This window comes from Kitasatospora sp. NPDC088742, from assembly GCF_055584905.1.
Window position 1 is genome coordinate 1 of sequence record NZ_JBVJLD010000049.1, and the last position, 54,091, is coordinate 54,091.

General features: G+C 73.4%; 59 protein-coding genes and 1 pseudogene (1 of these 60 cut by a window edge). 29 read left to right on the top strand and 31 right to left on the bottom strand.

Going from position 1 to position 54,091, the window contains the following annotated elements:
- Both ACZ6ZR_RS30150 and ACZ6ZR_RS30155 read right to left on the bottom strand, forming a co-directional pair.
- Positions 1-371: transposase (locus ACZ6ZR_RS30150; protein WP_465647681.1), on the bottom strand; the 371-nt coding region annotated here is incomplete at its 3' end.
- Positions 372-453: 82 nt separating this feature from the next.
- Positions 454-2,229 (bottom strand): NAD-binding protein, encoded by a 1,776-nt coding sequence (locus ACZ6ZR_RS30155; protein WP_465647683.1) that lies wholly within the window; start codon positions 2,227-2,229, stop codon positions 454-456.
- 186 nt (positions 2,230-2,415) lie between these two features.
- On the opposite strand from ACZ6ZR_RS30155, the gene ACZ6ZR_RS30160 reads away from it, so the two are divergent.
- Complete coding sequence (locus tag ACZ6ZR_RS30160; RefSeq protein WP_465647685.1) at positions 2,416-3,030, top strand: HdeD family acid-resistance protein; 615 nt, start codon at positions 2,416-2,418, stop codon at positions 3,028-3,030.
- Between the two features lie 24 nt (positions 3,031-3,054).
- On the opposite strand, the gene ACZ6ZR_RS30165 is transcribed toward ACZ6ZR_RS30160, so the two are convergent.
- From ACZ6ZR_RS30165 to ACZ6ZR_RS30200, 8 genes and pseudogenes are all read right to left on the bottom strand, one after another.
- Entirely contained in the window at positions 3,055-3,831 is a 777-nt protein-coding gene (locus ACZ6ZR_RS30165; RefSeq protein WP_465647687.1) for an enoyl-CoA hydratase, read from the bottom strand.
- Between the two features lie 113 nt (positions 3,832-3,944).
- Positions 3,945-4,775, bottom strand: a complete 831-nt coding sequence (locus ACZ6ZR_RS30170; protein ID WP_465647689.1) for a hypothetical protein — start codon at positions 4,773-4,775, stop codon at positions 3,945-3,947.
- Between the two features lie 138 nt (positions 4,776-4,913).
- Positions 4,914-5,957 (bottom strand): enoyl-CoA hydratase/isomerase family protein, encoded by a 1,044-nt coding sequence (locus ACZ6ZR_RS30175; RefSeq protein ID WP_465647690.1) that lies wholly within the window; start codon positions 5,955-5,957, stop codon positions 4,914-4,916.
- A gap of 108 nt (positions 5,958-6,065) precedes the next feature.
- A complete protein-coding gene (gene fahA, locus ACZ6ZR_RS30180) occupies positions 6,066-7,277 on the bottom strand; it encodes a fumarylacetoacetase (RefSeq protein WP_465647692.1) in 1,212 nt (403 codons plus the stop codon).
- Positions 7,274-8,044: a hypothetical protein gene (locus ACZ6ZR_RS30185; RefSeq protein ID WP_465647694.1), complete on the bottom strand. Its 771-nt coding sequence runs from the start codon at positions 8,042-8,044 to the stop codon at positions 7,274-7,276. The genes fahA and ACZ6ZR_RS30185 overlap by 4 nt, the downstream gene beginning before the upstream one ends.
- The gene (locus ACZ6ZR_RS30190; protein WP_465647696.1) at positions 8,041-9,237 is read right to left on the bottom strand and encodes a cupin domain-containing protein; all 1,197 of its coding nucleotides are present in this window, start codon (positions 9,235-9,237) and stop codon (positions 8,041-8,043) included. The genes ACZ6ZR_RS30185 and ACZ6ZR_RS30190 overlap by 4 nt, the downstream gene beginning before the upstream one ends.
- A 24-nt stretch (positions 9,238-9,261) precedes the next feature.
- A complete protein-coding gene (hppD, locus tag ACZ6ZR_RS30195; RefSeq protein WP_465647830.1) occupies positions 9,262-10,398 on the bottom strand; it encodes a 4-hydroxyphenylpyruvate dioxygenase in 1,137 nt (378 codons plus the stop codon).
- A 233-nt stretch (positions 10,399-10,631) separates the two neighbouring features.
- Positions 10,632-11,246: pseudogene (locus ACZ6ZR_RS30200) on the bottom strand (phosphoribosyltransferase); the annotation flags it as partial.
- A 188-nt stretch (positions 11,247-11,434) separates the two neighbouring features.
- Here ACZ6ZR_RS30200 and ACZ6ZR_RS30205 point away from each other — a divergent pair.
- The 10 genes from ACZ6ZR_RS30205 (at position 11,435) to ACZ6ZR_RS30250 (ending at position 19,434) form a co-directional block, all read left to right on the top strand.
- Positions 11,435-12,607 (top strand): sedoheptulose 7-phosphate cyclase, encoded by a 1,173-nt coding sequence (locus ACZ6ZR_RS30205; protein WP_465647698.1) that lies wholly within the window; start codon positions 11,435-11,437, stop codon positions 12,605-12,607.
- On the top strand, positions 12,592-13,353 hold the full coding sequence (locus tag ACZ6ZR_RS30210; RefSeq protein WP_465647700.1) for a cupin domain-containing protein: 762 nt from the start codon (positions 12,592-12,594) through the stop codon (positions 13,351-13,353). The genes ACZ6ZR_RS30205 and ACZ6ZR_RS30210 overlap by 16 nt, the downstream gene beginning before the upstream one ends.
- Positions 13,350-13,748 carry a hypothetical protein gene (locus ACZ6ZR_RS30215; protein WP_465647702.1) on the top strand — a complete coding sequence of 133 codons (399 nt, stop codon included), beginning with the start codon at positions 13,350-13,352 and terminating at the stop codon, positions 13,746-13,748. Before ACZ6ZR_RS30210 ends, ACZ6ZR_RS30215 begins: the two co-directional genes overlap by 4 nt.
- 115 nt (positions 13,749-13,863) lie before the next feature.
- On the top strand, positions 13,864-14,193 hold the full coding sequence (locus ACZ6ZR_RS30220; RefSeq protein WP_465647704.1) for a hypothetical protein: 330 nt from the start codon (positions 13,864-13,866) through the stop codon (positions 14,191-14,193).
- Positions 14,190-14,582, top strand: a complete 393-nt coding sequence (locus tag ACZ6ZR_RS30225; RefSeq protein WP_465647706.1) for a hypothetical protein — start codon at positions 14,190-14,192, stop codon at positions 14,580-14,582. The genes ACZ6ZR_RS30220 and ACZ6ZR_RS30225 overlap by 4 nt, the downstream gene beginning before the upstream one ends.
- Positions 14,579-15,112 carry a VOC family protein gene (locus ACZ6ZR_RS30230; RefSeq protein WP_465647708.1) on the top strand — a complete coding sequence of 178 codons (534 nt, stop codon included), beginning with the start codon at positions 14,579-14,581 and terminating at the stop codon, positions 15,110-15,112. The genes ACZ6ZR_RS30225 and ACZ6ZR_RS30230 overlap by 4 nt, the downstream gene beginning before the upstream one ends.
- Before the next feature lie 3 nt (positions 15,113-15,115).
- Positions 15,116-16,228: an NAD(P)-dependent alcohol dehydrogenase gene (locus ACZ6ZR_RS30235; protein WP_465647710.1), complete on the top strand. Its 1,113-nt coding sequence runs from the start codon at positions 15,116-15,118 to the stop codon at positions 16,226-16,228.
- A 74-nt stretch (positions 16,229-16,302) separates the two neighbouring features.
- Complete coding sequence (locus ACZ6ZR_RS30240; protein WP_449794595.1) at positions 16,303-16,974, top strand: response regulator; 672 nt, start codon at positions 16,303-16,305, stop codon at positions 16,972-16,974.
- Positions 16,975-17,100: 126 nt separating this feature from the next.
- Entirely contained in the window at positions 17,101-19,113 is a 2,013-nt protein-coding gene (locus ACZ6ZR_RS30245) for a sensor histidine kinase (RefSeq protein WP_465647712.1), read from the top strand.
- A gap of 108 nt (positions 19,114-19,221) precedes the next feature.
- The gene (locus ACZ6ZR_RS30250; protein WP_465647714.1) at positions 19,222-19,434 is read left to right on the top strand and encodes a hypothetical protein; all 213 of its coding nucleotides are present in this window, start codon (positions 19,222-19,224) and stop codon (positions 19,432-19,434) included.
- A 77-nt stretch (positions 19,435-19,511) separates the two neighbouring features.
- On the opposite strand, the gene ACZ6ZR_RS30255 is transcribed toward ACZ6ZR_RS30250, so the two are convergent.
- Positions 19,512-21,314 carry a multicopper oxidase family protein gene (locus ACZ6ZR_RS30255; protein ID WP_465647716.1) on the bottom strand — a complete coding sequence of 601 codons (1,803 nt, stop codon included), beginning with the start codon at positions 21,312-21,314 and terminating at the stop codon, positions 19,512-19,514.
- A 304-nt stretch (positions 21,315-21,618) separates the two neighbouring features.
- Between ACZ6ZR_RS30255 and ACZ6ZR_RS30260 the strand changes: the two genes are divergently transcribed.
- Positions 21,619-22,986 (top strand): M28 family metallopeptidase, encoded by a 1,368-nt coding sequence (locus ACZ6ZR_RS30260; RefSeq protein ID WP_465647718.1) that lies wholly within the window; start codon positions 21,619-21,621, stop codon positions 22,984-22,986.
- 96 nt (positions 22,987-23,082) lie between these two features.
- On the opposite strand, the gene ACZ6ZR_RS30265 is transcribed toward ACZ6ZR_RS30260, so the two are convergent.
- The 5 genes from ACZ6ZR_RS30265 to ACZ6ZR_RS30285 form a co-directional block, all read right to left on the bottom strand.
- Positions 23,083-24,783 (bottom strand): acyl-CoA dehydrogenase family protein, encoded by a 1,701-nt coding sequence (locus ACZ6ZR_RS30265; protein WP_465647720.1) that lies wholly within the window; start codon positions 24,781-24,783, stop codon positions 23,083-23,085.
- Positions 24,784-24,805: 22 nt separating this feature from the next.
- The gene (locus ACZ6ZR_RS30270) at positions 24,806-25,354 is read right to left on the bottom strand and encodes a PadR family transcriptional regulator (RefSeq protein WP_465647722.1); all 549 of its coding nucleotides are present in this window, start codon (positions 25,352-25,354) and stop codon (positions 24,806-24,808) included.
- A 348-nt stretch (positions 25,355-25,702) separates the two neighbouring features.
- Positions 25,703-27,010 (bottom strand): cytochrome P450, encoded by a 1,308-nt coding sequence (locus ACZ6ZR_RS30275; protein WP_465647724.1) that lies wholly within the window; start codon positions 27,008-27,010, stop codon positions 25,703-25,705.
- Positions 27,011-27,127: 117 nt separating this feature from the next.
- Positions 27,128-28,450: an ALF repeat-containing protein gene (locus tag ACZ6ZR_RS30280; RefSeq protein WP_465647726.1), complete on the bottom strand. Its 1,323-nt coding sequence runs from the start codon at positions 28,448-28,450 to the stop codon at positions 27,128-27,130.
- A 191-nt stretch (positions 28,451-28,641) separates the two neighbouring features.
- Complete coding sequence (locus ACZ6ZR_RS30285) at positions 28,642-30,066, bottom strand: ALF repeat-containing protein (RefSeq protein ID WP_465647728.1); 1,425 nt, start codon at positions 30,064-30,066, stop codon at positions 28,642-28,644.
- A 123-nt stretch (positions 30,067-30,189) separates the two neighbouring features.
- Here ACZ6ZR_RS30285 and ACZ6ZR_RS30290 point away from each other — a divergent pair, with 123 nt between their 5' ends.
- Together ACZ6ZR_RS30290 and ACZ6ZR_RS30295 are read left to right on the top strand one after the other, a co-directional pair.
- Positions 30,190-31,179 (top strand): winged helix DNA-binding domain-containing protein, encoded by a 990-nt coding sequence (locus tag ACZ6ZR_RS30290; protein ID WP_465647730.1) that lies wholly within the window; start codon positions 30,190-30,192, stop codon positions 31,177-31,179.
- Positions 31,180-31,262: 83 nt separating this feature from the next.
- Complete coding sequence (locus ACZ6ZR_RS30295; protein WP_465647732.1) at positions 31,263-31,715, top strand: SPW repeat protein; 453 nt, start codon at positions 31,263-31,265, stop codon at positions 31,713-31,715.
- A 73-nt stretch (positions 31,716-31,788) separates the two neighbouring features.
- Here ACZ6ZR_RS30295 and ACZ6ZR_RS30300 read toward each other — a convergent pair whose 3' ends face one another.
- Together ACZ6ZR_RS30300 and ACZ6ZR_RS30305 are read right to left on the bottom strand one after the other, a co-directional pair.
- Positions 31,789-33,174 (bottom strand): class II fumarate hydratase, encoded by a 1,386-nt coding sequence (locus ACZ6ZR_RS30300; protein WP_465647734.1) that lies wholly within the window; start codon positions 33,172-33,174, stop codon positions 31,789-31,791.
- Between the two features lie 52 nt (positions 33,175-33,226).
- Positions 33,227-33,406, bottom strand: coding sequence for a hypothetical protein (locus tag ACZ6ZR_RS30305; RefSeq protein ID WP_465647736.1), 180 nt, complete (start codon positions 33,404-33,406; stop codon positions 33,227-33,229).
- A 121-nt stretch (positions 33,407-33,527) separates the two neighbouring features.
- Here ACZ6ZR_RS30305 and ACZ6ZR_RS30310 point away from each other — a divergent pair, with 121 nt between their 5' ends.
- The 3 genes from ACZ6ZR_RS30310 to ACZ6ZR_RS30320 are packed head-to-tail and all read left to right on the top strand — an operon-like array spanning position 33,528 to position 35,151.
- Positions 33,528-33,956, top strand: a complete 429-nt coding sequence (locus tag ACZ6ZR_RS30310; protein ID WP_465647738.1) for a hypothetical protein — start codon at positions 33,528-33,530, stop codon at positions 33,954-33,956.
- On the top strand, positions 33,857-34,183 hold the full coding sequence (locus ACZ6ZR_RS30315; protein ID WP_465647832.1) for a helix-turn-helix transcriptional regulator: 327 nt from the start codon (positions 33,857-33,859) through the stop codon (positions 34,181-34,183). Before ACZ6ZR_RS30310 ends, ACZ6ZR_RS30315 begins: the two co-directional genes overlap by 100 nt.
- Positions 34,180-35,151 carry an NAD(P)-dependent alcohol dehydrogenase gene (locus tag ACZ6ZR_RS30320; protein ID WP_465647740.1) on the top strand — a complete coding sequence of 324 codons (972 nt, stop codon included), beginning with the start codon at positions 34,180-34,182 and terminating at the stop codon, positions 35,149-35,151. Before ACZ6ZR_RS30315 ends, ACZ6ZR_RS30320 begins: the two co-directional genes overlap by 4 nt.
- Here ACZ6ZR_RS30320 and ACZ6ZR_RS30325 read toward each other — a convergent pair.
- The gene (locus tag ACZ6ZR_RS30325) at positions 35,103-35,486 is read right to left on the bottom strand and encodes a ribosomal maturation YjgA family protein (protein WP_465647742.1); all 384 of its coding nucleotides are present in this window, start codon (positions 35,484-35,486) and stop codon (positions 35,103-35,105) included. The two genes, ACZ6ZR_RS30320 and ACZ6ZR_RS30325, sit on opposite strands and share 49 nt — an antisense overlap.
- 138 nt (positions 35,487-35,624) lie before the next feature.
- On the opposite strand from ACZ6ZR_RS30325, the gene ACZ6ZR_RS30330 reads away from it, so the two are divergent.
- The gene (locus tag ACZ6ZR_RS30330; RefSeq protein ID WP_465647744.1) at positions 35,625-36,464 is read left to right on the top strand and encodes an NAD(P)H-binding protein; all 840 of its coding nucleotides are present in this window, start codon (positions 35,625-35,627) and stop codon (positions 36,462-36,464) included.
- 16 nt (positions 36,465-36,480) lie between these two features.
- Here ACZ6ZR_RS30330 and ACZ6ZR_RS30335 read toward each other — a convergent pair whose 3' ends face one another.
- Positions 36,481-36,960, bottom strand: a complete 480-nt coding sequence (locus ACZ6ZR_RS30335) for an iron chaperone (RefSeq protein ID WP_465647746.1) — start codon at positions 36,958-36,960, stop codon at positions 36,481-36,483.
- A 210-nt stretch (positions 36,961-37,170) separates the two neighbouring features.
- Here ACZ6ZR_RS30335 and ACZ6ZR_RS30340 point away from each other — a divergent pair, with 210 nt between their 5' ends.
- The gene (locus tag ACZ6ZR_RS30340; RefSeq protein WP_465647748.1) at positions 37,171-38,475 is read left to right on the top strand and encodes an MFS transporter; all 1,305 of its coding nucleotides are present in this window, start codon (positions 37,171-37,173) and stop codon (positions 38,473-38,475) included.
- On the opposite strand, the gene ACZ6ZR_RS30345 is transcribed toward ACZ6ZR_RS30340, so the two are convergent.
- Entirely contained in the window at positions 38,427-38,825 is a 399-nt protein-coding gene (locus ACZ6ZR_RS30345) for a winged helix-turn-helix transcriptional regulator (protein ID WP_465647750.1), read from the bottom strand. The genes ACZ6ZR_RS30340 and ACZ6ZR_RS30345 overlap by 49 nt on opposite strands.
- Before the next feature lie 36 nt (positions 38,826-38,861).
- On the opposite strand from ACZ6ZR_RS30345, the gene ACZ6ZR_RS30350 reads away from it, so the two are divergent.
- The gene (locus ACZ6ZR_RS30350) at positions 38,862-39,281 is read left to right on the top strand and encodes a YybH family protein (RefSeq protein ID WP_465647752.1); all 420 of its coding nucleotides are present in this window, start codon (positions 38,862-38,864) and stop codon (positions 39,279-39,281) included.
- A 134-nt stretch (positions 39,282-39,415) separates the two neighbouring features.
- Positions 39,416-39,730: a hypothetical protein gene (locus ACZ6ZR_RS30355; protein WP_465647754.1), complete on the top strand. Its 315-nt coding sequence runs from the start codon at positions 39,416-39,418 to the stop codon at positions 39,728-39,730.
- Here the strand turns inward: ACZ6ZR_RS30355 and ACZ6ZR_RS30360 are convergent.
- Positions 39,711-40,229, bottom strand: a complete 519-nt coding sequence (locus ACZ6ZR_RS30360; protein ID WP_465647756.1) for a GNAT family N-acetyltransferase — start codon at positions 40,227-40,229, stop codon at positions 39,711-39,713. The genes ACZ6ZR_RS30355 and ACZ6ZR_RS30360 overlap by 20 nt on opposite strands.
- 116 nt (positions 40,230-40,345) lie before the next feature.
- On the opposite strand from ACZ6ZR_RS30360, the gene ACZ6ZR_RS30365 reads away from it, so the two are divergent.
- The 6 genes from ACZ6ZR_RS30365 to ACZ6ZR_RS30390 all read left to right on the top strand — a co-directional run bounded on the left by ACZ6ZR_RS30365 (position 40,346) and on the right by ACZ6ZR_RS30390 (position 45,269).
- Positions 40,346-41,521, top strand: coding sequence for an acyl-CoA dehydrogenase family protein (locus ACZ6ZR_RS30365; RefSeq protein ID WP_465647758.1), 1,176 nt, complete (start codon positions 40,346-40,348; stop codon positions 41,519-41,521).
- Between the two features lie 221 nt (positions 41,522-41,742).
- Positions 41,743-42,204, top strand: coding sequence for a hypothetical protein (locus ACZ6ZR_RS30370; protein WP_465647760.1), 462 nt, complete (start codon positions 41,743-41,745; stop codon positions 42,202-42,204).
- 123 nt (positions 42,205-42,327) lie between these two features.
- Positions 42,328-43,587: a multidrug effflux MFS transporter gene (locus ACZ6ZR_RS30375; protein ID WP_465647762.1), complete on the top strand. Its 1,260-nt coding sequence runs from the start codon at positions 42,328-42,330 to the stop codon at positions 43,585-43,587.
- Between the two features lie 115 nt (positions 43,588-43,702).
- Positions 43,703-43,924 (top strand): hypothetical protein, encoded by a 222-nt coding sequence (locus ACZ6ZR_RS30380; RefSeq protein WP_465647764.1) that lies wholly within the window; start codon positions 43,703-43,705, stop codon positions 43,922-43,924.
- Positions 43,921-44,418 carry an SsgA family sporulation/cell division regulator gene (locus ACZ6ZR_RS30385; protein WP_465647766.1) on the top strand — a complete coding sequence of 166 codons (498 nt, stop codon included), beginning with the start codon at positions 43,921-43,923 and terminating at the stop codon, positions 44,416-44,418. The genes ACZ6ZR_RS30380 and ACZ6ZR_RS30385 overlap by 4 nt, the downstream gene beginning before the upstream one ends.
- A gap of 86 nt (positions 44,419-44,504) precedes the next feature.
- A complete protein-coding gene (locus ACZ6ZR_RS30390) occupies positions 44,505-45,269 on the top strand; it encodes a hypothetical protein (RefSeq protein ID WP_465647768.1) in 765 nt (254 codons plus the stop codon).
- 17 nt (positions 45,270-45,286) lie between these two features.
- Here ACZ6ZR_RS30390 and ACZ6ZR_RS30395 read toward each other — a convergent pair whose 3' ends face one another.
- The gene (locus tag ACZ6ZR_RS30395) at positions 45,287-46,318 is read right to left on the bottom strand and encodes a hypothetical protein (protein ID WP_465647770.1); all 1,032 of its coding nucleotides are present in this window, start codon (positions 46,316-46,318) and stop codon (positions 45,287-45,289) included.
- A gap of 447 nt (positions 46,319-46,765) precedes the next feature.
- Between ACZ6ZR_RS30395 and ACZ6ZR_RS30400 the strand changes: the two genes are divergently transcribed.
- A complete protein-coding gene (locus ACZ6ZR_RS30400) occupies positions 46,766-47,350 on the top strand; it encodes an aggregation-promoting factor C-terminal-like domain-containing protein (protein ID WP_465647772.1) in 585 nt (194 codons plus the stop codon).
- 95 nt (positions 47,351-47,445) lie between these two features.
- Here the strand turns inward: ACZ6ZR_RS30400 and ACZ6ZR_RS30405 are convergent, their stop codons facing one another.
- The 6 genes from ACZ6ZR_RS30405 to ACZ6ZR_RS30430 form a co-directional block, all read right to left on the bottom strand.
- The gene (locus tag ACZ6ZR_RS30405) at positions 47,446-48,372 is read right to left on the bottom strand and encodes an ABC transporter substrate-binding protein (protein WP_465647774.1); all 927 of its coding nucleotides are present in this window, start codon (positions 48,370-48,372) and stop codon (positions 47,446-47,448) included.
- Positions 48,373-48,437: 65 nt separating this feature from the next.
- A complete protein-coding gene (locus tag ACZ6ZR_RS30410; RefSeq protein WP_465647776.1) occupies positions 48,438-49,118 on the bottom strand; it encodes an ABC transporter permease in 681 nt (226 codons plus the stop codon).
- On the bottom strand, positions 49,115-49,786 hold the full coding sequence (locus ACZ6ZR_RS30415; RefSeq protein WP_465647778.1) for an ABC transporter permease: 672 nt from the start codon (positions 49,784-49,786) through the stop codon (positions 49,115-49,117). The genes ACZ6ZR_RS30410 and ACZ6ZR_RS30415 overlap by 4 nt, the downstream gene beginning before the upstream one ends.
- Complete coding sequence (locus tag ACZ6ZR_RS30420; protein ID WP_465647780.1) at positions 49,776-50,867, bottom strand: ABC transporter ATP-binding protein; 1,092 nt, start codon at positions 50,865-50,867, stop codon at positions 49,776-49,778. The genes ACZ6ZR_RS30415 and ACZ6ZR_RS30420 overlap by 11 nt, the downstream gene beginning before the upstream one ends.
- A gap of 139 nt (positions 50,868-51,006) precedes the next feature.
- On the bottom strand, positions 51,007-51,501 hold the full coding sequence (locus tag ACZ6ZR_RS30425; protein WP_465647782.1) for a rhodanese-like domain-containing protein: 495 nt from the start codon (positions 51,499-51,501) through the stop codon (positions 51,007-51,009).
- Positions 51,498-51,995 (bottom strand): cysteine dioxygenase, encoded by a 498-nt coding sequence (locus ACZ6ZR_RS30430; RefSeq protein ID WP_465647784.1) that lies wholly within the window; start codon positions 51,993-51,995, stop codon positions 51,498-51,500. The genes ACZ6ZR_RS30425 and ACZ6ZR_RS30430 overlap by 4 nt, the downstream gene beginning before the upstream one ends.
- 440 nt (positions 51,996-52,435) lie before the next feature.
- Here ACZ6ZR_RS30430 and ACZ6ZR_RS30435 point away from each other — a divergent pair, with 440 nt between their 5' ends.
- Entirely contained in the window at positions 52,436-52,702 is a 267-nt protein-coding gene (locus tag ACZ6ZR_RS30435; RefSeq protein WP_345279203.1) for a GlsB/YeaQ/YmgE family stress response membrane protein, read from the top strand.
- A gap of 90 nt (positions 52,703-52,792) precedes the next feature.
- Here ACZ6ZR_RS30435 and ACZ6ZR_RS30440 read toward each other — a convergent pair whose 3' ends face one another.
- Positions 52,793-53,680 (bottom strand): ADP-ribosylglycohydrolase family protein, encoded by an 888-nt coding sequence (locus tag ACZ6ZR_RS30440; protein WP_465647786.1) that lies wholly within the window; start codon positions 53,678-53,680, stop codon positions 52,793-52,795.
- 119 nt (positions 53,681-53,799) lie between these two features.
- A protein-coding gene (locus ACZ6ZR_RS30445) for a TetR/AcrR family transcriptional regulator (RefSeq protein ID WP_465647788.1) crosses the window boundary here: on the bottom strand, positions 53,800-54,091 show its 3' end. 293 nt of this gene lie beyond the right edge of the window; only the last 292 of its 585 coding nucleotides appear in the window; the start codon falls outside the window, past its right edge; its stop codon occupies positions 53,800-53,802.

Consider the following 54,091-nt stretch of genomic DNA (forward strand, 5'->3'; position numbering starts at 1 on the left):
ACCTTGCCCGCGGTGCCGGTGTACTGCCGCGACACACACGCGGACGCGTCGCCGTCCTTCAGGAAACCGGTGTCGTCCACGATCAGCGCGCTCGGCTTGATGGCCTCGTGCATCCGCCACGCCAGCCGGGCCCTCACCTGCGCGGGACTCCACGGACTGGAGGTCACGAAGTGCGCCAGCGCCTGCCGATTACCGTCCTCGCCGAGACGGGCCGCCATCGGCTCCACCGACTTGCGCCGCCCCTCCAGCAGCAGCCCACGCACGTACGCCTGACCCCAGCGGTGCTGATCCGCGCGCGTGAACGCCTCGAACATCTCCGCCGTGAACGCCTCCAGGTCTTCCCGGACCTGATCCAACTCCCCAGGTGTCACACACCATCAACGCACCCACAGCCACAAGGACACGCCACCGGCGAGTACACCTGACCAAGCCCTACTAGTGCCGGGCACGGCACTAGGTGGACGGCTCCTCGGAGGGGACGGGCGGCGGTGGGCTGAGCCGGGCCAGGCCGCTGCGGGTCGCGGCGACCAGCACCCGGTCGCCCGGCTGCAGCCGGTGGCCGCGGTCGGCGAAGTTCCAGAACACCACCCCGGGCCGGCGGGCCAGCCGGACCGCGACCACCCGGACCCCGCCCGCCTCCTCCAGCTCCCACACGGTCCGCCCGAGCAGGGCGGAGCCGGTCCCGGTCCCGGCGGTCTCGGCGGTCAGCTCGGCGAGCAGCAGCACGTGCCGGAAGACCGAGAGGGTGCCGACCACCTCACGCCCCATCAGGGCGGCGGCGAAGCCGGGGGCGGAGAGGTAGGAGACGGAGCGGGAGACCACGTTCCCGAGGGTGGCGTAGACGTGGTGGGCGAACTCGTCGTCGAACAGGCGGACGACGATGCGGATCTCGGGGTGGATCGCCCGGGCCTCCAGCGCCGCCTCCAGATTGGCCGCGTCGTCCCTGGTCACCGAGACCACCGCCCGGGCGTGCTGGACCCGGGCCCGGCGCAGCTGCCCGTCCAACGGGGCGTCACCGAGCAGCACCGGCACGCCGAGCGCCCGCATCGCGGCCACGCCCTGGGACTGCGGGTCGCGCTCCACGCAGACCACCGGCACCCCGGCCTCCCGGAGCATCCCGGCCACCCTGGTCCCGAGGTTGTTCAGCCCGACCACCACCACGTGGTCGCGCAGCCCTGCCCCGGGGCTGCGGGGCAGGCCGCGCCGGCCGCTGGCCAGGGCCTCCACCGCGATGGCGGTGGCCAGCGGGGCGAAGGTGATGCCGCAGAAGGTGACGATCACCTGGGCGGCCCGGGCCCAGGGCCCGCTGCCGTCGCCGGGGGAGTCGCCCGGCCGGTCGGGGTTGGCGGCCCCGGCCACGTCCAGCAGGGTGTAGTAGAGGGCCCAGCCGAGGTGGCCGGTGGACCACCAGATCACCGCCCCGCCGAGCAGCACGGCCGCCAGCGCCACGGTGAGCAGCAGCCGCAGCCGGGCGCTGGTGAAGAACCGCAGGGCGTCCAGCACCCGCCAGCGCAGCCTGGTCCACCAGGGGATGCGGCGGCGCGGCGGGGCGTTCAGCGCCTGGAGCGCGGCGATCCCGCCGGGCTCGCGCTCGGTCCGCTCGGGCGGCGGCCCGCCCTGGCCCTCGTCGCCGAAGCGGCGGGCCAGCTCGATGAACTCGGCGGCCCGGCCGGCGGTGTCGGGGAGCAGCCGCAGCCGGCCCAGGTCCTGCGGGTCGATCCGGTCGGCGACCACGGCGAGCTGGTTCTCGCGGATCTCGTCGTCGTACGCGACGTAGAGGTAACGGCCGTTCACCTGGACCGAGTTGGGCCGCTCCAGGGCGCCGTCGGCGAAGGCCGGGGCGGCGGTGGCGGAGCCGGAGAGCGAGGTGCAGTTGGGCAGCAGCCGCTCGATGTGCTGGCCGAGGCGCTGGTTGTACATCCGCAGCACGATCCGGATGCCGGGGTTGAGCCCCTCGGCGGCCATCGCGGCGTGGATGTTCCCCTGGTCGGTGCCGTCCACCAGGGCGATGCCGTTGGCGGTCTCCACCCCGCAGGCGCTCAGCGTCTCGGCCGAGATGGCGGCGTACTCGTGCACCGCGGCGAGCCCGGGCAGCTGGCTGATCCGCGGACCGTGATCCCGCGTCAGGTCCGGCACCAGCGCGACCACCGGGACATCGTAGTGCTCGATCAGTTCACGGATCAGACGGTGGGCGAGCGCATTGCCGCCGCACACGAGGTAGTGACTCAACCGGTCCCCCGACCTTGTCCCGCTCCGGCCCAGTGGTGCGGCCCCCGTCCCGATCATAACCAGCGAGGTGTCCGCCGGATGTCGGTCGGATGACCGTACCCCGAACGGCCGTTCCGGTACGGCGGACCGCCCGGGCGGGCGGCAGAGTGGGGATGATCGACACCACTGCCCGTCAGGAGCCGCGCCGTGAACGAGGTCCACCGTCCCATCCCGATCCCCGACGAGGAGCAGCCCGGCTTCGAGGGCCCGATCCAGCGGCTGGCGAAGATGGCCTGGCAGGTGCTGCTCGGCGCCGGCATCGTCTCGCTGGCGCTCGGTGTGATCGTCTTCGTCTGGCCGAAGCAGACCCTCTGGGTGGTGGGGGTGCTGTTCGGCCTCTACCTGGTGGTGATCGGCGTGGTGCAGCTGATCGCCGCCTTCGGCACGCACGCGACCACGGCGCTGCGGGTGCTGGCCTTCGTCAGCGGGGCGCTCTGCCTGCTGCTCGGGCTGCTCTGCTTCCGCAGCGCGGTGCAGTCGCTGGCGCTGCTGGGGATCTGGATCGGGATCGGCTGGCTGTTCCGCGGCATCACCCAGCTCGCGGCGACCGCCTCGGACCCGCGGATGCCGGCCCGGGGCTGGCAGGTCTTCGGCGGCGTGCTCAACACCCTGGCGGGCGTGCTGCTGATGGTCTGGCCGGTCGGCTCGGTGGCGGCGCTGACCGTACTGGCGGGAGTGTGGCTGCTGGTGCTCGGGCTGATGGAGATCGTCACCGCGCTCCAGGTGCGGCGCCGCTCGAAGGAGATCCCGGCGGGGGTGTGAGCCCCCGCCGGCGCGGACGGGTCGTCAGCGGTTCTCGAAGGACGGCTTGCGCTTCTCGGCGAAGGCGGCCATCCCCTCCTTCTGGTCCGCGGTGGCGAACAGGGCGTGGAACAGCCGGCGTTCGAAGCGGACGCCCTCGGCGAGGGTGGTCTCGAAGACCCGGTTCACGCTCTCCTTCATCATCACCGAGGCGGTGGTGGACATCGCCGCGACCGTCTCGGCGGTGGCCAGCGCCTCGGTCAGCAGATCGGCGGCGGGCACGATCCGGGCCACCAGCCCGGCCCGCTCGGCCTCCTCGGCGCCCATCATCCGGCCGGTCAGGCAGAGGTCCATCGCCTTGGCCTTGCCGATCGCCCGGGTCAGGCGCTGCGAGCCGCCGATGCCGGGGATGACGCCGAGCTTGATCTCGGGCTGGCCGAACTTCGCGGTGTCGGCCGCGATCAGGATGTCGCAGAGCATCGCCAACTCGCAGCCCCCGCCCAGCGCGTAGCCCGCGACGGCGGCTACCACAGGCTTGCGCAGCCGGCCCAGCTCGTCCCAGGGGCCGAGCCAGTCCTCCAGGTAGACGCCGGGGAACTCGTTGCCCTGCATCTCCTTGATGTCCGCCCCGGCGGCGAAGGCCTTCTCCGAGCCGGTGATCACGGTGCAGCCGATCTCCGGGTTCCGGTCGAAGGCGGTGGCGGCGGCCACCACCTCCCGCATCAGCTGGTTGTTCAGCGCGTTCAGCGCCTCCGGGCGGTTGAGCGTGATCAGCCCGACCCGCCCCTTCTGCTCCACCAGGATCGTCTGGTACTCGGTCATCCTCGTTGACTCCCTCGGTACGCCTGCGGGTCTTCGGGGACAACCTTCCCGAAGAAGGCCGTCACGCACCAGTCTCGCGATCCGAGACGATGATCACGTGTCGAGGGCCCGCTTCAACGCAGCAGGGTGGCCAGCGGACGGGCCGTCACCTGAGCGGCCGGCCGGGAGACGTACAGCACCGCGTGGTACCAGCCCTCCTCCTCCAGCCCGGCCGGGTCGAGCCCCGCCTCCACCGCGGCCCGGAGCGCCCCGTCCCGCTCCTCGGGCCCGGTGAAGCGGCGCTGCGGGAAGGTCCCGGCGGCCCGTTCGGTGACCAGGCCGTACTCGGCCAGCACCTCGGCGATCGGCCCGTACGGCACCGCCCGCAGCACGAAGGCGGCCACCCAGGGCGGTGTGGCGGCGCAGGCCAGCAGGTGGTCGAAGCTCCGCTCGGAGACGTAGCCGACGCCGCCGGTGACGGTCACCAGCCCGACGTCGGCCAGCAGCGCGCGCAGCGCGGGGGAGGGTGCGGCCCGCTCCAGGTTCTCGGCGAAGGCCGCGTCCAGCAGCCCGGCCCGCCGGGCGTACTCGACCGGTCCCGAGGCCACGTCCACGCCGATCACCGGCACCGCCTCGGGCCGCCGCCGGGCGGCGTAGAACTGCCGGTCCCGCAGGGTGAGTTCGGCCGGGGAGAGGGAGTCCAGGGCCGGGTCGGTGTAGCGGTGGTAGAGCTCGGTGAGGGTCAGCTGGTGGTTCAGCAGCGCCGCGTTCACCCCGTAGGAGCAGCACAGGTCCGCCACCGCGCGGGGCGCCCGGGCGGCGGTGAGCAGCCGGAAGACCCGTTGGGCGTGGTGCGGCGTCAGGTACTCGTACGGGCCGAGCGCCCGGAAGTACCCGCGCGGATCCGGCCCCGTGTAGGCGGCGGCGAAGTCGGCCTTGCCGGGCATCGCGTGGCCAGGACTCATGCTGCCTCCACGGCGGGACGGGACGTGTACACACCCCCAGTCAAGACCGCGCGGGGCCGGGTAGCAACGCGCCGCGCCACGGCGGGCGCGCCGCCACCCGGGGCCGGGCCGGCCGGTGCGGGGTCAGCCGGTGCAGCGTCAGCCGGCCAGGCCGAGCTCGTCGCCCGGGCGCGGGGCGAAGAAGGCGGCGACCTGAGCGTCCGTCACCTCGGGGAGGGTGGCGGGGAGCCAGCGGGGGTTGCGGTCCTTGTCGACGACCTGGGCGCGGATGCCCTCGACCAGGTCGGGGGTGGTGAGGGCGGTGCAGGAGATGCGGTACTCCTGGTCGAGGGTCTCGGCCAGGGAGTGGTGGGTGCGGGCGCGGCGCAGGGCGGCCAGGGTGACCTTGAGCATGGTGGGGGACTTGGCCCGGATCTGCTCGGCCGCCTCCTTGGCCTCGGCGGTGCCCTCGGCGTCCAGGCGGTCGAGCACCTCCTCCACCGTGTCGGCGGCGTAGCAGCGGTCGATCCACTCGCGCTGGGCGGCGAGCGCCGCCGCCGGGGCCTCGGCGGCGTGGGTGGCCAGCGCCTCCTCCGGGGTGACCGAGGTGAGGGCGGAGGTGAAGGCGGCGAGCGCCGTGCCCGGGACGAAGTGGTCGGCGAAGCCGCAGAGCAGGGCGTCGCCCGGCCCCATCGCGGAGGCGGTGAGCGCGAGGTGGGTGCCGAGCTCGCCGGGGGCGCGGGCCAGCAGCAGGCTGCCGCCGACGTCCGGCACCAGGCCGATCCTGGTCTCCGGCATGGCCACCACCGTCCCGTCGCTGACCACCCGGACGCCGCCGTGGGCGGAGAGCCCGACCCCGCCGCCCATGGTGATGCCGTCCATCACCGCGACGTAGGGCTTGGGGTAACGGGAGATCAGGTGGTTGGTCAGGTACTCGTCCCGGAAGAACGCCCGGGCCCCGGCCCCGCCCAGCTTGGCGTCGTCGTGCAGCGCCCGGATGTCCGCGCCCGCGCACAGCCCGCGCTCGCCCGCCCCGGTGAGCACCACGGTCTCGACCGCGTCGTCCCCGGCCCAGGCGGTCAGCTTGTCGCGGACCGCGAGCAGCATCTCGTGGGTGAGCGCGTTGAGCGCCCGGGGCCGGTTCAGCATGATCCGCCCGGCCCGGCCGTCCCGGGCCATCAGCACATCCGTCGTCGTCGCCATCTGGAGCGCACTCTCCGTTCGTCGTCGTTTCCGGTCGCCCATGGATCATCGCAGGCGGACACACCGACGCCCCGCCCGGGACGGGACGGGGCGTCGGGGAAGGCGGTACTACGGGACGATCCGGCCGGTGACCTCGCCGAAGGAGAGCAGGGTGCCGTCGGGGCCCGGGGCGGTGGCGGAGATGGTGACGGTGTCGCCGTCCTCCAGGAAGGTGCGGGTGGTGCCGTCGTCGAGCTTGACGGGCTCCTGGCCGTTCCAGGTGAGCTCGATCAGGGCGCCCCGGGTCTCCGGCTCCGGGCCGGAGACGGTGCCGGAGGCGAAGAGGTCGCCGGGGCGCAGCGAGGCGCCGTTGGCGGTCATGTGGGCGAGCTGCTGGGCGGCGGTCCAGTACATCCCGGCGAACGGCGGGCGGGAGATCACCTGGCCGTTCAGACGGACCGTCAGGGAGATGTCCAGGCCCCAGGGCTCGCCCTCGACGTCGGCCAGGTAGGGGAGCAGCTCGGAGCTCCGGGCCGGCGGGGCGACCCGGGCCGCCTCCAGGGCGTCCAGCGGGACCACCCAGGGGGAGAGCGAGGTCGCGAAGGACTTGCCGAGGAAGGGGCCGAGCGGCACGTACTCCCAGGCCTGGATGTCGCGGGCGGACCAGTCGTTGAGCAGGCAGACGCCGAACACGTGCTCGCGGAAGTCGGCCTGGGAGACCGGCCGGCCGAGCTCGGAGCCGGCGCCGACCACGAAGGCGACCTCGGCCTCGATGTCCAGGCGGCGGCTCGGGCCGAACGACGGGACCTCGTCGGTGGGGGCCTTGCGCTGCCCGTGCGGGCGGACCACCTCGGTGCCGGAGACCACCACGGAGCCGGCCCGGCCGTGGTAACCGATCGGCAGGTGCTTCCAGTTGGGGGTGAGCGGCTCGGTGCCGGGGCGGAAGATCTTGCCCAGGTTGGTGGCGTGGTGCTCGGAGGCGTAGAAGTCGACGTAGTCGGCCACCTCGAACGGCAGGTGCAGGGTGACCTCGTCCGCCGGGTGCAGGTGCGGGGAGAGCGCCTCGCGGTGGGTCTCCTCGGAGAGCCAGCGGGTGAGCGCGGACCGCACCGAGGTCCAGACCGGGCGCCCGGCCGCCAGCAGCGGGTTGAGGGTGTCGGCGTCCAGCAGCACCGAGGGCTCCCCGGCGGCCCGGGCGGCGGCGCCGGCGTCCAGCACCGAGTCGCCGACGCGGACCCCGATCCGGCGGCGGCCGGGCTCGTCGGCGGTCGAGAAGACGCCGTAGGGCAGGTTGTGCAGGCCGAACGGCGAGTCCTGCGCGGAGGCGAGCCAGCTGGTCAAGACTTCTCCCGGGTGAGCAGGCCGAGCTCGGCCAGGTCGGCGAGCGGCTCGGCGATGGAGCAGGTGCCGAAGGCGGTGAACGATCGGCGGGCGGTGGTGATCTGCTGGTCCGTCAACTGCCGTGCGGCGTCGGCGAGGCGGCCCCCCGACCGCTCGGCGAGGTAGTCGGCGGCGCGGTCCGGATCGGCGGCGGCGAGCAGCACGTTGAGGAAGCCGTGGTGCTCGAAGCCGGTCTCCGGGTCGGTGTGCCGGACGGCGTTGTGCAGCCCGGCGGTGAGCTTGTACGGGATGCCCCGCTCGGCGCAGCCGGTCAGGAAGGCGGCCAGCTCGGCCTCGGTCGGGAAGGCCCCGGCGGCCAGCCCCCCGGTGCGGAACTTGGCCCGGTGCCGGGTGCCCGCCAGCTGGTCCAGCTGCTTCAACAGCAGCTCGCCCGGCGGGAGTTCGAGCGCGGCGACGACCTCCGGGGGCAGCCCGGCGGGCAGCTCGGCGGCGGCCACCTCGACCCCGGTCACGTCCAGCCCGGCCACCGGGGTGAACCGCCCGGTGCCCGGTGCCAGGACCAGCGCGACGGGGAACTCCGGCCGCAGCGCGGCCAGTTCGCCCGCCCGTCCGGCGCCGCAGAGGAACGGGCCGACCGCCGGCGCGTACCAGGCCAGGCGGTGCCCGTGGTGTGCGGGCACCGCCTCGCCCAGCGGCAGGTCTCCCGGCGGGAAGACCGACGCGTCGTCGAAGAGTCCTCGGAACAGCGGCGGCACGGGAGGCGTCACTTGCGGCCGCCCGACCAGCTCCAGGCGTACTTGCCGTCGTCCGTCGCGGTGCCGCCCTCGCCGAGCTCCAGCGGGCGGAAGGTGTCCACCATCACCGCCAGCTCGTCGAAGAACTCCGCGCCGATCGAGCGCTCGTAGGCGCCCGGCTGCGGGCCGTGGGTGTGGCCGCCGGGGTGCAGCGAGATCGAGCCCTGTCCGATCCCCGAGCCCTTGCGGGCCTCGTAGTTGCCGCCGCAGTAGAACATGACCTCGTCGCTGTCCACGTTGGCGTGGTAGTACGGCACCGGGATGGAGAGCGGGTGGTAGTCCACCTTGCGCGGCACGAAGTTGCAGATCACGAAGTTGTTGCCCTCGAAGACCTGGTGGGACGGCGGCGGCTGGTGGATCCGGCCGGTGATCGGCTCGTAGTCCCGGATGTTCAGCGCGTACGGGTAGAGGCAGCCGTCCCAGCCGACCACGTCGAAGGGGTGGTGCGGCACGGTGTACCGGGTGCCCACCACGCCCTGCGGGCCGCGGTGCTTGACCAGCACGTCCACCGGGCCGTCGTGCTCGGCCAGCAGCGGGCCGGCCGGGCCGCGCAGGTCGCGCTCGCAGTACGGCGCGTGCTCCAGCAACTGGCCGAAGCGCGAGAGGTAGCGCTTGGGCGGGGTGATGTGGCTGTTCGCCTCGATGCAGTAGGCGCGCAGCGGGGCGTCCCCGGTGGGGACCCAACGGTGCGTGGTGGCACGGGGGATGATGACGTAGTCCCCCTCCCCGACCTCCAGCGAGCCGAACACCGTCTCCAGCACGCCGGTGCCGGACTCGACGTAGACGCACTCGTCGCCGAGCCCGTTGCGGTACAGCTCGCTCGGCGCGCCGGCCGCCACGTAGGACAGCCGCACGTCGCCGTTGCCGAGCACCAGACGGCGCCCGGCGACGGCGTCGACGTCCTTCCACTCCTCGCCCGGGAAGAGCTCGTGGAGCTTCAGGTGCCGGGGCAGCAGGGGCAGGTTGGGCGTGGTCGACTGGTCCGGCAGCTCCCACGGGGCGGCGTCCGTGATCGCGGACGGGATGCCCTTGTGGTACAGCAGCGAGGAGTCCGAGGAGAACCCCTCCTCACCCATCAACTCCTCGTAGTAGAGCGCCCCTTCGGGGGTACGGTGCTGGGTGTGCCGCTTCGGCGGGATGCTGCCGAGCTGCCGGTAGTGCGCCATCGTCCTGCTCCTCCTGGGCCGGTCTCAGAGGTTCCCGCGGATGTCCTGCTCGCGCTCCAGGGACTCGAAGAGCGCCTTGAAGTTGCCCTTCCCGAAGCCCAGCGAACCGTGCCGCTCGATGAACTCGAAGAACACCGTCGGCCGGTCGCCCTGCGGCTTGGTGAAGATCTGCAGCAGGTATCCGTCCTCGTCACGGTCGACCAGAATGCCGCGCTTCTTGAGCTCCTCGACCGGGACGCGGACCTTGCCGATGCGCTCGCGCAGCTCCGGGTCGTCGTAGTACGAGTCCGGGGTGGAGAGGAACTCCACGCCGTTGGCGCGCAGGATGTCCACCGTGGTCAGGATGTCGTTGGTGGCCAGCGCCAGGTGCTGGCAGCCCGGGCCGCCGTAGAACTCCAGGTACTCGTCGATCTGGGACTTCTTCTTGGCGATGGCCGGCTCGTTCAGCGGGAACTTCACCCGGTGGTTGCCGCTGGCGACCACCTTGCTCATCAGCGCCGAGTACTCGGTGGCGATGTCGTCGCCGACGAACTCGGCCATGTTCTCGAAGCCCATGACCCGGTTGTAGAACGCCACCCACTCGTCCATCTTGCCGAGCTCGACGTTGCCCACCGCGTGGTCCAGGGCCTGGAACAGGCGCTTGGGGTGGCCCTCCGGGCGCTGCACCCGGGTCTGCGCGGCGACGAAGCCGGGCAGGTACGGGCCCTTGTAGCGGGAGCGGTCGATCAGGGTGTGCCGGGTCTCGCCGTAGGTGGCGATGGCCGCGCGGCGCACGGTGCCGTTCTCGTCCGAGACGTCGTTCGGCTCCTCCAGCACGGTGGCGCCCGTCGCGCGGGCGTGCGCGATGCACTTGTCCACGTCCGGCACCTCGAGGGCGAGGTCGACCACGCCGTCGCCGTGGCGGCGGTGGTGGTCCAGCAGCGGGCTGTCCGGGGCGACGCCGCCCTTGATGACGAAGCGGCAGGAACCGGAGCGCAGCACGAAGGCCTTGCGGTCGCGGCGGCCGGTCTCGGGACCGGAGTAGGCGACCAGCTCCATGCCGAACACGGCCTGGTAGAACTGCGCCGTCTGGGTGGCGTTGCCCACCACGAAGACGACCGCGTCCTGGGCGGTCACCGGGAAGGGGTCACCGGCGGCGTCGTGCTCGACCAGGCCCACCAGGCGGCGCAGCTGCTCCGCGTCGAGCCCGGCCTCCAGCTCCTCGGGGGTCAGTTCAACGGCGTTGGTGGTCATGGGTGGTTCCTCCACGTCGAGGCATGCGGTGCGCTGAGCTTGCTCCCGTCCGGTCGGTTGGGCAACAGGTCGGCCCCGGGCTGCGCAGTGTGTACAAGATGGGCAGGGGTGCGCCGGTACGGCTGGACAGATTGCCCAGTCGGGGCCGGTTAGGCTCCACTCGCCAGGATCTCCAGCACCTCCCGGTCCGAGGTCTGGCCGAAGTCCGCGTAGAACGCGCCCACGGCGAAGAAGCGGTCCGGCTCGTGCACGCAGACCAGCTCGTCGGCCTCGCCGGCCAGCCCGGCCCGCCAGCCGGCCGGGGCCACCGGGACGGCCAACACCAGCCGGGCGGCGCCGCGCTGACGGAGCGTCCGGCAGGCCGCCCGGGCGGTGGAGCCGGTGGCCAGGCCGTCGTCCACCACGACCACGGTGCGCCCGGTGAGCGGCAGCGGCGGGCGGCCGCCCCGGTAGCGGGCGGCCCGGCGGGCCAGCTCGGCGCGCTCGGCCCGTTCCACGGCGGCGAGTTGATCCTCCGTCACCCGGGTGCCGCGGAGCACCTCCTGGTCCAGCACCAGGGCGCCGTCCTCGCCGACCGCGCCCATGGCCAGCTCCGGCTGCCACGGGACCCCGAGCTTGCGCACCACGCAGACGTCCAGCGGAGCCCCCAGCGCGGCCGCCACCTCGGCGGCCACCGGCACCCCGCCGCGCGGCAGCCCGGCCACCACCACGCCCGGGCGCGGCCCCAGCACGGCTGCCAGCCGGCGCCCGGCGTCCCCGCGGTCGGTGAAGTGCACGGTCCCGCCTCCTCGCTCCCACGGTACGTCCGCGGTCCCGGGCCCGGACCGGGACAACGGGGGCCGCGCGCCGGGACCGGGAGGGCCCGGTGCCGGGACCGGAAGGTGGCGCTGCGCCCGTGCGTCCGGGACGCCGGGCCGGGGAACTTGGAGCTCCGAACCAAGAACGGAACGAGGGAGGCCCTCCCGTGGCCGCCAAGACCAACACCCCCGCGCACGGCCTGTTCACCACCGGCGAGCCGATCAGCGCCTGGACGGTCAGCACCGCGCTTCCCGTCACCTACCAGGTGGCCTTCACCCCGCAGATCCTCGGCCCGGCCAACCCCGCGCTGGCCCACGCCGGGGCGCCCGCCGGGCGCCGCCTGGTGGTGGTGGAGGAGACCGTGCACCGGCTCTACGGGGACCGGATCCGCGGCTACTTCGCCGCCCGGGGCCTGGAGGCGGCGCTCTGCGTGCTGCCGGCCCACGAGCAGGTCAAGACCATGGACTCGGTCTTCCGGGTGGCCGAGCAGATGGACCGCTTCGGGGTCTCCCGGCGGAACGAGCCGGTGATCGCGATGGGCGGCGGCGTGCTGATGGACGTGGTCGGCCTGGCCTGCAGCCTGTACCGGCGCTCCACCCCGTTCGTCCGGGTGCCCACCACCCTGATCGGGCTGGTGGACGCCGGGGTCGGCGCCAAGACCGGGGTCAACTTCGGCCCGCACAAGAACCGGCTCGGCACCTACCACCCGGCCGCCGTCACCCTGCTCGACCCGGCCTTCCTGGCCACCCTGGACGAGCGCCACCTGAGCAACGGGCTGGCCGAGGTCCTCAAGGTCGCGCTGATCAAGGACAAGCGGCTCTTCGAGCTGCTGGACCGCACCGGCGAGCAGCTGATCGAGCAGCGCTTCCAGGGTCCGACCCCCGGCGGCGAGGTGCTGGTGCGGGCGGTGCACGGGATGCTCCAGGAGCTCCAGCCCAACCTCTGGGAGCACCGCCTGGAGCGCTCGATGGACTACGGGCACTCGTTCAGCCCGACCGTCGAGATGCGCGCGCTGCCCGAGCTGCTGCACGGCGAGGCGGTCTGCCTCGACATGGCGCTCACCACCGTGCTCGCCCAGCGGAGGGGACTGGTCGAGCCGGCCGAACGGGACCGGGTGCTGGCGGTCATGCGCAAGCTCCGACTGCCGCTCTGGCACCGGCTGTTGGACGCCGGGACGCTGGCCGACGCGCTGGCCGACACCGTCCGGCACCGCGACGGGCGGCAGCGCTTCCCGCTCCCGGTCGGCATCGGCGCCGGCTGCTTCGCCGACGACGTCACGGCCGCCGAGATCGCCTCGGCCGCCGCCGAGTTGGAGGAGCTGGCATGCGCAGCGCGGTGATCGTGGCCGACACCCGGGGGCCGGCCGACGTGCACGGTGTGCACGGCACCCACGGGCTCACCCACTGGACCTGCCTGGCCCGCCGGCCCGGCCTGCACGGCGGCTGGGAGGCCGTCGAGTGGGCCAGCCTGCCGCCGGGCGGGGTCAGCGGGGAGCACCTGCACACCAGGACCGAGGAGGTCTACGTCCTCCTCACCGGCCGCGGCGAAGTCACGCTCGACGGCCACCCCCACCCCGTCGGGGCCGGTGACGTCATCCTCACCGGGCTCGGCACCACGCACGGCCTGCGCAACACCGGGGCCGAAGCGCTGGACTGGCTGGTGATCGAAATGCCCGCACCCCGACCCGCACCCCGCCCCGACCGCTCTCCCGAGCAGGACCTCGCCCAGCTGCCCCGCCCCCGCACGCCGATCATGCGGCACGCGGTGGTCACCAACCTGCGCCGGGTCGGCCCGATCGACCCCGGCGTGGTGCTCACCGGGCCGCTGGTCCGCCTGGAGGTGGTCCGGCTCGCGCCGGGCGCCCGGGCCTCGCTCGTGGCCGACGGCGTCGAGCACACCGTCTTCGTGACGGCCGGCCGCGGCCGGGCCGCCGCCGGGGACGTCCGGGTCCCGATGGAGCCCGGACGCTCCGTCACCCTCCCGCTCGGCACCTCGGCGGCGTTCACCGCCGGGCACGACGGGCTGGAGTACGTCCACGCGGTGCTCCTCGTGACACCGCCCGCCACCGGAGGCGCATCCGAATGATCGTCAGCGACACGGCGCACGCCGCCGTGCATCTGGGCCCCGGCACCCAGCGGGTCCGCACCCGCTGCCTGGCCCGCCGGGGCATGCTGCACAGCGAGACCGAGGCCGTCGACCACGTCCGGCTCAGCCCCGGCGCCTGCTACGACCTCACCGGCCGGGGCTCCACCGAGGCCGCCTGGTACGTGCTGCGCGGCCCGGTCGCGCTGCTGGACTGCCCCGAGCAGCCGCTGCGCACCCTGACCGAGGGCGACCTGCTGCTCGCCCCCGAGGGAGGCAGGGTCCACCTGCACGGCGGCCCGCTCGGCGCCGAGCTGCTCTGCCTGACCGTCACCCCGGCCGCCGTGAGCGGCGAACTCCCCTCCCGCAAGCCCGACTTGCTGGTCCACGGGGGCTGACCTGGGCCGGCCGCCCGGGGCCACGGCAGGGCCGGAACGGGACCCCGCGCCCTGCCGCCCGGGACAGCGGGCGGGACATCGTCGAAGCAGAGAGAACGAGCAAGGAGCGTCAGAGATGACCAGCACCGCGATCACCGCCCTCCACCGGGGCCGCGCCGTCGACCCCGGCCGGGTGCTCACCGGACCGCTGCGCGGCGTCGGGCTCTCCTGGCTCGACCCGGGCGACAGCGTCCAGCTGACCTCGGACGAGGTGGAGCACACCCTCTACGTCACCGCCGGCGGCGGCGAGGCCGCCACCGGGGAGACCGAGGTGCCGCTCGCCGAGGGCACCGCCGTCACCCTGCCTCTGGGCGGCGAACTCACCCTCACCGCCGGGGAGTTGGGCCTGGAGTACTTCCACGCCGTGCTCGCCGTCCCCACCCTCTCGGGAGATGAACCCCGATGATCGTCACCACCGCCTCCGCCTCCGCGATGACCGTGGTCGGCCCCGGCAGCGAGCGTGTCCGGGTCTCCACCCTGGCCCGCCGCGACCTGGTCCGGGCCGACTGCGAGTCCTTCGAGCACCTGCGGCTCAGCCCCGGCGCCACCCACCTGCGGCCCGGCCGCCGGGAGACCGAGACCGCCTGGTACGTCCTGCGCGGCCCGGTCCTGGCCGACCAGCAGCCCGGCGAGGCCCACCACCTGGCCGACACCGGCGACCTGCTGCTCGTCCCGGCCGGCCAGGACCTCACCCTGGTGGCCGGCCCGCTCGGTGCCGAGCTGCTCTGCCTGGCGCTGGGCGCGGCCCGCCGCCCCCGGCGCCACCCGCGCCTGCGCCGGGCCGTCCGGCCGTGACCGCGCTCCCCGGCGCCCGCGCCGTCCACCACGTCGCGTACACCGTCCCCGACCTGGACCAGGCGGTGGAGTTCTTCACCGGGCTGCTCGGCGCCGAGCTGGTCTACCGCACCGGCCCGGTCCGGGACCCTGACGGGGACTGGATGGAGCGTCAACTCGGCGTTCACCCAAGGGCGGTGGCCCACATCGCGATGCTGCGGCTGGGCCCGGTGAGCAACCTCGAACTCTTCCAGTACGAGGCGCCGGGCCAGCGCCGCGAGTTCCCGCGCAACAGCGACTGGGGCGGCCACCACCTGGCCATCGCGGTGGCCGACGTGGACGCCGCCGCCGCGTACCTGCGCGCGCACGGTGTGGAGGTGCTCGGCGAGCCGGAGACGGTCGCCGAGGGCGGCCCGATCGACGGCGACCGCTGGGTCTACTTCCGCGCCCCCTGGGGTCTCCAGCTGGAGCTGATCGACCTGCCGCGCGGCCTGCCGTACGAGCGGCTGACCGCCGCCCGGCTCTACCACCCCGACAGCGACTGGAGTTGACCGATGATCAGCGCCACCGCCGCGGTGGTCCGCGGCCCCGGGGAGCCCTTCCGGCTCGAACCCGTGCTGCTGGACGAACCCCGGCCGGACGAGGTGCTGGTCGAGGTGGCCGCCGCCGGGATCTGCCACACCGACCTGAGCGTGCGGGCCGGGCACACCCCGGGCCCGCTGCCGGGCGTGCTCGGCCACGAGGGCACCGGCACCGTGCGGCGGGTCGGCCGCGCGGTCACCGGGCTGCGGCCCGGCCAGCAGGTGGTGCTGACCTTCGCCTCTTGCGGGCAGTGCCCCGACTGCCGCGCCTCCCGCCCGATCCGCTGTGAGCACTGGCCCCGGCTGAACCTGTCCGGCGGGGCCCGGCTCGACGGCAGCCCGACCCTGCGGGCGGCCGACGGCTCGCCCCTGCGCGGGCACTTCTTCGGCCAGTCCTCCTTCGCCACCCACGCGCTGGTGACCGAGCGGAACGCCGTCCCGGTGCTCGGCGGACTGCCGCCGGAGCTGCTGGCCCCGTTCGGCTGCGGGGTGCAGACCGGGGCCGGGGCGGTGTTCAACGTGCTGCGCCCGGAGCCCGGTTCGACCCTGGTGGTGTTCGGCGCCGGGGCGGTCGGCCTGGCCGCCCTGCTGGCGGCCCGGCTCACCCCGGCCACCGGGCTGGTCGCGGTGGACGTCCGGCCGGACCGGCTGGAGCTGGCCCGGGAGCTGGGCGCCACGGCGGTACTGGACGCCACCGCCGTCGATCCGGTGGCGGCCGTCCGGGAGCTGACCGGCGGCCGGGGCGCCGAGTACACCCTGGAGACCAGCGGGCAGCTCGCCGCGCTCGGCCAGGCCGTCGGGGCGCTGGCGGTCGGCGGCACCTGCGCCGTGGTCGGCGCCCCGCCGCGCGGCAGCGAGCTGGCGCTGGACGTGCCCGCCCTGCTGGACCGCACGCCCACGATCGTCGGCGTCAACCAGGGCGCGAGCCTGCCCGGGCGATTCCTGCCCGCTCTGGTGGAGCTGTTCCGGGCCGGCCGGCTGCCGGTCGACCGGCTGGTGCGGACCTTCCCGTTCGCCGAGATCGAGGCGGCGGCCGCCGCAGCACGGGCCGGCGAGGTGGTGAAGCCTGTCCTGGTGATGGGCTGACCCGCCGTCAAGCCGCGTCGCACCGCCAGCATGTCACGCTAAGTCATATATGAGGCACTGGTAGTGTCGGCCGGGTGGATGAGCAGCAGAGGGACACCGGTGCCGTGCGTGTACTGATCGTCGATGACCACCCCCTCTTCCGGGAGGGGTTGAAGGCCGCGCTGCAGAGTGCCGAGGGCATCGAGGTGGTGGGCGAGGCCGAGACCGTGGCCGCCGTCCCCGGGGCGGTCGCCGACCTGCTGCCCGACGTGGTGGTGCTCGACCTCTCGCTGCCGGACGGCTCCGGCCTGGAGGCCGCCCGCCTGCTGGCCGCGCAGACCCCGACCGCGCCGGTGCTGATGCTGACCATGGCCGACGACGACGGCAGCCTGCTGGCCGCCCTCCAGGCCGGGGCCCGGGGCTACCTGGTCAAGGGCGCCGGGCGGGACGAGGTGCTGCACGCGGTGCGCACGGTGGCGGCCGGCGGGGCGGTCTTCGGCTCCGACATCGCCGCCCGGATCACCGCCCTGCTGGCCGGCACCAAGCTGCGCGAGGCCGGGCAGCTCTTCCCGACCCTGACCGCCCGCGAGGCCGAGGTGCTCAACCTGGTCGCCAAGGGCCTGGACAACCGCCGGATCGCCCGCGAGCTGGTGGTGGCCGAGAAGACCGTCCGCAACCACGTCACCCACATCTTCGAGAAGCTCCACGTGGCCACCCGGGCCGAGGCGGTGGCCCGGGCCAGGGACATGGGCCTGGGCGACGACTGACGCACCGTCGGGCCCAACCGACAGGGATGGGGGCGGGGCCAGGACGGGACCAGCGGCCCGTGCGTCCGGGACAACGACCGGACGACCATGGGCACCCCAAGGGGTCACGGGCGAGGAGCACAGTCGATGAGCCAACCTCAGAGCACCAGCACCGCCCGGGCCCTCGCGGTGTCCGGGCTCGCCCTTCTGGCGGCCCTGCTCTGGGCCGGTCTGGCCATCGCCCACCCCGGGCGCGGCTTCGAGCAGCAGTACTTCTACGACGGCGGCTGGGTCGCCTTCGGGCTCACCCTCGCGCTCTGCGGCGTGACGCTGGTGCTGAACCGCAACGCGGTCGGCCTCGGCGTCCTGCTCCTGCTGTCCGGGCTGCTGATCCCGGCCGGGGCGGCCGCCGAACTGCTCGCCGGGCTCACCGAGGCCGGGCCGGCCTTCGTGTGGGCGTCGACCTCGGTGGCGTACGCCTCGCAGGTCTGTTTCATGGCGCTGCTGATCGCCCTGCCGCTCTGGCTGCCCGGCATGCGCCTGCCCACCCGGGCGAGGTGGGCGCTGCCGGGCGTGCTGCTGCTGGCCCTGCCGATCGGGTGGGTCAACGTCTGTCTGAACGACCCGCTCTACGGGCGGCCCAACCCCTACCGGCAGAGCTCCCTGAACACCTGGCTCGACTCGTGGTTCAGCCTCGGGGTCTCGTACCACGTGCTGCTGGCCGCCACCTGCCTGACGCTGCTCGTCGCGGCCGTCCGCTGGTACCGCTCGCCCGGGCCGCACCCCTTCCAGCGCGAGCTGATCGCCGCCTACCTGCTGTGGAACGTGCTGGTCACCGTCCCGTACTACATCGGCTACCAGGCCGAATGGCTCATCTACGCGACCTTCCTGGCCGGTGTGGTGGCCTGGGCCCTGGTGCCGGCCGCCGCCTTCCGGCGGGACCACTCGATGGCGCTGGACCGGGCCACCCGCCGCTACCTGGTCGGGTACGCCTTCGGCACGCTGCTCTTCGTGGTGGTCACCGCCGCCGCCGTGCTGGCCCAACTGCTGCTGCCCGGCGGCTCGGCCGGTGCCCGCTGGATGCTGCTGGTCAGCGTGGGCGCGCTCGGCGCGCTGCTCCAGCCCGCGGCCCACTTCATGACCCGGCTGGTCGACCGGTACTACTACGGCGAGCGGGCCCAGCCCTACCAGCTGGCGCGCGGACTGGCCGAGCGGATGAGCCACACCGTCAGCCCGGCCCAGGCCCCGCCGCTGCTCTGCCGGACGGTGGTGGAGGCGCTCGGCCTGCCCGGGGCCCGGGTCCAGGTGGAGACCAGGAGCGGGCCCAGGGAGCTGGCCGGACTGGGGGACCCGGGCCCGTCAGCCGAGAGCTTCCCGCTGAGCTACGAGGGCGTGGTGATCGGGCGGTTGACGGTCTCTCCGCGCTCGGGGCAGCGCGAGCTGGACCGGCAGGACCGCGAGGTGCTCCGGCTGCTCGCCGACCAGGCCTCCCCCTCGATCGCCGCGATCGGCCTCTACGAGGACCTCCAGGACAGCCGCAAACGGATCGTGCTGGCCCGGGAGGAGGAGCGGCGCCGGCTGCGGCACGACCTGCACGACGGGCTCGGCCCTGCGCTCTCCGGCCTGCGGCTCCAGGTGGACGCGGCGCAGACCGGGCTGCCGCCCGGCTCGGCGGTGGCGGGTTCGCTCACCACCGCCTCGGCCGGGATCGGCTGTGCCATCACCGAACTGCGCCGGATCACCGACGGGTTGGCGCCCGCCGCGCTCGACGGGTCGGGCCTGGCCGGGGCGCTGCGCGGCCTGGCCGACGGGCTGGGCCACCGGGCCCTGCGGGTCACCCTGGAGCTGGACCCCGACCCGCTGCCGCCGCTGCCGGCCGCCGTGGAGGTGGCGGTCTACCGGATCAGTGGCGAGGCGCTCAACAACGTGGTCCGCCACTCCGGTGCCTCCGCGGTCCGGCTCAGCCTGAGGGTCGGGCCGGAGGAGGTCACCGTCGAGGCGACGGACGACGGCGCGGGCTTCCCGGCCCACCACTCGATCGCCGGGGTCGGCCTGCGGTCGATGGCCGAGCGCGCCGAGGAGCTGGGCGGCACCTTCACCGCCGTGAACGACTCCGGCGGCGCCCGGGTCCGCGCGGTCTTCCCCCGGGTCCACGGCTGACCGGTCCGGGACCGGGCGGGGACCAGCAGCTCATGCGGCCGGGACCGCTCCGGGCGGAAGGTGGACGAGGACCCGCTCCCTGCGGGCCGCACCACCGGAGGCGATCCCATGACCATCGTGAAAACCCGGCCGATACCGGGACCGCGCCCTGCGCCCGGCACCTACGAGCCGCTGCGGATCACGTCCCAACCGGGCATTCCGCGGCGCCCGGTCCAGCCCAAGGCACCCCGGGACCCCAAGCGGGACGACGAGCGCGAGCCGGACGGCCAGCCCGAGCCGGACGACGAGCCCAAGCCGGACGACCAACCGAAAGGGCGCTGAGCGGGAGCTCGCAGACCCACTGCCAACCACACGCACCAGGCCCGGCCGGGCGGTCCCCGGCCGGGCCTTCGCCGTGCTCAGTGGTGGTGGCCTTCCATCGGGCCCATGCTCGGGTCGAGCGCCATCACGGCCATCGGGGAGACGGTGAAGGGGCGCATCATGCCGTCGTCCTCGTGGTCGAGGATGTGGCAGTGGTACATGAACTTCCCGGTGGCACCGGTGAACTGCCCGGCCACCCGGACGAGTTCGCCGGGGGAGACGGTGACGGTGTCCTTCCAGCCCTGCTCGGCGGCCTCGATCACCGAGGGGGTGCCCCAGGTGACCGGCTTGCCGACCGGGGTGCCGCCGGCCGCCCGGTCCATGGTGGTGGTGTCGCAGGCGGCCCGGGTGAGGATCTGGAACTGGATCAGGTGGATGTGCACCGGGTGCAGCGCCAGCGGCGCCAGGTTGACGATGGTCCACTGCTCCCAGGCGTCCTCCATGACCCGCCAGTTCAGCCGGTCGTTGAACTCCCGGGAGACCCGCCGGTAGGTGCGCTCCGGCTGCCCGTCCTGCCGCAGCTGGACCAGCCCGTCCTCGACGGTGCCGGGCGGCGGCACCTCGGCCGCGGGCACCTCCGCCATCTCCCAGAACTCGAACATGTTCTGCGGGGTCTGGTGGATCATCAGCATCCGGTGCCCGTGGTCGTGCGGGATGTCGTCGTGGCTGAGCCGCCGGAAGCTCGGCGAGAGCACCGCGGGCAGCGCGAACGGCTCGGGGCGGTCGGCCCGTTCGGCGATCCGGAACTCCATCACCTCCGGGTCGGGCAGCCGGTTCGCCGGGTCGGGCACGCCGACCGGGTCGTTCTCGCCGATCTTCGCGCCCTCGGCGGGGGTCGGGGCGGAGTTGACCAGCCGTAGGGTGCGGCCGCCCAGGGCGGTGAAGTCGACCAGCAGGTCGGCCCGTTCGGCCGGGGCCAGGCTCAGGCCGGTGCCGCCGACCGGGACGGGGGTGCCGAACAGGCCGGCGTCGCTGCCGATCTGCCAGACCACCCCGGGCACCCGCTGGTTGTCCTGGTCCACCAGGTGCAGCCGGTAGGGGCGGGAGTTGGCGGCGTTCAGCACCCGGAAGCGGTACCAGCGCGGCTGCACCGCGTGGTGCGGCCAGATCACGCCGTTGACCAGGGTGTACCGCCCGCAGTACGGCAGCGGGCCGACGGTCTTGTGCAGCAGCTGCCCGGTCAGCGCGCCCTCGGGGGTGGTCGCGAGGTTGCGGTCGCAGAGCACCAGCGGAACCTCGAACTCCCCTGAGGGGAGGTTCAGTTGCTCCTCCTCCTGGTCCCGCACCAGGTACATCCCGACCAGGCCGGCCAGCACGTTCAGCCGGGTGACGCCCATCGCGTGGTCGTGGTACCAGAGCGTCATCGAGGCCTGGTCGTTCGGGTACTCGGAGAGCTGGGAGCGGCCGGTGTGCACCGCGTTGTCGGTCCAGCCGTCGTTGACGCCGTCGGTGACGGCACCGTGCAGGTGGACCACCAGCCAGGGCGGCAGCTTCGGGCCGTCGGGGTTGAGCAGCGCCGGATCGATGCCGGGCTCGTTCTCGGTCGGCGGCATGGTGATCTCGGGCAGGTGGCCGACCAGGGCCGGGTACGGGGTGGTGACCCGGTTCTGCCAGTCCACCCGGAGCCGCTCGCCGCGCCGCACCTCGATGGTCGGGCCGGGGAAGGTGCCCTCGTAGGTCCAGAGCGGGGTGGGCGGCAGCTGGGAGTGCAGCCGGACCTCGGCCGGCAGCTGGCGGACGGTCAGTTCCCCGTCGGGGCCCGGGCGGAGCACCTCGGGGATGCGCAGCGGGTCGAGGAACTTGGTCAGGTCGGCGGTCGGGGGAGGGGTGTTTTCGGGCACGGGAGACCTCCGCGTCGGTCGGTGTCCGTCCAGCCTCGCGCCCCGGCGGTCCCGATCGCATGAGGCAGCGGTCCCGGTCCGTCCCGTGTCACCCGTGTTGCCGCACCGTGTCATCTCGTGCTGTCCGTGGGCGGACGGTCCCCGCGCCGTCAGAACGCTTGTCGGGAACGGTGGTTGCACCTCTTGACGCGCTCTTGCCCTTCACTCAATCATCATGGGCACGTCAGCAAGCGCTCGCCGGCCGGACACGGTCCCGGCGGCTCCCGTACGTTCCGTTCTGCCCCACCAGAATCTGGAGCTCCCTTTGTCTCAGCCTGCCGAGCAGCGTGCCCCGCGGCGATCCCGCCTGCACCGCTCCGCCCTCGCTACCGCCGCCGCCGTCACCCTGGCCGCCGGAATCGTGGCGCCCGCCGCACTGGCGCAGGCCGCCGCGGCGCCCGTCCAGGCCCCGGCGGCCCCGGTCGCCGTCGCGGCCGCGCCGGACATCCCGGTGGCGAACGTCAAGGCGCACCTGGCCCAGTTCCAGTCCATCGCCAACGCCAACGGCGGCAACCGCGCCCACGGCCGGGCCGGCTACAAGGCCTCGCTCGACTACGTGAAGGCCAAGCTGGACGCGGCCGGATTCACCACCACCGTGCAGACCTTCACCAGCAGCGGCGCCACCGGCTACAACCTGATAGCCGACTGGCCCGGCGGCGACACCAACCACGTGGTGTTCACCGGTGCGCACCTGGACTCGGTGACCGCCGGCCCCGGCATCAACGACAACGGCTCCGGCTCGGCCGGCATCCTGGAGACCGCGCTGGCCGTCTCCCGGGCCGGGCTCCAGCCGACCAAGCACCTGCGGTTCGGCTGGTGGGGGGCGGAGGAGCTGGGCATGATCGGCTCCAAGTACTACGTCAACAACCTGCCCAGCGCCGAGCGGGCGAAGATCGACGCCTACATGAACTTCGACATGATCGGCTCGCCGAACCCGGGCTACTTCGTCTACGACGACGACTCCAAGCTCGAGGGCGTGCTGAAGAACTACTTCGCGAGCGTCAACGTGCCGACCGAGATCGAGACCAACGGCGACGGCCGCTCCGACCACGCCCCGTTCAAGAGCGCCGGCATCAAGGTCGGCGGTCTCTACACCGGCGGCGACGAGATCAAGACCGCCGCCCAGGCCAGCAAGTGGGGCGGCACCTCGGGCCGGGCCTTCGACGCCTGCTACCACGCCTCCTGCGACACCAGCGCGAACATCAGCGACACCTCGCTGGACCGCGGCAGCGACTCCATCGCGTACGCCGTCTGGGCCCTGGGCACCGAGGCCCCGCCGCTGCCCGGCACGGTCTTCGAGAACACCGCCGACGTGCAGATCCCCGACAACGGCGCGGCGGTCACCTCCTCGGTCACCGTCAGCGGCGTCACCGGCAACGCCCCGGCCGCCCTCCAGGTCGGCGTGGACATCAAGCACACCTACCGCGGTGACCTGGTGATCGACCTGGTCGCCCCGGACGGCTCCACCTACCGGCTGAAGAGCTCCAGCTCCAGCGACTCGGCCGACGACGTGGTCACCACCTACACCGTGAACGCCTCCAGCGAGGTCGCCAACGGCGTCTGGAAGCTCAAGGTCCAGGACGTGGCCGCGCAGGACACCGGCTACATCAACAGCTGGAAGCTGACCTTCTGAGCGACACCGACGGCCCCTGAGGCCGTGGAGGACAGGTGAGAGGTGCGGGCCCCGGGGCGTGAAAGCCGGGGCCCGCACCCGCTGTTGGAGCCGTTGCTACGGCTGCATCTCGTACGCGCCGGAGAGCGCCTCGACCCGGGCCCAGACGGCGGCGTCGCGCTCGGCGTCCGCCACCGGACGGCGTACCTGGGTGAGCGCCCAGGCGGCCTGCTCCTCGCTGGTGGAGGTCTTGCCGTGCAGCTCGGTGGCGTGCGCGGAGAAGTCCCGGACCAGGAAGTCGAAGATCCCGTCCAGCACGTCCGCCTCGGTACCGGTCAACTCGGCCTGCTCCAGCACCAGGTGACCGTAGACCACCAGCGCGAACAGCTGGCCGATCTCCAGCAGGAAGTCCAGGTCCTGTGCCTGCTCGGCGGTCGGCGCGTGCTGCAGCAGCAGCGCGCACAGGCCGTCGGCCTGCTCGCGGAAGCGGGCGACGTTCGGCAGGTGGGCGTGCGCGTCGTAAGCGGTCCGCCAGTCGTGGAAGCGGATCGCGCCCAGGCCGCGGGCCGGGCCCTGGCGGAACAGGAACTCGTCGTCGGCCGCGTCCAGCCGGCTCGGCACCGGGGCGTAATCGGTGGGCGCGAACAGGTAGTTGGCCATGAACTTGAGGATCAGCGCCAGGTTGACGTGGACCGTGCCCTCCAGCTTCGGCAGGCCCCGGATGTCCTTGGCGGCCTTGTCGAAGTAGGTGTCCGCCTCGAAGCCCTTGGCCGCGATGACGTCCCACATCAGGTCGATGACCTTCTCGCCCTCGGTGGTGACCTTCATCTTGGTCATCGGGTTGAAGAGCAGGTAGCGACGGTCCTCGGGGGAGGCGGTGCGGAAGTAGTCCACCGCGCGGGCGCTGAACAGCTTCATCGCGTTGAGGCGCAGGAAGGCGTCGGCCAACTCCCGGCGCACGTGCGGGAAGTCGGTCACCTTGCGGCCGTAGAGCACCCGGTTGTGGGCGTGCGTGACGGCCTCGTACATCGCGTGCTCGCAGATGCCGACCGAGGCGGTGCAGAGGTTGAACTTGCCGACGTTCACGGTGTTCAGCGCGGCGTCGAAGGCGGCCTTGCCGGTGTGCAGCACGTCCTCGGCCCGGACGGGGTACTCCTCCAGGCGGAACTCGGAGACGTACATCTGCGCGTTCACCACGTTCTTGACGAGGTGGTAGGAGGGGTGGCGGCTGTCGACGGCGAAGAAGACGTAGCCCTCGGGGCCTTCGATGTCCGAGCGGCGGCCGAAGACCGAGACCAGGCCGGCCACGTTGCCGTTGCCGATGTAGTACTTCGGGCCGGTGGCGGTGAAGCCGCCGTCCTCGGTCGGGGTGAGGATCATGTCGGTGGAGTAGATGTCCGCACCGTGGCTGCGCTCGGACAGCCCGAAGGCCATCACGTGACCCTCCGTCAGCAGCTTCGCGGCGCGCGCCCGGACGGCCTCGTTCTCGCTCTGCCAGACCGGCCCGAGGCCGAGGATGGTGACCTGCCAGGTGTACCAGTAGCCCAGGCCGTAGAAGCCCAGGATCTCGTTCAGCTCGGCGATCCGCGCGGTGTCCCAGCGCTTGTCCGCGTCCGCGCTGCTCGGCGTCAGGAACTCCGCGAACAGGCCCTCCTTGGCGGCGAACTCCAGGAAGTCCCCGTACCAGGCGCGGTCGATGTAGGTGTCGATCAACGCCTTCTTGCCGCGCGACTCGAACCAGTCCACGGTGGCGCGCAGCAGCCGGCGGGTGGTGTCGTCGAACTGCTTCGGGTCGTACGTGCTCGGGTTGAACAGCATGTGAAGTCCTGTGGGGTGAGGGTCAGTTGGCAAGGCGGTTCAGGGTGGCCAGGACGTCGTCCAGCCAGGCGAGGGTCATCCGCTCGAACTCGATGCCGCCGCGCAGCACCACGTGCTGGAGCTGCTGCTGAGGGCTCTGCTCCGCCGTGGCCTCGGCGGGGAAGTCACGCTGTTCGCCGGACAGGTAGCGCTCCAGCAGGGCGGCGTGGGCGGTGCGGTGACGCTCCACCTCGGAGATCAGGGCGGCGGGGTCGTCGAAGGCGGCGGCCCGGATCTTCACCGCCAGCTCGTGCCGGACCGTCTCCGCCTCGACCGGCTCGCGCAGCCAGTCCCCGAGGACGGACCGGCCGTCGGCGGCCACGGCGTACACCTTCTTGTCCGGGCGGCCGTCCTGCGGCACCTCCTGGGCGGTGATCCAGCCGTCCGCCTCCATCCGGCGCAGCACCCGGTAGATCTGCTGGTGCGTCGCGGTCCAGAACCGCCCGATCGAACGGTCGAACCGTCGGGCCAGCTCGTACCCGGAGCCGGGTTGCTCCAGCAGAGAGACGAGGATCGCGTGCTCCAGTGCCATGACGGCATCCTCCTATGCAACAAGTTGCATAGGCAACGCCGCCGCGCCGCGGTGAGACACGGATCACGCCTCCGGCGGGGGCGGGGGACCGCCTTCGGCGGGGTCGGGGGTGGGGAGGCCGCCTGCGGCGGGCACCGGGGCGGGGGCGGGGGTTCGCCTGCGGCGGGCTCGGAGACCTTCATGCGGCGTCCGGGTGGCCAGCGGCTCGTCCACCGCCCGGCTCGGGTGCGCGACGTCGGCTCCGCAGCGCGAGGCGGGCTCGGGGACGGGTGTCCGGGCGGCCGACCGGCTCGTCTGCGCCCGGCTGCCTCCCGTCCGTCGCGCCGCGCGCTGCGGGCCGCAGGCCGGTCAGCGGTGGTGGAGGGTGGCGAGGACCGGGGTGGCGGGGTGGGCGACCAGGCTGGGGAGTGGGGGAGGGGGGTCGCCCTCGACGGCGAGGTGGAAGCGCTGGGCGACGGTGGCCAGGAGCAGGACCAGCTCCACCTGGGCGAAGCGGGCGCCGAGGCAGGCCCGGCGGCCGGCGCCGAAGGGGAAGTGGGCACGTTCGTCGGCTGCCGGGGTGCCCCAGCGTTCCGGGCGGAAGGCGAGCGGGTCGGGGAACCAGCGGCCGTCCCGCTGGGTCACCCACGGGCTGCACCAGATCGCCGTCCCGACCGGCACCGGCCGCCCGCCCACGGTGGTGCCCGGCACCGCGACCCGGGGCGGTACCAGCCATACCGGCGGGTGGAGCCGGAGCGTCTCGCTGACGACCCGTCGGGTCCACGGCAGCCGCTCGTGGTCCGCGTACTCCGGTGCCCGCCCGCCCAGCACCTCCGTCAGCTCGCGGTCCAACTCCGCCCGCGCCGACGGCGCACCGGCCAGCAGGCACCAGGCCCAGGTCAGCGCCGTCGCCGTCGTCTCGTGACCCCCGGCCCAGAGCGTGACCGCCTCGTCCCGCACCTCACGCGCCGTCAGCGCCCGCCCCTCCGGGTCCCGGGCCGCCAGCAGCCGCCCGACCAGGTCGTCCGCGGTGTCCACCGAAGTGGCCCGGGCCCGCACCAGCGCCCCCAGTTCGGCGTCGATCACCCCGACCGCCCGCCGCATCCGCCGCCGCGCCGGAGTCGGCACCCACCCCGGCAGCAGCACCCCGGGCCCGCGCAGCTCCACCCCGATCTCGTGGGCCGCCTCCGTCATCGCCCCGGCCAACGCCCCCGCCCGCGCCCCCAGCTCCGACCCGAACAGCGTCCGCACCGCGATCCGCTGCGTCAGCAGCGTCATCTCCCGCAGCACGTCCACCCGTTGGCCGTCCGCCCACCCCGCCAGGTGCTCCGCCGCGCACTCCGCCATCGCGGGCGCGAACGCCCGTACCTGCCGCGGCCGCACGGCCGGCTGCACCAGCGCCCGCTTGCGCCGCCACGCCGCACCCTCGCTGCGGATCACGCTGTCCCCGACCAGCTGTCGGAACATCCAGCCGATGTCCAGCACCCCGTGGTCCAGCTCCGAACCCAGCACCTCGGCGATCTCCGCCGGATCGGCCAGGGAGAGGATCCGCAGTGGGCCGAGCCGCCAGTTCACCGCGTCCCCGTGCTCCCGGTGCAGCCGCTCCAGGAACCCCAACGGATCCCGCCCGAACGGCAGCAGACACCCGACCAGCGGCAGCCCGCGAGGCCCGGACACGAACGGAGAGACGTCCACACCCCACCCAACGAGCCGCCCCCGCACGGGTTCCGCCTCAGCCCGCGCGAACGCAGTACGGCCCGGCCCCTCCCGGGACCGGGCCGTGCTGTCGGTCCGTCAGGCCTGGGTGCGGCGGCGGGTGGCGATGAGTGCGCCTGCGCCGAGGGCGACGGCGGCCGCGCCCGCGGCGCCGATCTGGCCGAGCGGGGCGTCGGTGCCGGTGTAGGCGAGGCGTCCGCCGGCGACGGGCTGACCGTCCGTCACGGCGACCGGGGTGGTGACGGCGCCGGTCGTGCCGGTCGGCGAGGTGGTGCGGGTGGTGTCGGAGACGGGGGTCACGGTGCTGTCCTTGGCCGCGGCCTCCTTCTCGGCGGCTGTCTTCTCAGCAGCAGCCTTTTCGGCGGCGGCCTTGGCGTCGGCCTCGTCCTTGGCGCGGGCCGTGTACTGGCCCTCGTTCAGGAAGGCCCGGACGGCCTCGGCGTCGCCGTCGAACGCGATCCGGCCGGCCCGCTTGACCTCGGGGCCGCCCGCCGAGATGAGCCGGGTGAGGCGGACCCGCTCGTCGGTCTCGCGGAGCCTCTGCAGCTTGTTCTTGAGGAAGTCCTCCACGTCCGCGGCGGACCCGGCGAGCGCCTTGGCGGCTCCCGCCCGGACGCCCGGACCGGTGGCCGGGTCCTCGAGTATGCGGCGGAGCTCGGCCCGGTTCTCGTCCTCGGCGCGGGCGGTGTACTGACCCTCGTTCAGGAACCGGCGGACGTCCTCGACGGTGCCGCTCATGGCCTTGTTCGCGGCAGCCTGCACGGCCGGGCCACCGTGGGCCATGATCTGGGTGAGCAGGACCCGGTCGTCGTGCTCGGCAGCCCCGGTCAGCCCCCCGTTGAGGGCCTTCGCGACGTCGGCGGCGGTGCCGGCGAGCGCCTCCTGCGCCTTCTCGCGCACGCCCCAGCCGGTCTTCGGGTCGTCGATGATCTTCTGGAGCTTCGCGCGGTTCTCGTCCTCGGTGCGGGCCGCGTACTGCCCGGAGTCCAGGAAGGCGCGGTACTGCTCGAGGTCGTCCGACCTGAGCGCGGCCTCGGCCGCCTTGCGGAGGATCGGGCCCGGGGCGTCGAGGGTCTGGAAGATCGCGACCCGCGCGTCCATTGCCCGCAGGCCCTCGATGTCCTTGGCGAGGAAGCGGGCGCGGTCTTCCGGGGTGCCGGCGAGGGCCTCGGCGACGCGCTCGCGCAGGTGGCTGCTCGGCTTGGTGAGCAGGTAGTCGTTGGGGTAGACGAGCAGGGCCTTGATGGCCGCGATGTTGTCCTCGTCGAGCTTGGTGCCGGCCCGGTCGGCCTGCTCCTGCCCGGCCGGGGTGGTCTCGGCGAACGCCGGTGCGGCGGTGGCGACGGGTGCGGCGGCGGTCGCCAGCAGAACGGCAGCGGCGAGCGAACGACGGATGTTCAAAAGGTCCCCCGGTGAAACGGAACGAGCGAGCCCCAGCGCGACATCACAGCGGCGGGCCTGCCGATCGTACATGCGCCAAGCCCCCCCTGTGAATCGGGCCGGGTTTCAACGTCCCAGGTGGGAGCCGATGAGGCGTATGCGCACTACGGCCCGGCCCCGGGTGGCGGGGTCGGGCCGTAGTGGTGGGGTCGTCAGTCCTGGGTGGTGCGGCGGCGGGTGGCGATGAGTGCGCCGGCGCCGAGGGCGACGGCGGCCGCGCCTGCGGCGCCGATCTGGCCGAGGGGGGCGTCGGTGCCGGTGTAGGCGAGCTTGCCGCCCGCGACGGGCTGACCGTCCGTCACGGCGACCGGGGTGGTGACGGTCGGCGTGGTGGTCGACGGGCGGGTGGTGTCGGTGGCCGGCGTCACGGTGGTGCCGGTGGTGGGCTTTGCGGCCTGCTCGTCGGCCTCGCGCAGCGGTGCCAGCTCGGTCTTGAGGAAGCGCGCCACGTCCTCGGCGGATCCGGCGAGTGCCTTGGCGGCGGCCGCCCGGACGCGCGGACCGGTCTTCGGGTCCTCCAGGAGGCGCCGGAGCTCGGCCCGGTTCTCGTCCTCGGCGCGGGCGACGTACTGACCGGTCTTCAGGAACTCCCGGACGTCCTCGATGGTCCCGTCCAGGGCCTTGCCCGCGGCAGCCCGGACGGCCGGGCCGCCCTGGGACATGATCCGGGTGAGCAGGACCCGGTCGTCGTCCTCCGCGGCCTTGGCCAGCCCGTCCTCGATGAACTTCTGGACGTCCGCGCCGGTCCCGGCGAGGGCCTTCTTGGCTCCCTCGCGGACACCCCGGCCGGTGGCCGGGTCGTCGATGAGCTTCTGGAGCTTGGCGCGGTTCTCGTCCTCGGCCCGGGCGACGAACTGACCGGTCTTCAGGAACTGGCGGACGTCCTCGGCGGAGCCGTCGAGCGCCTTGCTGCCGGCCTGGCGGACGGCCGGTCCGCCGAGGTGCATGATCGAGAGGACCTCGACCCGGTCGTCCTCCAGCTGGAGCTTCGCCAGCCCGTCCTTGAGGAACTTCTCGACGTCCGCGCCGGTGCCGGCGAGGGCCTTCTTGGCTCCCTCGCGGACACCCTTGCCGGTCTTCGGGTCGTCGACGAGCTTCTGGAGCTTGGCGCGGTTCTCGTCCTCGGCCCGGGCGGCGAACTGACCGGTCTTCAGGAAGGCGCGGAAGGTCTCGAGGTCGTTCGACTTGAACGCCGCTTCGGCGGCCTTCTCCAGGACGGGGGAGGTGGTGCGGGCGCCCTCGCTGATCCGTGCGATCGCGATCCGCGCGTCGTCCATGCGAATGCCCGCCACGTCCTTGGCGAGGAAGCGGGCGCGGTCCTCCGGGGTGCCCGCCAGGACCTCGGCGACGCGCTCGCGCAGGTACTCGCTCGGGGCGGTGATCAGGTAGTCGTTGGGGTAGACGAGCAGGGCCTTGATGGCCGCGATGTTCTCCTGGTCCACCGCGGCGCCCGCCGCGTCGACCTTCTCCAGCCCCGCCGGGGCGGTCTCGGCGAAGGCCGGAGTGGCGGCGGTGGCGAGCGGAGACGCGGCGGTGGCCACGAGAACGGCGGTGGCGAGCGAACGACGGATGTTCAACGGTCCCCCGGGCAGTGCATACGAATGGTCAAGTCTGCATGATCGTACTGGCGCCGAACTCCGTGGTCGAACACGATTTCGCCAGATGCCGATCACAGGGTGCGCGACGCGCAGAATGGTGGGGTGAACGGTGACGGCGAACTCCTCCGGTGGCGGATGCACAGTCAGTTCGGCGACGGGGGAACGGTGTCCGGAATCGCCGGTCGCGCCCCGGGCGTCCAGGCGCAGGACGCTGCCGCCGCCCGCCTCGGGCTCCGGGCCCGCGGGCTGGCCGAGCGGGCGGCGGTGGAGCGGGCGTACGCGGCGGGCGAGGTGGCGGCGAGCTGGCTGATGCGCGGCACCCTACACCTGGTGCCGAAGGCTCAACTGCCGTCCCTGCTGGCGCTGTTCGGGGAGCGGAACATCGCCGCCGGAGCCCGGCGCCGCCGGGAGCTGGGGCTGGCGGAGGAGCTGCTGGCCCGGGCGGAGCGGGCGCTGCCCGAGGTGCTGACCGAACCGCTGGGCCGGGCGGAGCTGGTGGCGCGGCTGAACGGGCGCGGCGTCGGCGTGGAGCCCGCCGGTCAGGCACCCGCGCACCTGACGGCGTACCTGGCCGGGCGCGGGCTGCTCTGCCGGGGCGCCGAGGTGGCCCCGCGCGAGCCGGGGTACGTCGCGCTGACGGTGGAGGAGGCGGATCCGGAGCAGGCGGCCGCCGAGCTGGCGGCGCGGTACGTCGCGGCCTTCGGGCCGGTCTCGGTGGCGGACTTCGCGGCCTGGTCGGGGCTGCCGCAGGCGCTCGGCCGGCGGGCCTTCGCCGGGCTGCCGGAGGTGGCCGAGGGGCTGTACGCGACGGGCGCGGTGCCCAGGGCCGGGGAGCCGCTGGTGCGGCTGCTCGGGGCCTACGACAACTACCTGCTCGGCTACCGGGACCGCTCGCTGATGCTGGATCAGCGCTTCGCCAAGCGGGTGAACGCGGGTGGCGGGGTGGTGAAGCCGGCCCTGGTGGTGGACGGCCGGGTGGTCGGGACCTGGGCGCGGGGCAAGGACGGGCGGCCGGCGGTGGAGCCCTTCGAGGCACTGCCGGACGGGCTCTGGGCGGCCGAGGCGGAGGCGGTCGTGGAGTTCCTCGGATGAATTTCGGGCAAAACCGTTAATTCCGTCACAGAACGGGTAGTGAGCAGGCGCCTGTCAAGTCGCGAGCTAAGGAGGTGGTCCCGGTGTCGACCCAGCTTCCGATGAGCATGGAGCAGCATCCGGACATCTTGGAGATGCGTGACCATTACGAGCGGATCGTCTCCACTCCCCGTGCCCAGGCCGTCGAGGCCCTGGCCGTGGGAGCCGGTCTGTTCCTCGCGATCTCCCCCTGGGTGGTCGGGTTCTCCGGCTTCTCCGGCCTGACGGTCAGCAATCTGGTCCTCGGGCTGGCGTTCGCCGCGCTGATGGCGGGCTACGGCTCCGGGTACGAGCGCACCCACGCCCGGGCCTGGGCCGCGACCATGATCGGTGCCTGGACGGTCATCGCCCCGTGGGCGGCGGCCGGCACCGACGCCGTCCGGCGCACCATCCTGACCAACGTCATCACCGGCGGCCTGATGGTCTGCCTGGGCATGGCGGCGGTGTCGATGGCGGCGGGGCTGATGACCCGCCGAGGGATGGCGAGCGGAGGCTGAACAGCCGTATCTGTACCGGGGCACGGCCGAGCGCGGCCGTGCCCCGGATGCTGTCCGCTGCGGCGGCCGGCGGCTACGGGTGGGTCATCCGCAGGACGTCCAGGGCCTCGTCGAGCTGGGTCTCGGTGAGCTTCCCGGCCTCCAGGTAGCCGCGCTCCAGCACCACCTGACGGATCGTCTTGCGCTCGGCCACCGCCTGCTTGGCGACCTTGGCGGCCTCCTCGTAGCCGATGTAGCGGTTGAGCGGGGTGACCACGGAGGGGGAGGACTCGGCGTACTCGCGGGCCCGCTCCACGTTGGCCGTGAGGCCGTCCACCGTCCGGTCGGCCAGCAGGCGGGCGCTGTTGGCGAGCAGTCGGACGGACTCCAGCACGTTGCGGGCGATCACCGGGAGCATCACGTTCAGCTCGAAGTTCCCGCTCGCGCCGGCCACCGTGACGGTGGTGTCGTTGCCGATCACCTGGGCGGCCACCATCAGCACCACCTCGGGCAGCACCGGGTTCACCTTGCCCGGCATGATCGAGGAACCGGGCTGGAGGTCCGGCAGGTTGAGCTCGCCGAGGCCGGTGCGAGGGCCGGAGCCCATCCAGCGCAGGTCGTTGGCGATCTTGGTGAAGCCGACCGCCACGGTGCGCAGCTGGCCGCTCAGCTCGACCAGCCCGTCCCTGGCTCCCTGCGCCTCGAAGTGGTCGCGGGCCTCGGTCAGCGGCAGCCCGGTGGCCCGGGCCACCTCGGCGATCACGGCGGCGGAGAAGCCGGGCGGGGTGTTGATGCCGGTGCCCACCGCCGTGCCGCCGAGCGGGAGTTCGGCCACCCGGGGGAGAGTGGCGCGCAGCCGCTCGACCCCGTACCGGACCTGGGCCGCGTAGCCGCCGAACTCCTGGCCGAGGGTGACGGGCGTGGCGTCCATCAGATGGGTGCGCCCGGACTTCACCACCTCGGCGAAGGACTCGGCCTTGCGTTCCAGGGCCTGCGCCAGGTGCTCCAGGGCCGGGATCAGGTCCGCGGTGACGGCGGCGGTGGCGGCGATGTGGATGGAGGAGGGGAAGACGTCGTTGGAGGACTGGCTCGCGTTGACGTGGTCGTTGGGGTGGACCGGGCGGCCCAGGCGCTCGGTGGCCAGGGTGGCGATCACCTCGTTGGTGTTCATGTTGGACGAGGTGCCCGAGCCGGTCTGGAAGACGTCCACCGGGAACTGCTCGTCCCACGCCCCGTCGGCCACCTCCTCGGCCGCCGCCGCGACGGCCGCCGCCGTCTCCGGCTCCAGCACCCCCAGCTCGCCGTTGACCTTGGCCGCGGCCGCCTTGATCCGGGCCAGCGCCGCGATGTGCGCCCGCTCCAGCCGCTGGCCCGACACCGGGAAGTTCTCCACCGCGCGCTGGGTCTGCGCCTGCCACTTGGCGGACGCGGGCACCCGCACCTCGCCCATCGAGTCGTGCTCGATCCGGTACTCCTGCATGGCCTCATGCACCTCCTGTACCTGCCAGCTCCCCGGACCCCCCGGGTATTTCCTACTGCCCCAGCAGGGTGGCGAAGTCGTAGCCGACGTCGGCGAGGGTCAGCACGCTGCCGAGGTCGCTGATCGCGCCGACCGGGATGCTGTGCCCGTCGGCGGACGGGACCGCAGAGGCGGGGGCGGCGATGACGAGCAGGGTGGCGAGGGCGGTGATGAGCCGGGTCACGGTACGCATGCCCGGGACAACCGGCGGGCCCGCGGTCCGGTCACGGGTTCTGTCAAACATTCTTGACGCGATGTCAGGTCTGCTTTACCTTCCATCATGTCAGCTTTTCTTGACATCGGGGGTGGTGGGGATGGCAGTGGAAGAACGCCGGGCGTGGATCGCCGGGCTGGTCGCCGTGCTCGGGTACGGCGGCTATCTGGTGGCGCTGCTGGTGCCGCAGGACGGCCGGGCGCTGGCCGAACGGCCTTATGCCGCACCGCTGTTGTGGAGCATCGGGCTGGCGGTCGCGGTCTCCGTGGTGCTCAGCGTGGCGGCCGGGCTGGTCCGGGTGGAGGACGGTGCGGCCAAGGACCTGAGGGACCGGCAGATCCACCGGTTCGGCGAGCACGTCGGCCAGTCCTTCGTGGCGATCGGCGCGATTGCCGCGCTGCTGCTGGCGCTGGCCGAGGCGGCGCCGTTCTGGATCGCCAACGCCGTTTACCTGGCCTTCGTGCTCTCCGCCGTGCTCGGCGCGATGGCGAAGATCGCCGCCTACCGCCGGGGGCTGCCCCAGTGGTGAAGCCCACCCGGGTGGTGAACGCCATCCGTACCCTGCGCTTCACCCACGGCGAGATGACCCAGGCCGAGCTGGCCCGCCGCATCGGGGTGACCAGGCAGACCGTGATCGCCATCGAACAGGGCCGCTACTCGCCCTCCTTGGAGCTGGCCTTCCAGATCGCCGAGGTCTTCGGCATCCCGCTGACCGAGGTCTTCCAGTACCCGTCCGAACCCGAGGAGTCCGAGTGAGAGCGATCGTCCGCCACCGGTACGGCAGCGCCGAGGTCTTCGAACTCCGGGAGCTGGAGCGGCCGGTGCCCCGCTCCGGCGAGGTCCTGGTCAAGGTCACGGCGGCCGGGATGGACCGGGGCGTCTGGCACCTGATGGCCGGACTCCCGTACCTGGTACGGCTGTTCACCGGCATACGGCGGCCCCGGCGGGCGGTGCTCGGTCTGGACTGCGCCGGGGTGGTGGCGGAGCTCGGCCCCGGGGTGCACGGACTGCGGGTCGGCGACGAGGTCTTCGGCGAGTGCGCCGGAGCCTTCGCCGAGTACGCCCGGGCCCGCGCGGACCGGCTGACGCTCCGTCCGCCGGAGCTGCCGCCGGCCGAGGCGGCCGCCGTCCCGGTCTCCGCCGTGACCGCCCTCCAGGGCCTGCGCGACGTCGGGCGGATCGCCGCCGGGCAGCGGGTGCTGGTGATCGGCGCCTCCGGCGGCGTCGGCAGCTACGCCGTCCAACTCGCCAAGCTGGCCGGAGCGGAGGTCACCGCCGTCTGCGGCCCGGCCAAGGCCGAGCTGGTGCGCGGGCTCGGCGCCGACACCGTCCTCGACCACACCCGCCAGGACTGTACCGACGGTCCGGCGGGCTCCTACGACCTGATCCTCGACCTGGCCGGTGACCACCCGCTGGCCCGGCTGCGCCGGGTGCTCACCCCGCGCGGCACCCTGGTGCTGGCCGGCGGAGAGGGCGGCGGGCGCCTCTTCGGCAGTGTGACGCGGCAGTTGAGGGCCGCGTTGCTGGCGCCCTTCGTCCGGCAGCGGCTGCGAAGCCTGCTGATGCGCGCCCGCCAGGACGACCTGGTCCACCTGCGCGAGCTGCTGACCACCGGTCAGCTGCGGGTGGTGCTGGACCGGACCTTCACCCTGGCGGAGGTCCCGGACGCGGTCCGCTACCTGGAGGAGGGGCTGGTCCGGGGCAAGGTGGCGGTGCTGATCTGAGCCGCACGGTGTACGGCCAGGCACCCGGCGGCGCCGAGGGTGTACCAGAGCAGGTCCGCGGCGTTGAACCCGGTGCCGAGCAGTAGCCGCCAGCCGGGGTGGGCGGCCGGTATCCCGGTGAGCTGGAAGAGCTCCACCGCCCAGCTGATCCCGGCGGCCGCGGAGGCCGCGACGGCGGGCCGGGTGCGGGGCGCGGCCAGCAACAGGGCCAGGTACCAGGCGACGGTGTAGAGCGCGTCGCGCAGCGCGTCCCCCACCACCCCGGGCACGGCGACCGTCACGGCCAGCCCGACCACGACGGTCACCCCGATCAATCCCAGCACCTTCAGCCGCACCGCTGCCGTCCTTCCGTCGCCCCTGATGAGGACTCGGGCGGAGCCGGTGCGGTTGCGGGACGGGCCGTGGACGCTCGGACATCCAGGTGAGCGTGTGGACCATTCTCCGGGCCGGTACCGCGCCGGTGTACTGAACGCATGACGACGACGAAGAACGACTTCCTGGTCATCGGCGGCACCGGCAAGACCGGCCGCCGCGTGGTCTCCCGCCTGCGGCAGCGCGGGCACGAGGTCCGTGCCGCTTCGCGGCGCGGCACCACCCGCTTCGACTGGAGCGACCGCTCCACCTGGGAGCCCGCGCTCGAGGGTGTCCGGGCGGCCTATCTGGTCGACTCCCAACTCCCGGATGCCGGGGCATCGATGACGGACTTCGCGAAGCTGGCCGCAGCGAGCGGGGTGGAGCGCCTGGTGCTGCTCTCGCACCGGGACTGGGTGGTGGCGGAGGGGGAGGAGAAGCTGCCCTGCGAGCGCGCGGTCCGGGAGTCCGGCGCGGAGTGGACCCTGCTCAAGCCGTCCTGGTTCGCGCAGAACTTCGACGAGGAGGCCTTCTGGCTGGAGCAGGTGCTGGACGGGGCGTTGGTGATGTCCACCGGGGACGGGCTGGAGCCCTTCGTGGACGCGGACGACATCGCCGACGTGGCGGTGGCGGCGCTCACCGAGGACGGCCACGCGGGGGAGGCCTACGAGCTCTCCGGGCCCCGGCTGCTGAGCCTGGCCCAGGTGGCCGAGGAGATCGGCCGGGCCACCGGCCGCCCGCTGGTCCACCGGGCGGTCACCGCCGGGGAGTTCGAGGAGTACGCCCTCGGGAAGGGCCTGCCGGCGGACTTCGTCGGACTGCTGGACATGCTCTACGGCTGGATCGCCGACAACCGCTTCGCCACCCTCGCCGACGGCGTGCAGCGGGCCCTCGACCGGGAGCCGCGCGACTTCGCCGCGTACGCCCGGGCCACCGCCGCCACCGGGATCTGGGAGGGCTGACCGCCCTGACGGGACGTCACCCGGCGTTCGCGGCCCGGCGGACGAGCTCGGCGATCCGGGCCTCGACGGCGGGGCTCATGGTGGTGAGGGCGTAGGTGACCGCCCACATCTCACCCTCGTCCAGGAAGGCCTGGTCGCTGAACCCGAGGGTGGCGTAGCGGGTCTTGAACTTCTGGGCGCTCTGGAAGAAGCAGACCACCTTGCCGTCCCGGGCGTAGGCCGGCATCCCGTACCAGGTCTTCGGCGCCAGCCCGGGAGCGTTGGCCGCGACGATCGCGTGCACCCGCTCGGCCAGCTCCCGGTCCGCCCCCTCCATCTCGGCGATCTTCGTCAGCACGTCGGCCTCGCCGTCCGCCTTGGTGGCCTTGCCACCCCGGCGGGCGGCGGCCTTGAGGTCCTTGGAGTGCTCCCGCATCGCCGCCCGCTCCTCCTCGGAGAACCCGTCGAAGGACTTCGCGGCGGCAGCGGTGGTGGTCGTGCGGGCGGTGGCGGTCATGGCGTGCTCCTGGGTTTCTCGGTCCCCGACTGGGCTGTCACCAATCCTAGGAAGGGACCCGCTCCCCACGCTTCTCCGAAACTGACCGACTCCCGCCGGCGGTGCACGCGTACCGCCGCCTCACAGTTCTGTCGATATCAAGTATCTTGACGTCGAGATTAAATTGGGTCAGGCTGCTCCCCGTACCGACCGAACGACGGGGGCAGGGCCATGGGTGAAGGACGAAGCGGCGGGGGACTGGTGGCGCAGCTGCGCCGGCCGCCGGGTGGGCGGGACGGGCGGATCATGTTGCTCGCGCAGTTCCTGGACCGGCTCGGGACGGGGGTGTGGGCGGCGGCTTCGGTGCTGTACTTCACCTTCGTCTCGCACCTGGAGGCCGGGCAGGTCGGGCTGCTGATCGGGGTCGCGGCGGTGGCGGGCATCGCGGGCTCCCCGATCGCCGGGCAGCTCGCCGAGCGGTACCCGACCCGGAGCTTGCTGATGTGGTGTCACCTGCTGCGGATCGGCACCATGGGCCTGCTGCTGGTCTGCCACGACTTCGCCGCGCTGCTCGCCGTGATGGCCCTGACCTGCCTGGCCGAACGCGGCGCGAAGACCCTCGAAATGCTCTTCGCCACCCGGACGGCGGGCGCTCACCGCGCCACCTACCAGGCGCTCACCCGCACCGCCGCCAACGCCGGCTACGCGATCGGCGCCGGGGTGGCGGCGATCGGCCTGGCCGTCGGGACGGTCACCGCCTACCAGGCCCTGGTGGTGCTCAACGCGCTCTCCTACGCCGTCACCGCCGTCCTGGTCCTGCGCACCCGCGAGCCGGGCGTCGCCACCGCCTCGAAGCCCGACGCCCCGTCAGCTGCCGGTTCGGACAAGGGCCGCAGCCCCTGGCGCGACCGCGGCTACCTGCGCTTCGTGCTGCTCGACATCCCGATGAGCCTGGACGACTCGGTGCTCAACGTCGGCCTGCCGCTCTGGCTGATCACTCACACCACCGCCCCGCACGCCCTCGTCCCCGCCTTCCTGGTGATCAACACCGTGCTGGTGGTGGTGCTCCAACTCCGCATCTCCGCCCGGGCCGAGGGCCCGCACCGCGCTGCCGCCGCCGTCACCCTCAACGGCCTGGCGATGCTGCTCGGCTGCGCGCTCGTCGGTTTCGGCACCGGCGGCGGCGCCTGGACCGCCTCGGCCGTCCTGCTGATCGCGGCCCTGCTGGTCACCGCCGCCGAACTCATGCGCTCCGTCAGCTCCTGGGAACTCGCCGTCTCGCTCGCCCCCGAGGGCTCCCGCGCCTCCTACCTCGGCGTGGCCGGCATGGCCCACTCCGTCCAGAAGTCGCTCGGCCCGCTCCTGCTCACCGGCGCGGTGCTGACCACCGGCCCACTCGGCTGGCTGGCCCTCGGCGCCGGAGTCGCGGGCCTCTCGGTCCTCCAACGGCGCGGCTGCGAACGGCGGTTGGCCGACCTCGGGCAGTCTCAGGCGTTCCCGGTGGCCCCGGCCCGGAGCGCCTCTCCCGTGCGGTAGAGCTCGATCAGCAGCGGACGCAGGGCGCGGCCGGTGCCGGTGAGGGCGTAGCGGGTGCGCACGGGGAAGCCGGGCAGCCGCTGCCGGTCGACCAGGCCGCGCTCGCCGAGCTCGTGCAGCCGCTCGGTGAGCACCTTGGGGCTGATCTCCGGGAGTCGCGCCCGCAGGGTGCCGAAGGAGTGCTCGGCCTGCAGGAGTTCGCGCAGCACCAGGGTGGTCCAGCGGCCGGAGACCGCCGCCAGGGCCAGCTCCACCGGGCAGTCGCTCTCCGGCCGCAGCGTCCGGCCGGTGGGGGAGGGCACCAGCTCGGTGTCCCAACTCTCGCCGTGGGTTTCCGTTTGGTGAGCCACACCGGAGGTGGCTTGACTGCCGCTGTGAACACCACCATGGATCTCGCGCATGAGAACGACCCTATCCCCACCATCCTGACCACCGACCCGGAGCGGCATCCCGCAGCCTTCGCGGCCGCCTTCAACTCCGGTGACCCGCAGGCGCTGGCCGCCGTCTACGAACCCGGCGCCGTCTTCGTGCCGCGCCCCGGCCATCCGGTCACCGGTGTCGAACTGCGGGCCGCCGCAGCCGGGTTCCAGTCGCTGGGCGTGCCGATCGAGGTCCAGGTCCGGCACTGCTACGTGGCCGGGGAGCTCGCCCTGCTGATCGTGGACTGGGTCATCGTCGGCATGGGCCCCGACGGTGCCCCCGTCCACATCGAGGGCACCGCCACCGACGTGGCGCGCCGTGGCCCGGACGGTTTCTGGCGGTACGTCATCGACAACCCGTTCGGCCCCCTCGGCGGAGCGGCCTGACAGGGAGAGGCGAGGTCCGCCAGTGCTGGCCGCAAGGTGACGGAGCACTTGCTGCCAGCCGACGAGGCTTCCGGCCGGGGCCCGGTACCGGCAGGCTCGGAGGGAAGCTGCCGCCGGCTCCCCGGGAGAATCTCATGCGCATGGTCACGGTCGTCCTGCTCCGCCGCAGCGGCGGCGCGGGCACCGAGGGCGAGGCACACCTGGTGGACGAGCTGCTCCGGGCCCACGCCGTGCCCGAGCACGGGGTGGAGCGGCTGCGGGTGCGGCCCGCGCCGGACGGCATCGGGGTGGTCGTCTTCGTCCGGGCCGCGACCGAGGCACGGGCGCTGATCAGCGTCCGGGCCCTGCTCGCCGTGGCGCACGCCCCGCTGCACGCCTTCGGCTACACCGTGGCCGCGGTCCGCACCGGCCGTCCGCTCTCCGACTCCCTCACGCGGCAAGCGTCTTGAAGTAGAAGGTGGTCGGGCGCAGCACCCCGGCCGGGTTGGTGGCGTGGCCGGGGACGGTGCCGAGGGCGGTCCAGCCGGCCGAGCGGTAGAGGTGTTCGGCGGCGCTGTCGGTCTCGGTGTCGAGCAGCAGCAGGGTCAGGCCCCGCGCGCTGGCCTCCGCCTCGGCGTGGGCCAGCAGCCGCCGCCCGAGCCCCTGGCCCCGGACGTCACGGTGCACCAGGAGCTTGGCCAGCTCCGCCCGGTGCCGGCCGTTGGGGTAGGAGGTCAGCCGGAGCTGGACGGTGCCCACCGGACGGCCGCCGTCGAAGGCTCCCCAGAGCAGGAGATGACCCTCCGTCAGCGGACCCGCCAGCCCGCGCCACCAGTCGGCCGCCCCATCCCCGGTGAGCCCGGCCTCGAAGCCGACCGAGGCGCCGCCCGCGACGGCGTCGGCGAGCAGCCTGCCCAGGGCCTCGGCGTGGTCGGCGAGGTCGGTGCCGGTCAGGGCGGAGATGTGCACGGTACGGCCTTCCGGGTGTGGTCAGTGTCTCGCACCCTGCCAGCTCCCTGTTGCGCCGGTGTTACGCGATACTGCGTGCGCACCCAGACGCCCTGACGCGTACGCGAGGAGACACCATGGCAGGCACCCCCCTCGATCCGGCCGACCTGCTCGCGGTCGGCGAGCTGCTGACCGACGAGGAGCGGCTGATCCGCGACACCGTGCGGAAGTTCGCCGACGACCGCATCCGCCCGTACGTCGGCGCGTGGTTCGACCAAGGGGTTTTCCCCGCCAAGGAGTTGGCGCCGGAGCTGGGGAAGCTCGGGGTGCTCGGCATGCACCTGGAGGGCTACGGCTGCACCGGTTCGACGGCCGTCGAGTACGGCGTCGCCTGCATGGAGCTGGAGGCGGCCGACTCCGGTCTGCGCAGCTTCGTCTCGGTCCAGGGTTCGCTGGCCATGCGCTCGATCCACGCCTTCGGCTCGGAGGAGCAGAAGCAGCGCTGGCTGCCGGAGATGGCGGCCGGCCGGGCGATCGGCTGCTTCGGCCTGACCGAGCCGGACTTCGGCTCCGACCCGGCCAACATGCGTACCCGGGCCCGCCGCAAGGGCACCGACTGGGTGCTCGACGGCAGCAAGATGTGGATCACCAACGGCTCCATCTCGGACGTCGCCGTGGTCTGGGCGCAGACCGAGGAGGGCGTGCGCGGCTTCCTGGTGGAGCGCGGCACCCCCGGCTTCACCGCCAACGACGTGCACGGCAAGCTCTCGCTGCGTGCCTCCGTCACCAGCGAGCTGGTCTTCGACGAGGTGGTCCTCCCGGCCGACGCGGTGCTGCCCGGCGTGACCGGCCTGCGCGGCCCGCTCTCCTCGCTGGGCGAGGCGCGGTACGGCATCCTCTGGGGCACCGTCGGCGCGGCCCGGGACTGCTACACCACCGCACTGGAGTACGCCAAGACCCGGATCCAGTTCGACCGGCCCATCGCCGCCTTCCAGCTGACGCAGCAGAAGCTGGTCGAGATGATGCTCGAGGTGGAGAAGTCCTACCTGGTGGCCCACCGGATCGGGCGGCTGAAGGACGCCGGGCAGTGCCGCCCCGCGCACATCAGCTTCGGCAAGCTCAACAACGTCCGCACCGCGATCGAGGTGGCCCGCTCGGCCCGCACGATCCTGGGCGCCAACGGCATCACGGTGGAGTACCCGGTGCTCCGGCACGCCAACAACCTCGAGTCGGTGCTCACCTACGAGGGCACCTCCGAGATCCACACCCTGGTGCTCGGCGAAACCATCACCGGCGAGGCCGCCTACCGCTGACGCCCCGTCGGAACCCGTCGGAATCCGGTGGTGCCCGCTCCGGCCCGCGCGGCTGAGGGACCTCGGTCCCGTACGTGCCCCCGCCGACCCTCAGGGGTTGGCGGGGGCACGTACGTCTCGGGGTGGAGGTGGGAGCGGTACCTCGTGCTGACCGTCCGGCGGAGGTGGGCGGACAGGATGGAGGGCGAGGAAGCAGTCGGACGGGCGTGAGGAGCGGTGGCATGGGTGTCGCGGGCAAGGTGACGGCAGTGGTCGTGGCGGCGGGTGCGGTGGTGACCGCCGGGGCCGTGGTCGCGGTGCCGGTGGCGCGGGACTGGGCCGAGAGCCGGCACCGGCAGCAGGCCGCGTACGACACCGGGGCCGCCGCCAAGGAGGACCGCGCCTCGGTGCCGCGCTGGCTGCCGGACGGGGCGACCCAGGTCTCGTACCTGATGTCCACCACCGGCGCCGACCGGCTGATCCGGGCCACCGTGCCGGGCGGGTCGGCGCCGACGGAGTGTCAGAAGGGACGGCCGGACGGCCCGGTCAAGCTGACCGCCTCCTGGTTCCCGGACGAGGCGGTGGCCCGGGCCGACCTGCGCTGCGGGCTCTACAACGTCGCCCTGATCGGCGATCAGCTCTACGGCTGGCAGGACGACGCCGCGGTGATCGCCGCCCGCAAGGCCGGCACCACCACCGAGTGACGGCGGTCGGGGGCGGGGGACCACCCGGGGGTGCCGACCTGGGGCAGTCACGGGGGGCGGGTACCGGCGATGGGTTCGGGTGCGATAGGACAGGTGACACCCCACCACTCGCGAGGAGCCCCATTGACCACCGGCACCGGTTCCATACCCGGGACCACGACCAGCGACGCCATACCCACGGCGGCGCCCGGCAAGGCGACCATCGTCGTGCTCGGCAGCCTGTGCGCCCTCGGCCCGCTCACCACCGACCTCTACCTTCCCGCCATCCCGTCCCTGGTCGTCGACCTGGACTCCACCGCCCCGTCGGTCCAACTCACCCTGACCGCCTCGCTGTTCGGCCTGGCCCTGGGCCAGCTGCTGTTCGGCCCGCTGAGCGACCGGCTCGGCCGCCGCCGCCCACTGCTGGCCGGGATGGCGCTCTACACCCTGGCCACCGTGGTCTGCGCCCTGGCCCAGTCGGTCGCCCTGCTGGTCACCGGCCGCTTCCTCCAGGGCCTGGCCGGCGCGGCCGGACTGGTGATCGCCCGGGCCATCGCCCGCGACCGGTACGAGGGCGTGGCGATGATCCGCTTCATGGCGTCGCTCGGCCTGATCAGCGGACTGGCCCCGATCTTCGCCCCCGCGGTCGGCGCCCAACTGCTGCGCGTCACCGACTGGCGCGGCTCCTTCCTCGCCCTGGTGGCCTTCGGCGCGCTGCTCACCCTCGGCGCGATGTTCCTGCTCCGTGAGTCGCTGCCGCCCGAGCGCCGGCACGGCGGCGGCCTCAGTACCACCTTCCGGGCGATCGGCACCCTGCTCAAGGACGCCCCCTTCGTCGGCTACGTGCTGACCAGCACCTTCAGCTTCGGCGCGCTCTTCGCGTACGTCGGCGGCTCCTCCGTGGTGCTGCAGACCGAGTACCAGATCTCCCCGCAGACCTACAGCCTGGTCTTCGCCGTCAACTCGCTCGCGGTGGTGGGCTCCGGGCAGTTGAACGGACGGGTGCTGGTGCAGCGCCTGCGGATGGACACCCTGATGCTGGTCGGCCTCTCGGCCGCGGCCCTGGCCGGGACGGCGCTGATCCTCTTCACCTCCGTCTGGCACCTGGGCCTCCCCGCCGTCTGGCCCGCGCTCTTCCTGCTGATGGCCGGGATGGGCATCGTGCTCCCCAACTCCTCGGCCCAGGCGCTCACCATGGCGCCGCACGCGGCGGGTTCGGCCTCGGCGCTGCTCGGCGTCGGGACCTTCAGCTGCGGCGCGCTGGTCGCTCCGCTCAGCAGCCTGGGCGGGCGGCCGTCGATGGCGCTGCTGGGCGCGGTGGTGCTCGGCTGCGCGGGGGCGGGGCTGGCCTCCTTCGCCCTGCTCTGCCGTCCGTGGCGGCGGGCCGTGGGACCGGCTGTGTGACGGTCTGTCAGGAGGCCACGATCGAGTGAGTGTCCTGAGGTAGGAGGAGATCGTTGTTCCGGTTGTGAGTGTTGACCGGGGCGTGGGCGCCAGCCTTGAAGAAACGATTCTGCCGGTGGAGTGCCCGATCTTCGCCGAGCTGGTCGGTCGGTGGCGGCGGGCGGGGCGGGCGGTGCCGGGCGAACTCGACCGCGAGTGGCAGTCGCTGACCGCCCCGCCCGCCTTCCGCATCCGCCCGCCGACCCCACCCGGCACGGACCCGCCCGTCCTCGGGGTCGGCCCGGGACCGCAGGCCGCAGGGGGCGCCCCCGGGCACTTGAGGGCGGTACGGCGATGACCCACCGCAGCGCACCCCGCGTCCCCGCCCAGCGCACCAGCACCGGCGGCTGCGTCATGCCGCTCGTCCTCGCCCTGGTCGCCGGGCCCGGCGTGCGCGTGCCCGTCACCGCCTGCCTGCGCTACTCGGCGGCCGACCCGTACGCGGTCCACCTGGACTTCCACCTCGGCCAGGGCATGCCCGTCCGCTGGACCTTCGCCCGCGAGCTGCTCGCCACCGGCCTGCACGGCTGGGCCGGCACCGGCGACGTCTCCGTCTTCCCCGGCACCGACCAGGACCACCGGAGCACCTGCCTCTCCCTCGACGGCGACACCGGCGCCGTCGTCCTCCTCGCCCCGACCCCCGCCGTCACCACCTTCCTCGCCCACACCGACCGCCTCGTCCCACCCGGCACCGAACCCCGCCACGTCGACCTCGACGCCCTCCTCACCCGCCTCCTCGACGGCCCCGCCCCCGGCCTCGGCTGGCGCGACGGCCTCACCGACCCGGACTGACCACCCGTCACTTGGACAGTGGATCGGGGGCCGGGTGATGATCACACGTCATCCGACTCCGCTTCCCGGGGGGAAACACCTTGCTCATGGAACGACGTGCCGGTCTCGGCGCCGCCGCACTGCTGGTCGCCGCTGCCGCTCTGCTCAGCGGCTGCGCCACTCCCGAACGAACCTCGGCCGCCCCCGCCGACACCCCTGCTCCGGCCCAGGCGGCGCCCTCGCCGTCCGCCACCGAGGCGTTCGACGTGGCCGAGGTGCTCAAGGCGGCCGGCACCGCCCCGTACTCGGCCCAGGTGGAGATATCGGCCATGGCGGACACCCAGGTCACGCAGACGATGACCGGCCGGCTGAACTTCAACTCCCGCGACAGGGGAACGCTGCGAGTCCGCTCCGGTGACGCGGTCCCGCACGACCGGGCCGTCGACATGGAGGTCGTCCGCGTGGGGGACACGACCTACTCCCGCGACCTCACCGAAGGCGGCGACCGCACGTGGCAGCGGACGGCGACCGGCGGCTCCACCACGAGCAGCGACTACGCGCTGTTCGCCCGGCTCCTCCTGCAGGGCGGGCCGAGCGCGCGCAAGGGCATCGAGCAGCAGGCCGGCGTGTCGGCGCACCACCTCTCGGGCCGCCTGACGACCGAACAGGTCGGCACCGTCGACCAGGAGACGTACAAGACCCTGCTCGCCATGAAGAGCAAGCAGATGACGTACGACATCTGGGTCGACGCCAAGGGCCGGGTGATCCGTTTCGAGCAGAGCTTCACCGCCGCTCCCTCCATGAAGAAGGGCCGCAACATCGCGGTCCTGAGCGACTTCGGGGGTGTCGTGCCGGTCAAGGCGCCGATGTGACGGCACCTCCGGTGCCGCTAGCGGGTGCCTCGGGCGAGCAGGCGGGCGCGGGCGTGCGCGGCGAAGTCGGGGGCGGCGGCGGTGGCGGTGGGGTCGGCGGTGGTGCCGCCGGGCTTCACGGTGCCGGAGACGGTGTAGTAGGTGTAACGGCCCACGGCGGCATGGGTGTTGGCGCAGCCTTCGGAGGTGCAGTAGGAGATGGCGCCGGCCGGGACGAGGCCCTGGACCTGGCCCTTGTGGACGGCGGTGGCGGCGTCGGCGTTGGCGCGTTCGGCGAAGACGGCGACGCCGATGGTCACGGCGCTGTTGCCGGAGCTGTAGGTGGCGCGCAGGACGGTCTGGCAGCCCTGAGGGGTGATCATGTCGCCGAGGCCGCCAGTGGTGGCCTTCCAGCAGGGGGTGGTGGCGGCGGTGGTGAGGCGGGTCCAGGTCCTGCCGCCGACGGTGAGGGTGCCGGCGGGGAAGAGGGAGTTGGGGTCGAGCGGGGCGGTGTCGGTGGTGGCCGAGGAGATGACCGTCAGGGGGTCCGGCGGGGCGGTGCTGCTCGGCGGGGCCGGGGGTGCCGGGGGCGCGACCGAGGAGGCGGGGGCACTCGGGGTGGGGCTGCCCTTGTGGGAGGGGGAGGGTTTGGCGGACGCGGACGCGGACGCCGACGCGGACGGGGACGCGGAGATGGAGGGAGAGGCGGAGGGCGGCACGGCGGAGGCCGAGGGGGTGGGGAGCTCCTCGGCGCTCGGGGTCGCCGTGGCGGTGAGGTTGACCTGGGCGGTGGGCGGAGGGCCCGCCGGCTCGGTGCCCCGGCCGAGGAGGACCGCCGTGGTGGTGATGGCGCCGACCAGGAGGACGGCCCCGGCGACGGCGCCGCCGTTGCGGAGCTGCCTGTGGCGGCGTCGGCGTTGCTCGTGCTGGTCGGCGAGCGCGGACCAGTCGGGCTCGTTGGCCTCCGGACGGGTCCAGCCGTTGCCGGCGACCGGCGGGCCGAAGGCGGGGGTCGGTGCGCCCGGCCCCGGTATCTGCTGCGGCTGCTGGCCTGTCGCCCCGTCGTCCATGAGCCGTGATCCTAGGGCATTCGAACGGGGGTACGTGTACTGGGTCGGGTACGGAGCGTAGCGGAGGGCGTGAGGCGGGCCACAGTGGAATCGAAGGCGGGAGGGGTGCTGGAAGGCGGTTTCGGTGAGCGGGGAGACGGTTTGCGGTCGAAGGTGCAGGCGCTGCTACGACGGTGCGTCGTAGCCGGCGCTCTTGAAGGCAGGTAGGGACCGCGTTAAGACTGGTGGAGTCGCAAGGCGCTCCCGCCATTCGCACCGGCCACCCCTCGGGGTCCGGGCCGGTCCGGGGGAGCGTACCGTCCGGCGTCCGGTGCAGACCGGGACGCTCACGGCCGGTGGTGCGGCTGCCCCGGGGAACGGCGATCGGCCGACCGGGCAGCGAGGCGCCCCGAGCCGGTCCACACGATTGAGGTAGTCCTCTCCATGCGTAGTTCCCTCCTTGCCGTCATGCGCCGTCGCACCACCCTCGTGGTGGCCTCCGCCGGTCTGGCGGCCGCCTGCGCCGCCTCCGTGGTGGCCGTGGCGCTCCCGGAGGAGAAGGCCGCCGCCGCGACGGTGGAGGTCACGCACGTCCCGGCGGCGGACCAGGCCCAGGAGGTCCAGCAGGCCGTGCAGGCCCCGCAGGCTGCGCAGCTCCAGCAGGAGCAGCCGAAGCAGCAGGAAGAGCAGCAGGAGCAGCAAGAGGCCGCCGCCTCCCGTTCCGAGCAGCGCTCCGACCTCTCCGCGGCCACCCGCGCCACCTCCCCGGCGGCGGTCAAGGAGCTGGCCCGCGACCTCGTCCCGGCCGGCCAGTTCGCCGCGTTCAGCAGCATCGTCAGCCACGAGAGCGGCTGGAACTTCAAGGCGACCAACGCCTCCTCCGGCGCCTACGGCCTGGCCCAGGCCCTGCCGGGCTCCAAGATGGCCTCGGTCGGCGCCGACTGGAAGACCAACCCGGCCACCCAGATCAAGTGGGCCCTGAAGTACATGAACGACCGCTACGGCAGCCCGAACGCCGCCTGGGCGTTCTGGCAGAACCACCACTGGTACTGAGCCGGGAGCCGACGACGCGAAGGCCCGCACCCCCGATCGGGGTGCGGGCCTGACGCGTGCTCAGGTCAGGTCAGGTCAGGTCGGCTCAGGCCAGGTCAGACCAGGCCATTGGCCTTCAGCCAGTCCTTGGCCACCGCCGACGGGTCCTCCTTGTCGACCGCCACGCGCTTCATCAGCGCGGTGAGGCCGGGGGTGTCGAGCTTGGCGGAGACGGCGTTGAGCGTGGCCGTCGAGGTGGCGTCCACGCCCGCCTTGTTCACCAGGGGCAGCACGTTCTGGGTGGAGAACACCGACTTGGGGTCGGCCAGCGGGACGAGCTTGAGGGTGAGGATCTTCGGGTCGGTGGTGAAGACGTTGCCGACCTGGACGCTGCCGTCCTTGATGGCGTTCGCGGTGGTCTCGCCGGTCGGCTTCCACTCCTTGAAGGTCAGCCCGTAGGCGTCCTTGAACTGCTGCTCGCGGCGGCTCTTGAACTCCGGCGGGCCGCCGATCACGAGGTCGGCCGACTTGCCGGCCAGGTCCGCGATGGACTTGAGGCCGAGCTTGTCGGCGGTCTCCTGGCTGACCGTCAGCGAGTCGTTGTCCTGGGCGGCGGAGGAGTCGAGCACGGTCAGCTCGGCCGGCAGGGTGGTGTGCAGGGCGGCGTTGACCGCCTCGGTGCCGCCGGTCAGGGCCGTGCTCTTCGGGTCGAGGTAGCCGAGCAGCGCGCCGTTGTACTCGGGCAGCACGGTCAGGCCGCCGCTCTTCAGCTGGCCGTAGAGGATCTCGCGGCTGCCGACGTTGAACTTCTCCTCGACCTTCACGCCCTTGGCCTTGAGGGCCTGCGAGTAGATGGAGGCGAGCAGCACGTTCTCCGGGAAGTTGGCCGAGCCGACCACGACGGTCTTGCCGGAGGCCGCGGAGGAACCCCCGGCGCTCGGGGTCGAGGAGGCCAGCGGGTCGCTGCCGCCGGAGGAGCCGCAGGCCGCCGCGCCCAGCAGGAGCGCGGTGGCCGTGACGGTACGGAGCAGACGGGTGGTCATGGAGTTTCCTTCACGGCAGGTGAGTTGGGGTTGAGGTGCCTGTGGTGCAGTCGAGGGGCCCGGGGTCAGCCGGCCGGCCCGCGGGCGGGGCGGCTGCCGGGTGGCAGTGAGTACCGGATGAGCAGGGCGAAGAGCAGCTGGGCGGCCAGTGCCAGCGCCACCACCAGCGCCGCGCCGCCGGCCACCACGTAGTACTTGCGCAGGGCAAGCCCGTCGATGACGTAGCGGCCGAGGCCGCCCATCCCGACGTACGCGGCCACCGTGGCGGTGGCGATCACCTGGATGGTGGCGGTGCGCAGCCCGGCCAACAGGCTGGGCAGGGCGGCGGGGATGCAGACCTGGCGCAGCACCTGAGGGTGGGTCAGGCCGATCCCCCGGGCGGCGTCACGCAGTTGGGGGTCGGTGCCCCGGACGCCCTCGACCGCGCCGACCAGCAGCGGCGGGATCGCCAGGATCACCAGCGGGATGATGGTGGAGGCCTTGCCGACCCCGGCCAGCAGGACGACCAGGGTGACCAGCCCGAGGGTGGGCAGGGCGCGGGCGGTGCCGGCCAGGACGGTCACCAGGACGGCGCCCCGGCCCAGGTAGCCGAGCAGCAGCCCGAGCGGGACGGCCAGCAGGACGGCCCAGCCCAGCGATTCGGCGGTGAACGCGAGGTGCTCGGCGAGCCGGTGGGTGATCGCGTCGGGCCCGCTCTGCTGGGCCGGGTCGTCGAAGAACGCGCGCAGCCAGTCGATCCAGTTCACCGGAGCCCGCCTTCCGGCGTGGTGGCCCAGGGCGCGAGCACCCGGCGGGCCAGCAGCAGCAGCCCGTCCACCAGCAGCGCGAGCAGCACCACCAGCACGATCCCGGCCAGGATCGGGGTGGTGAAGGTCCGTTGGAACCCGTCGATGAACAGGTAGCCCAACGCACCCCGGCCGATCAGCGCGCCGATCGCCGCCATCGAGATGGAGGAGACCGCGGCGACCCGCAGCCCCGCCACCAAGTAGGGGATGGAGGCCGGGAGTTCGACGGCGGCCAGCCGCCGCCACGGGCCGTAGCCCATCGCCGTGGCGGCCTGCCGGACGGAGTCCGGGGTGGCCCGCAGCCCCTCGACCGTGGTGGGCAGCATCAGGGCCACCACGTAACAGGTGAGCGGGATCGTCACCGCAGCGGTGGCGGCCGGCCCGGTGTACGCCACCAGGATCACGAAGACCGCCAGGGCGGGCAGCGCGTACACCGCGTTCAGCGCCACCGCGACGGGCTGGTAGATCCTCGGGTGGCGGGCGCAGAACAGGCCGAGCGGGACCGCGATCAGCAGGCCGATGAGCACCGGAGGCAGCGCCAGCAGGGCGTGGTCCAGCGTCAGTTGGGCCAGGTAGCCGAGGTGGTCGGCGAGCCAGCCCCAGCGGACCAGCGGTTCGTCATCGGGCACGGTCGGCCCCCGCTCCGGTGGCCGTGCTCGTGGTCGTGGCGGCGGGCGCCTGCTCGACCGTCGGGCCGAGCGCGGCCAGCACGGCGGCCCGGTCGGCGGTGCCGGTGGCGCGGCCCTCGGCGTCCAGCACCACGGCCAGCCCGGCGGGGGAGAGGACGGCGGCGTCCAGCGCGCTGCGCAGGGTGTCGGTGGCGGGGTGGAAGCCGAACGCGGAGTGGGCGGCGTACTCCGGGTGCCGCCACTGCGACGGTCTTCCGGCGGCGTCCAGTTCGAGCAGCCAGCCGTCCGCGCCGGAGCGCTCGGCGAGCGGCACGGCGGCCACCGCGCCGGCCGGGCGCAGGCCCAGGCCGCGCAGGCCCCGGTCCCGGCCCAGGAAGGCGGCCACGCCCTCGTCCGCCGGAGCGGTCAACAGGGTGTGCGGGTCGGCGAGTTGGGCTATTCGGCCGTGCTCGCGCAGCACCACCACCTCGTCGCCCAGCCGGACGGCCTCCTCGATGTCGTGCGTGACGAACAGCACGGTCTTGTGCAACTCGTCCTGCAGGCGCAGCAGTTCCTCCTGGAGGCCGGCCCGGACCACCGGGTCGACCGCGCTGAACGGCTCGTCCATCAGCAGCACCGGCGGGTCAGCCGCCAGCGCCCGGGCCACGCCCACGCGCTGCTGCTGCCCGCCGGAGAGCTGGTGCGGGTAACGTCTCGCGGTCTCCGGCGGCAGGCCGACCAGCTCCAGCAGCTCGGCCGCCCGGGCCCGGGCCCGCTTCTTGTCCCAGCCGAGCAGGTAGGGGACGGTGGCGACGTTGTCGATCACCCGGCGGTGCGGGAAGAGCCCCGCCTGCTGGATCACGTAGCCGATGCCCCGGCGCAGCCTGGCCGCGTCCAGCCCGGCCACGTCGGCGCCGTCCAGCAGCACCCGGCCGCCGGTGGGCTCGACCATCCGGTTGACCATCCGCAGGATGGTCGTCTTGCCGCAGCCGGACGGGCCGACCAGCACGGTGATCCGGCCGGCGGGCACCTCCAGGTCCAGGCCCTCGACGGCAACGGTGCCGTCGGAGTGGCGCTTGGCCGCGCCGTCGAATCTGATCACGGGGTTGCAGTTCCTAGTCGTGGCGCCCGGTCCGCGGGCGCCGATTGTCTGTCGATCATGAGGACACTGACCCTTGCCCTGCCCGTCCGGAGGGTAAACCCACGGTCTGACAGAGCATGGCTGGTCAGATGGTGTCCCGTCAGGTCGAAGGGGACCGGTCGGGTGATACTTCGTCAGGTCGGGTGGAGTCCTCGGCGAGCAGCCGGGCCTCGTCCAGCGAGGGGGCGCCGCCCGGGGCGGTGGGCAGCCCGGCGGCGGCCCAGGCCTGGAAGCCGCCGTCCAGATCGGTGGCCCGAGGCAGCCCGATCTCGCGCAGCGCGGCCGCCGCCAGGCTCGAGGTGTACCCCTCCGAGCAGAGCACGATCACCTCCAGCTCCGGCCCGGTGGCCTCCGGGATGCGGTGGCTGCCGCCCGGGTCGAGCCGCCACTCCAGCACGTTCCGCTCGATCAGCAGCACACCCGGGATCTCGCCCTCCCGGGCCCGCTGAGCCTGCGGGCGGATGTCCACCAGCAGCGCGCCGCGCCGCTGGGCCGCCAGCGCCTCGGCCGGGCCCGGGCGGTGCACGCCCGCCCGGCTGCGCTCCAGCAGCCCGTCGATCCCGTCGATCCCGTGGCCGGGAGGCAACTCGCTCACGCCCACTCCTCCTTGCGCTCGTACGCGGTCTGCACCAGGCCGCCGGCCCGGAGCTCGTAGCGGGCCATCTCGCTCAGCGGGGGCGAGTAGGCGTGGATGGTGACGGCCGGGCCGTTGCCGGTGTTGCGCACGTCGTGCAGGAAGTCCGGGCCGAAGGAGCGCACCGTTCCGGCGCTCAAGTTCCGTACCTGGAGCTCGTGCTCGGGGCCGACCAGGGAGAGCTCGGCCAGCTCGCCGAGCGCCACGGTGAACGCCCCGCGCGAGCCGCCGTGGCCGTGGAAGCCGGTGGACTGGCCGGGCAGCCAGCTGATCAGCCAGACCTCGTGGTCCTCGGTGAGCGCCAGCCGCTCGTACCAGCGCTCCTCGGCGGAGAGCCGCACCCGGGGCAGCCAGCCGGCCTGACGCTCGGCCAACTCGCTGACGATGGTGCGCAGTTCGGTGAGGGAGAGGGCTTTGGCGGTGACTTGGGGGACGGGATCGAGCTCGACGGTCATGACGGTCCTCGGGTAGCCGAATGCGGCCGGTCCATGCGGTGGCCGACCGTGAAGCTGAAGCTGTGTGCGTGCGGGGGTGCAGGAGTGCGGTGCCGACGGAGGTGGCACGGGCCCTGGGGACCTCACAGGGCGGTGAAGGGTGACGCGACGGAGACCGTACGCGTCAGCAGGCACACATGTCGCTCGCCTGGCGTCGCAGATCGACGTGCAGGCGGCAGACCAGGGTGGTGCCGGTGTCCATGCAGTGATCCTGGCGGTGGTCGGCGGCGGAGTCAAGCACGTCCCGCCTGTTGAGAGCGCCGGAGGTCACCTCCGCGGGACGTCGTCAGGTGCGCGCGTCCGTGACGGTGGATCAACCCGGGAACCCGTTCGGCGGTTGGCGCGTCCTCCTCCACGGACCGCCGCGCATGGGCGGTGACGGGGAAGGGCAGGACCACAGCATGGGCATCATCAGTTGGATCATTCTCGGCCTGGTGGCCGGGGCCATCGCCAAGTTCATCCTGCCCGGGCGCGACCCGGGCGGGATCGTCGTCACCACGTTGATCGGCATCGCCGGCTCCTTCGTGGGCGGCTGGCTCTCCAGTGCGGTGCTGGACCGGCCGGTCGCCACCAGCTTCTACGACCCGGCCACCTGGATCGCCGCGATAGCGGGCTCCTTCGTGCTCCTGGTCGCCTACCGCATCCTGTTCGGCAACTCCCGCGACTGAGACCGACCGGTCCGAGCGGGGGACGGGGGCAGCACCGCGCCCCGGCACCGGAGTGATCCGGCGCCGGGGCGCGGTGTCGTTCACGGACCGTCAGAGCCCGTGCGGCAGCGCCTCGCGGGCGGCCCACCACTGCTCGGGCACCTGCCCCAGGCCGGTGCGCCCGGCCACCATCCCGGCGGTGATGGCGCAGGTGGTGTCCATGTCGCCCCAGCCCTCCAGGGTCTGCCAGATCGCCTCCGGCAGGTCGTCCGGCCACCGGGCCGCCGACCAGAGGGTGAACGGGACCGTGTCGGGCGCGGACATCTGTCGGCCCGAGCCCAGCACCACGGAGGCGTGCCGCACCGAGGTCCCCTCCGGGAGGCGGGCCGCGACCAGCAGACCGGAGCGCACGTCGCTCTCCGGCAGGTGGCCGGCCACCTCGGTGAGGAAGTCGGCCGGCTCGGGCGCGGCGCCGCCCCGGCTGCGCACCGCCAGCGCCGTCGCCACCGCGACGGCGACCGCCCCGGCCACCGCCTCCGGGTGGAAGTGGGTGACCAGCGCGGAGAGCCGGGCCTGCTCGGCCGCGACCGCCAGGTCCTCGGCGAACCAGGCACCCAGCGGGGCGACCCGCATCGCGGTGCCGTTCCCCCAGGAACCCTGGCCCTCGAACATCCCCGAGGTGACGCTCCGCCAGTCGGCCCCGTCCTCGATGCTCCGGAGCACCTGGTGCATGGACGCGCCGTACTTCCGACCCGGGTACGCGGTGTACTCGGCGGCGAAAGCGGCCGCCAGCGTGTCCGGCACCACCTCGCCGTACTCGGTGAGGTGCCGGTACAGCACCACGGCCATCGCGGTGTCGTCGGTCCAGTGCCAGGGCGCCGGGCGCACCTGACGGGAGATCAGCTCGGCGGCCGCCTCGTCCGTCGGCACCTGGAACCAGCGGTCGCCGAAGGCGTCGCCGAGGGCCAGGGCCTGCAGGCACTCCAGGGGTACGGACATCGGTCGGCTCTCCTTCGGGACGCGGTGGTCAGGAGCCACCATCGTCCCGGCCGGGGGCACTCCGCGGCGAGCGAATATCCGCGCTGACGGCCGCTCAGGCAGCCGGCCGGAGCGGGTCGTCAGGCCGCCAGGCCGGAGAGCAGCAGGGCCCAGACCGACTCGAAGTCGGCCTCGCAGCGCGGGTCTGACCACTCGCCCGCGAACACCGGGTCGTGGAAGTGGGCGGTGGCCTGGAAGACCGCCCGGGCGGTGGCGTCGGTGTCGGTCGGACGGAACTCGCCGGTGCGGACGCCGTCCGCCAGGATCACCGCGATCTGCGCGGCCAGGGTGTCGACGTGCTCCTCGACCGTGCTGGAGAGCTCGCCGACCAGGGTGAGGTAGGTCGCGAACAGCTCCGGGTCGTCCGTGGCC

Bases quoted from the DNA above. Each gene is read 5' to 3' on its own strand.
- ACZ6ZR_RS30355 (WP_465647754.1), top strand. From the start codon at position 39,416: ATGCGCATGGTCACGGTCGTCCTGCTCCGCCGCAGCGGCGGCGCGGGC.
- ACZ6ZR_RS30215 (WP_465647702.1), top strand. From the start codon at position 13,350: ATGATCGTCAGCGACACGGCGCACGCCGCCGTGCATCTGGGCCCCGGC.
- ACZ6ZR_RS30270 (WP_465647722.1), bottom strand. From the start codon at position 25,354: ATGGCACTGGAGCACGCGATCCTCGTCTCTCTGCTGGAGCAACCCGGC.
- ACZ6ZR_RS30300 (WP_465647734.1), bottom strand. From the start codon at position 33,174: ATGCAGGAGTACCGGATCGAGCACGACTCGATGGGCGAGGTGCGGGTG.
- ACZ6ZR_RS30405 (WP_465647774.1), bottom strand. From the start codon at position 48,372: ATGACCACCCGTCTGCTCCGTACCGTCACGGCCACCGCGCTCCTGCTG.
- ACZ6ZR_RS30190 (WP_465647696.1), bottom strand. From the start codon at position 9,237: ATGGCGCACTACCGGCAGCTCGGCAGCATCCCGCCGAAGCGGCACACC.
- ACZ6ZR_RS30435 (WP_345279203.1), top strand. From the start codon at position 52,436: ATGGGCATCATCAGTTGGATCATTCTCGGCCTGGTGGCCGGGGCCATC.
- ACZ6ZR_RS30220 (WP_465647704.1), top strand. From the start codon at position 13,864: ATGACCAGCACCGCGATCACCGCCCTCCACCGGGGCCGCGCCGTCGAC.
- ACZ6ZR_RS30395 (WP_465647770.1), bottom strand. From the start codon at position 46,318: ATGGACGACGGGGCGACAGGCCAGCAGCCGCAGCAGATACCGGGGCCG.
- ACZ6ZR_RS30330 (WP_465647744.1), top strand. From the start codon at position 35,625: ATGACGACGACGAAGAACGACTTCCTGGTCATCGGCGGCACCGGCAAG.
- ACZ6ZR_RS30350 (WP_465647752.1), top strand. From the start codon at position 38,862: ATGGATCTCGCGCATGAGAACGACCCTATCCCCACCATCCTGACCACC.
- ACZ6ZR_RS30250 (WP_465647714.1), top strand. From the start codon at position 19,222: ATGACCATCGTGAAAACCCGGCCGATACCGGGACCGCGCCCTGCGCCC.
- ACZ6ZR_RS30310 (WP_465647738.1), top strand. From the start codon at position 33,528: ATGGCAGTGGAAGAACGCCGGGCGTGGATCGCCGGGCTGGTCGCCGTG.
- ACZ6ZR_RS30430 (WP_465647784.1), bottom strand. From the start codon at position 51,995: ATGACCGTCGAGCTCGATCCCGTCCCCCAAGTCACCGCCAAAGCCCTC.
- ACZ6ZR_RS30210 (WP_465647700.1), top strand. From the start codon at position 12,592: ATGCGCAGCGCGGTGATCGTGGCCGACACCCGGGGGCCGGCCGACGTG.
- ACZ6ZR_RS30390 (WP_465647768.1), top strand. From the start codon at position 44,505: ATGGAACGACGTGCCGGTCTCGGCGCCGCCGCACTGCTGGTCGCCGCT.
- ACZ6ZR_RS30305 (WP_465647736.1), bottom strand. From the start codon at position 33,406: ATGCGTACCGTGACCCGGCTCATCACCGCCCTCGCCACCCTGCTCGTC.
- ACZ6ZR_RS30440 (WP_465647786.1), bottom strand. From the start codon at position 53,680: ATGTCCGTACCCCTGGAGTGCCTGCAGGCCCTGGCCCTCGGCGACGCC.
- ACZ6ZR_RS30245 (WP_465647712.1), top strand. From the start codon at position 17,101: ATGAGCCAACCTCAGAGCACCAGCACCGCCCGGGCCCTCGCGGTGTCC.
- ACZ6ZR_RS30265 (WP_465647720.1), bottom strand. From the start codon at position 24,783: ATGCTGTTCAACCCGAGCACGTACGACCCGAAGCAGTTCGACGACACC.
- ACZ6ZR_RS30335 (WP_465647746.1), bottom strand. From the start codon at position 36,960: ATGACCGCCACCGCCCGCACGACCACCACCGCTGCCGCCGCGAAGTCC.
- ACZ6ZR_RS30235 (WP_465647710.1), top strand. From the start codon at position 15,116: ATGATCAGCGCCACCGCCGCGGTGGTCCGCGGCCCCGGGGAGCCCTTC.
- ACZ6ZR_RS30370 (WP_465647760.1), top strand. From the start codon at position 41,743: ATGGGTGTCGCGGGCAAGGTGACGGCAGTGGTCGTGGCGGCGGGTGCG.
- ACZ6ZR_RS30340 (WP_465647748.1), top strand. From the start codon at position 37,171: ATGGGTGAAGGACGAAGCGGCGGGGGACTGGTGGCGCAGCTGCGCCGG.
- ACZ6ZR_RS30365 (WP_465647758.1), top strand. From the start codon at position 40,346: ATGGCAGGCACCCCCCTCGATCCGGCCGACCTGCTCGCGGTCGGCGAG.
- ACZ6ZR_RS30400 (WP_465647772.1), top strand. From the start codon at position 46,766: ATGCGCCGTCGCACCACCCTCGTGGTGGCCTCCGCCGGTCTGGCGGCC.
- ACZ6ZR_RS30225 (WP_465647706.1), top strand. From the start codon at position 14,190: ATGATCGTCACCACCGCCTCCGCCTCCGCGATGACCGTGGTCGGCCCC.
- ACZ6ZR_RS30175 (WP_465647690.1), bottom strand. From the start codon at position 5,957: ATGGCGACGACGACGGATGTGCTGATGGCCCGGGACGGCCGGGCCGGG.
- ACZ6ZR_RS30385 (WP_465647766.1), top strand. From the start codon at position 43,921: ATGACCCACCGCAGCGCACCCCGCGTCCCCGCCCAGCGCACCAGCACC.
- ACZ6ZR_RS30165 (WP_465647687.1), bottom strand. From the start codon at position 3,831: ATGACCGAGTACCAGACGATCCTGGTGGAGCAGAAGGGGCGGGTCGGG.
- ACZ6ZR_RS30170 (WP_465647689.1), bottom strand. From the start codon at position 4,775: ATGAGTCCTGGCCACGCGATGCCCGGCAAGGCCGACTTCGCCGCCGCC.